This window comes from Paraburkholderia sp. CNPSo 3274, assembly GCF_024206475.1.
Classification (GTDB): domain Bacteria; phylum Pseudomonadota; class Gammaproteobacteria; order Burkholderiales; family Burkholderiaceae; genus Paraburkholderia.
The window spans coordinates 1-57,671 of record NZ_JAMBPR010000027.1 but is presented as its reverse complement, the minus strand read 5'-3'; the positions used below and the strand labels follow the sequence as shown (position 1 = coordinate 57,671).

The 57,671-nt window shown below is 61.8% G+C and carries 42 protein-coding genes (1 of these 42 running past the window's edge); 20 read left to right on the top strand and 22 right to left on the bottom strand.

All coding sequences use genetic code 11. The annotated features are described in order from the left end of the window. Positions 1-9: the 3' end of a hypothetical protein gene (locus tag M3I54_RS19755; RefSeq protein WP_254338843.1), read on the top strand. 1,224 nt of this gene lie to the left of the window's left edge; 9 of the gene's 1,233 nt are visible here — the last part of the coding sequence; its start codon lies beyond the left edge, outside the window; its stop codon occupies positions 7-9. A 361-nt stretch (positions 10-370) separates the two neighbouring features. On the opposite strand, the gene M3I54_RS19750 is transcribed toward M3I54_RS19755, so the two are convergent. The 3 genes from M3I54_RS19750 to M3I54_RS19740 all read right to left on the bottom strand — a co-directional run bounded on the left by M3I54_RS19750 (position 371) and on the right by M3I54_RS19740 (position 5,188). Then, complete coding sequence (locus M3I54_RS19750) at positions 371-1,555, bottom strand: hypothetical protein (protein ID WP_254338841.1); 1,185 nt, start codon at positions 1,553-1,555, stop codon at positions 371-373. A 264-nt stretch (positions 1,556-1,819) separates the two neighbouring features. Continuing rightward, positions 1,820-3,691 (bottom strand): HAD-IIIC family phosphatase, encoded by a 1,872-nt coding sequence (locus tag M3I54_RS19745; RefSeq protein ID WP_254338838.1) that lies wholly within the window; start codon positions 3,689-3,691, stop codon positions 1,820-1,822. Positions 3,692-4,249: 558 nt separating this feature from the next. Further along, entirely contained in the window at positions 4,250-5,188 is a 939-nt protein-coding gene (locus tag M3I54_RS19740; RefSeq protein WP_254338836.1) for a glycosyltransferase, read from the bottom strand. Between the two features lie 870 nt (positions 5,189-6,058). Here M3I54_RS19740 and M3I54_RS19735 point away from each other — a divergent pair. The 9 genes from M3I54_RS19735 (at position 6,059) to M3I54_RS19695 (ending at position 26,670) form a co-directional block, all read left to right on the top strand. After that, complete coding sequence (locus M3I54_RS19735; protein ID WP_254338834.1) at positions 6,059-6,739, top strand: 4'-phosphopantetheinyl transferase superfamily protein; 681 nt, start codon at positions 6,059-6,061, stop codon at positions 6,737-6,739. Between the two features lie 519 nt (positions 6,740-7,258). Continuing rightward, positions 7,259-17,188 carry a non-ribosomal peptide synthetase/type I polyketide synthase gene (locus tag M3I54_RS19730; protein WP_254338832.1) on the top strand — a complete coding sequence of 3,310 codons (9,930 nt, stop codon included), beginning with the start codon at positions 7,259-7,261 and terminating at the stop codon, positions 17,186-17,188. Positions 17,189-17,221: 33 nt separating this feature from the next. Beyond that, entirely contained in the window at positions 17,222-19,495 is a 2,274-nt protein-coding gene (locus M3I54_RS19725) for a condensation domain-containing protein (protein ID WP_254338830.1), read from the top strand. Between the two features lie 31 nt (positions 19,496-19,526). Next, positions 19,527-20,672, top strand: coding sequence for an SGNH/GDSL hydrolase family protein (locus tag M3I54_RS19720; RefSeq protein ID WP_254338829.1), 1,146 nt, complete (start codon positions 19,527-19,529; stop codon positions 20,670-20,672). 115 nt (positions 20,673-20,787) lie between these two features. Next, the gene (locus M3I54_RS19715) at positions 20,788-21,774 is read left to right on the top strand and encodes a cupin-like domain-containing protein (RefSeq protein WP_254338828.1); all 987 of its coding nucleotides are present in this window, start codon (positions 20,788-20,790) and stop codon (positions 21,772-21,774) included. A 59-nt stretch (positions 21,775-21,833) separates the two neighbouring features. Further along, a complete protein-coding gene (locus M3I54_RS19710; protein ID WP_302059031.1) occupies positions 21,834-22,916 on the top strand; it encodes a glycosyltransferase family 2 protein in 1,083 nt (360 codons plus the stop codon). Further along, a complete protein-coding gene (locus M3I54_RS19705) occupies positions 22,888-23,367 on the top strand; it encodes a GtrA family protein (protein WP_254338827.1) in 480 nt (159 codons plus the stop codon). Before M3I54_RS19710 ends, M3I54_RS19705 begins: the two co-directional genes overlap by 29 nt. Positions 23,368-23,861: 494 nt before the next feature. Continuing rightward, positions 23,862-25,628: a hypothetical protein gene (locus tag M3I54_RS19700; RefSeq protein WP_254338826.1), complete on the top strand. Its 1,767-nt coding sequence runs from the start codon at positions 23,862-23,864 to the stop codon at positions 25,626-25,628. A gap of 127 nt (positions 25,629-25,755) precedes the next feature. After that, positions 25,756-26,670 carry a transcriptional regulator gene (locus tag M3I54_RS19695; protein WP_254338825.1) on the top strand — a complete coding sequence of 305 codons (915 nt, stop codon included), beginning with the start codon at positions 25,756-25,758 and terminating at the stop codon, positions 26,668-26,670. A 286-nt stretch (positions 26,671-26,956) separates the two neighbouring features. On the opposite strand, the gene M3I54_RS19690 is transcribed toward M3I54_RS19695, so the two are convergent. From M3I54_RS19690 to M3I54_RS19640, 11 genes are all read right to left on the bottom strand, one after another. Beyond that, positions 26,957-28,033: a glycosyltransferase gene (locus M3I54_RS19690; RefSeq protein WP_254338823.1), complete on the bottom strand. Its 1,077-nt coding sequence runs from the start codon at positions 28,031-28,033 to the stop codon at positions 26,957-26,959. 33 nt (positions 28,034-28,066) lie between these two features. Further along, the gene (locus tag M3I54_RS19685; RefSeq protein ID WP_254338821.1) at positions 28,067-29,173 is read right to left on the bottom strand and encodes a glycosyltransferase family 1 protein; all 1,107 of its coding nucleotides are present in this window, start codon (positions 29,171-29,173) and stop codon (positions 28,067-28,069) included. A gap of 254 nt (positions 29,174-29,427) precedes the next feature. Beyond that, entirely contained in the window at positions 29,428-30,522 is a 1,095-nt protein-coding gene (locus tag M3I54_RS19680; RefSeq protein ID WP_254338819.1) for an acyltransferase, read from the bottom strand. Between the two features lie 213 nt (positions 30,523-30,735). Continuing rightward, complete coding sequence (locus M3I54_RS19675) at positions 30,736-31,644, bottom strand: glycosyltransferase family 2 protein (RefSeq protein ID WP_254338817.1); 909 nt, start codon at positions 31,642-31,644, stop codon at positions 30,736-30,738. 172 nt (positions 31,645-31,816) lie between these two features. Next, positions 31,817-33,115 (bottom strand): oligosaccharide flippase family protein, encoded by a 1,299-nt coding sequence (locus tag M3I54_RS19670; protein ID WP_254338815.1) that lies wholly within the window; start codon positions 33,113-33,115, stop codon positions 31,817-31,819. Then, complete coding sequence (locus M3I54_RS19665; protein ID WP_254338813.1) at positions 33,108-34,481, bottom strand: hypothetical protein; 1,374 nt, start codon at positions 34,479-34,481, stop codon at positions 33,108-33,110. The genes M3I54_RS19670 and M3I54_RS19665 overlap by 8 nt, the downstream gene beginning before the upstream one ends. Before the next feature lie 90 nt (positions 34,482-34,571). After that, complete coding sequence (locus M3I54_RS19660) at positions 34,572-35,789, bottom strand: glycosyltransferase family 4 protein (protein ID WP_254338810.1); 1,218 nt, start codon at positions 35,787-35,789, stop codon at positions 34,572-34,574. Continuing rightward, the gene (locus tag M3I54_RS19655; protein ID WP_254338808.1) at positions 35,777-36,904 is read right to left on the bottom strand and encodes a glycosyltransferase family 1 protein; all 1,128 of its coding nucleotides are present in this window, start codon (positions 36,902-36,904) and stop codon (positions 35,777-35,779) included. Before M3I54_RS19655 ends, M3I54_RS19660 begins: the two co-directional genes overlap by 13 nt. A 330-nt stretch (positions 36,905-37,234) precedes the next feature. Then, positions 37,235-39,478 carry a GNVR domain-containing protein gene (locus M3I54_RS19650; protein ID WP_254338806.1) on the bottom strand — a complete coding sequence of 748 codons (2,244 nt, stop codon included), beginning with the start codon at positions 39,476-39,478 and terminating at the stop codon, positions 37,235-37,237. A 67-nt stretch (positions 39,479-39,545) separates the two neighbouring features. Continuing rightward, complete coding sequence (locus M3I54_RS19645; RefSeq protein WP_254338804.1) at positions 39,546-40,787, bottom strand: polysaccharide biosynthesis/export family protein; 1,242 nt, start codon at positions 40,785-40,787, stop codon at positions 39,546-39,548. Between the two features lie 140 nt (positions 40,788-40,927). After that, positions 40,928-42,034 carry a sugar transferase gene (locus M3I54_RS19640; RefSeq protein ID WP_254338803.1) on the bottom strand — a complete coding sequence of 369 codons (1,107 nt, stop codon included), beginning with the start codon at positions 42,032-42,034 and terminating at the stop codon, positions 40,928-40,930. 591 nt (positions 42,035-42,625) lie between these two features. On the opposite strand from M3I54_RS19640, the gene M3I54_RS19635 reads away from it, so the two are divergent. The 3 genes from M3I54_RS19635 to M3I54_RS19625 all read left to right on the top strand — a co-directional run bounded on the left by M3I54_RS19635 (position 42,626) and on the right by M3I54_RS19625 (position 45,526). Beyond that, entirely contained in the window at positions 42,626-44,017 is a 1,392-nt protein-coding gene (locus M3I54_RS19635) for a calcium-binding protein (RefSeq protein WP_254338800.1), read from the top strand. A gap of 120 nt (positions 44,018-44,137) precedes the next feature. Further along, positions 44,138-45,241, top strand: coding sequence for a glycosyltransferase (locus M3I54_RS19630; RefSeq protein ID WP_254338798.1), 1,104 nt, complete (start codon positions 44,138-44,140; stop codon positions 45,239-45,241). A 150-nt stretch (positions 45,242-45,391) separates the two neighbouring features. After that, positions 45,392-45,526, top strand: a complete 135-nt coding sequence (locus tag M3I54_RS19625) for an entericidin A/B family lipoprotein (protein ID WP_254338796.1) — start codon at positions 45,392-45,394, stop codon at positions 45,524-45,526. A gap of 35 nt (positions 45,527-45,561) precedes the next feature. Here the strand turns inward: M3I54_RS19625 and M3I54_RS19620 are convergent, their stop codons facing one another. Further along, positions 45,562-46,245 carry a pyridoxamine 5'-phosphate oxidase family protein gene (locus M3I54_RS19620; protein ID WP_254338794.1) on the bottom strand — a complete coding sequence of 228 codons (684 nt, stop codon included), beginning with the start codon at positions 46,243-46,245 and terminating at the stop codon, positions 45,562-45,564. Between the two features lie 257 nt (positions 46,246-46,502). Between M3I54_RS19620 and M3I54_RS19615 the strand changes: the two genes are divergently transcribed. Continuing rightward, positions 46,503-46,958 (top strand): host attachment protein, encoded by a 456-nt coding sequence (locus M3I54_RS19615; RefSeq protein ID WP_254338792.1) that lies wholly within the window; start codon positions 46,503-46,505, stop codon positions 46,956-46,958. Positions 46,959-47,032: 74 nt separating this feature from the next. On the opposite strand, the gene M3I54_RS19610 is transcribed toward M3I54_RS19615, so the two are convergent. Together M3I54_RS19610 and M3I54_RS19605 are read right to left on the bottom strand one after the other, a co-directional pair. After that, the gene (locus M3I54_RS19610) at positions 47,033-47,209 is read right to left on the bottom strand and encodes a DUF1427 family protein (protein ID WP_254338791.1); all 177 of its coding nucleotides are present in this window, start codon (positions 47,207-47,209) and stop codon (positions 47,033-47,035) included. 28 nt (positions 47,210-47,237) lie between these two features. Then, positions 47,238-48,206, bottom strand: coding sequence for a zinc-binding alcohol dehydrogenase family protein (locus tag M3I54_RS19605; protein WP_254338789.1), 969 nt, complete (start codon positions 48,204-48,206; stop codon positions 47,238-47,240). A gap of 270 nt (positions 48,207-48,476) precedes the next feature. On the opposite strand from M3I54_RS19605, the gene M3I54_RS19600 reads away from it, so the two are divergent. Then, positions 48,477-49,580 carry an acyltransferase gene (locus tag M3I54_RS19600; RefSeq protein ID WP_254338787.1) on the top strand — a complete coding sequence of 368 codons (1,104 nt, stop codon included), beginning with the start codon at positions 48,477-48,479 and terminating at the stop codon, positions 49,578-49,580. An 84-nt stretch (positions 49,581-49,664) separates the two neighbouring features. Here the strand turns inward: M3I54_RS19600 and M3I54_RS19595 are convergent, their stop codons facing one another. Beyond that, positions 49,665-50,552: an MBL fold metallo-hydrolase gene (locus M3I54_RS19595; RefSeq protein ID WP_254338785.1), complete on the bottom strand. Its 888-nt coding sequence runs from the start codon at positions 50,550-50,552 to the stop codon at positions 49,665-49,667. A gap of 116 nt (positions 50,553-50,668) precedes the next feature. Between M3I54_RS19595 and M3I54_RS19590 the strand changes: the two genes are divergently transcribed. The 4 genes from M3I54_RS19590 to M3I54_RS19575 are packed head-to-tail and all read left to right on the top strand — an operon-like array spanning position 50,669 to position 53,536. Further along, positions 50,669-51,004: a metalloregulator ArsR/SmtB family transcription factor gene (locus M3I54_RS19590; RefSeq protein WP_254338783.1), complete on the top strand. Its 336-nt coding sequence runs from the start codon at positions 50,669-50,671 to the stop codon at positions 51,002-51,004. Beyond that, on the top strand, positions 51,001-51,435 hold the full coding sequence (locus tag M3I54_RS19585) for a YeeE/YedE family protein (RefSeq protein WP_254338781.1): 435 nt from the start codon (positions 51,001-51,003) through the stop codon (positions 51,433-51,435). The genes M3I54_RS19590 and M3I54_RS19585 overlap by 4 nt, the downstream gene beginning before the upstream one ends. 1 nt (position 51,436) lies before the next feature. After that, the gene (locus tag M3I54_RS19580) at positions 51,437-51,889 is read left to right on the top strand and encodes a YeeE/YedE family protein (RefSeq protein ID WP_254338779.1); all 453 of its coding nucleotides are present in this window, start codon (positions 51,437-51,439) and stop codon (positions 51,887-51,889) included. Between the two features lie 30 nt (positions 51,890-51,919). Next, positions 51,920-53,536, top strand: coding sequence for a bifunctional protein tyrosine phosphatase family protein/NAD(P)/FAD-dependent oxidoreductase (locus M3I54_RS19575; protein ID WP_254338777.1), 1,617 nt, complete (start codon positions 51,920-51,922; stop codon positions 53,534-53,536). Positions 53,537-53,579: 43 nt separating this feature from the next. On the opposite strand, the gene M3I54_RS19570 is transcribed toward M3I54_RS19575, so the two are convergent. Both M3I54_RS19570 and rarD read right to left on the bottom strand, forming a co-directional pair. Next, complete coding sequence (locus M3I54_RS19570; protein ID WP_254338775.1) at positions 53,580-53,960, bottom strand: DUF5594 family protein; 381 nt, start codon at positions 53,958-53,960, stop codon at positions 53,580-53,582. A 170-nt stretch (positions 53,961-54,130) separates the two neighbouring features. After that, entirely contained in the window at positions 54,131-55,018 is an 888-nt protein-coding gene (gene rarD / locus M3I54_RS19565; protein WP_254338773.1) for an EamA family transporter RarD, read from the bottom strand. Between the two features lie 323 nt (positions 55,019-55,341). Between rarD and M3I54_RS19560 the strand changes: the two genes are divergently transcribed. Next, the gene (locus M3I54_RS19560; protein WP_254338771.1) at positions 55,342-56,130 is read left to right on the top strand and encodes a sulfite exporter TauE/SafE family protein; all 789 of its coding nucleotides are present in this window, start codon (positions 55,342-55,344) and stop codon (positions 56,128-56,130) included. Positions 56,131-56,168: 38 nt separating this feature from the next. Here M3I54_RS19560 and M3I54_RS19555 read toward each other — a convergent pair whose 3' ends face one another. Then, positions 56,169-56,429 (bottom strand): hypothetical protein, encoded by a 261-nt coding sequence (locus M3I54_RS19555; protein WP_254338769.1) that lies wholly within the window; start codon positions 56,427-56,429, stop codon positions 56,169-56,171. 333 nt (positions 56,430-56,762) lie between these two features. Continuing rightward, positions 56,763-57,119, bottom strand: a complete 357-nt coding sequence (locus M3I54_RS19550) for a BON domain-containing protein (protein WP_254338767.1) — start codon at positions 57,117-57,119, stop codon at positions 56,763-56,765. Between the last annotated feature and the right edge of the window lie 552 nt (positions 57,120-57,671).

The following is a 57,671-nucleotide window of genomic DNA, read 5'->3' as shown; positions in this document are numbered from 1 at the left end:
CAGAAATAATCGTATGCACGCGGCGCAAATATCAACTGGACAATCTCGCCAGGAACGTCATATCGATGGCGGCGTGGTAAGACGTAAATCGATGACGAATTGTGGGCGACGCTGGAGCCGCTGAATCCGGTGTTCACACCATCAGCGCGACGTCGCCGGCGCGGTTCACGACGGGATTATGTTCAACGGAAACCTGAACGTCCTGCGCACATGCGTACCCGAGTTGGCCAGCCGCAGGTATTCAGCTTCGATAGCACGACGGTTTCCGACACATCCTGCCCACACGCCTATCGGGAGTCAATGCCTGGCGTACGCCATCAATGCCGTTGGCAAGGTCAAACCGCGGGGCGTATGGGGTTCGGCATCGAGTTCAAGTCTCCCGCTGGGCATCTGGCAACGTGGCGCTGACCAACGGCGAATCGCCCGCCATCTTTACCGGCTCCGTGGCCGAAGAGAATATGTCCGTAAAGCGATTCGCGCCATGGAGCGCGATGAGCGTCAGCGCGGGAAACGCCAAGGAGAGCGCGCGCACTTCATCGAAATAACCGAAAGGGATAAAAAGAGCCACCAACGGCCACAGCGCTGCGTGAAGATAGTGCCGATATCTTGTGCCCGCCATGCGCCAGGCAGCAAGAAAGTAGACGATTAGCGGAACGATGATTAACGGATTCTGGACGCTTGGGGTTGGAACGCCCTTGCTGATAACGTTCCAGAAGATCAGGTACGATTTTGGATTAATCCAGAAGCGCACATTATCGAACAGGTGAAACTCAACAGCGCTGCCAATATTGGCGTCGTAACCGGTTGTAATCAGATGGCGACTTGCGAGGCAGCATGCAAGCTGCAGGCCGAGCCAACCGACGCGTGCTCGCAATGAGACGTCACGCTCATGCAGGAACACAAGCGCGAGCGGAGCCAAAAAGAAGGTTTCCTTATTGAACGAGGCCAGCGCAATGCAGATTGTGCAGGCGAGCATTTGCCGCCTCAGCAAGAAGGAACATGCGGCGAAAAGGCCCAACAACTCGAGGAAGTCGTAATAAAAGGCGCTCTCTTGAAACGTCAACGGGTAAATTAAACTGAATGCCACAACGAACCCGAGCGCCTGACCAAACTTCAAGGCATGCGCCCGGGCGAGGCGGTATATCAACCACAGTGATAAAAACATCGCCGCCACAACGGTGAAATATGTGACGTAGTAGGTAACCGCGACAATTGGCGTCCAGTACTTATCAGGCAAACGGTTGAAATACAGGCGCCGAATTGCGTCATGCTTCTTGACCTGCGTATAGAGCTTCTCCTGAAGGTCTGGCCCTAGTCGGCTCACAGCCCATTTCACCCCCCTCGGGAACGACGACCGGTACACGAAAGGTTTTCTCGCTGTACCGTTCATCATCTCGTAGAAGGTGATCTGGTAGTTCGCGCTGTTTTGATCCTCGTGGAAACCCCATGTCAGCAGTGCGCTATTCGTGATGTTTGCCGTGCAAATGAGCAACGTCACGAGCACGATAGAGAATCGGCAAAAAGCAAGAACCCAAAGTTTAGCTGTGCTGTTCACGATCCGGTCCTTCTCATTTGGCTATACGCCGCCCGCTCGCTAACGATCGTTACCGCAGCGGTTGACGGTCAAGTTGGCTTGATTGGGTTCCTGACTGCGAGCAGCGGTGCTCGAAGAATTTCAATTTATTAGGCATTGGAACAGCGACTCATCGCACATACGGTACGTTATCGCACGCAAGTCGTTCGACGACTGTGACGCAACGTTCGTCAGAACTGCTTTCGCGAAAGCACATTGCACCCGCTGAAGCCGAGATCGTCGCGTTTAAATCCGCACAGGAGGAAACTCGGCCGCGCCCATATTCTCGATCTTGATGTAGGACGGCAGTTCGTTCGCGGCGCGCGAGTACAAACCAGCGGCAGTTTGGGAGAAACCGAGCCGTTTGAAATAGTCGTGGCAGGTCGCATTCCTTCCGGTATCGACCAGCTCGGCGCGGACTTCAGCGCCCGACTTGAGCGCCAACCGCGTCGCAATCGCCCCAACGACCAGTTCCGCGCCAAGCCCAAACACGCGGCACGACAGCACGACCTGGACGATCTTCTCGCCATTGATCAGGCAAACGGAAATAATGCCGTTGTCGATTAACTTGTCCCGAAGAGAAGAGACCACGCAATAGCCGCCTTGGGTTATGAACGTCTCAAACTCCGATCGCTCCCATCTTTTCCCTGTCGTGTTGAATTGATTTGTCTTGTTGATCAGCTCGAAGGCGCGATCGAAGTGTCTCGATTGAGGAGTCTTGATCAAGAAGAACGACTGGCGAAGCTGTAACGAAGCTAGCCACTCCTCCCGCGAAGCACCGTTGGAGGTGTCGGCACTGGCTTCGCGCTGCGAGATTGCGCGCACGAGTTCTGTGCGGCGCGACGACTCCTCGGTGACGATGGGGACTTGCGTTTCGGCCGATCGCAGAATGATTCGCCGCCAGTCGTAATGATTGCCACCCAGGCATCGAATGGCAGGGATCGCTGCCTTCACCTCGGACAATTCACGGTCGTTGTCGTCGATGAAGACACAGTTTGCCGGAAGCAGATTGACCTCCTTGATTATTTCAAGGATGTTCTGCGACTTCGGCTTCCAGTTGATTCGGACGCACGCGAAGTCATCCAAAGTGATGGCGCCGCGCCAGATAGCGTTGAACCGTTCAATGGTGGGCGCTTCTTCGTTCTTGCTGCAAATCGCCAGCAGTCCGCCACGCTTCTTGAAGTACATCAGGGCTTCGGCGAGGCCGATAGGCCAGCCTTCGATACGTTGATCCAGACTCACGCTCTCGCCTTCCGCCGCAACGCCGCGCCACATGGTGTCGTCGAGATCGACGATAATCAGTTTCACTGGGTCTCGTTGCTCGATGACCTTGACAATCGCTTCAATCCGGGACAGGAACGCAAGGGTAAATTCGCGCGACGCAACCTCATAAGTCAGGATATTCCCAATCGCTTTAGGCGCAATCAATCGATTCGCGTCAAGCTTGAAGTCCCAATCGTTGATGAACGAGGCATGTGAACTGCTCAACAGGACATCGTCCTGCAGGTGCCGGCGTCCGACGAAGTTCAATATTTCGTTGGTGTCGAGAAAGTAGCAATTGTTCGTTCGCCGGACAGCGTCGGATAAAAGCCGGTTGATCTCGCGCACCAGATTTCCAGGCGATGTCATACCGAATGGGTCGATGAGATCACCCTCGTAATTGAAGCTTGGCTCGAAAAACGACATGAAAACAATCGGAGCCGTCGTTATCTGCGCGGCGACCTGCGCCACCTTCTGAGAGATATATTCCCCCGTTTTTTCCAGAAGGGCGCGAGCCTCATCGTCTGAACGGAGCCGCGAGAAAACCATATCAACCACGGGTTCAGGCGTTTGCGTCACTTCACCCAGAATGTGACGGAGTGTGAGGTTCACCACCGCGACATCATCTGTTGGCGCGGCTTCCGGAATAGGAGCGTGGCGTCTCGAGCCCATCAGTATGTGACGGATGTTGTGCCCAGAGTTCGCGCTTCGCTTGGCGAGCATCTCTACTGAACACGTGCCCAGCAGCAATATATTGAGCTTGCGCGCATGGATCGCGAGCGACGTCGGCGGAAGCGGTAAATTCACCTGTTTATCGGCGACGGAAGAGTAAAACAAATCGCGGACAAATTGACGCATTTAGGACCCCGAAGTCGAAATCATCGCGACGATACCTGGCACAGCCTTCGGGTCTCGAGTGCTATCGATATCCCTGCTGATCGTGACGTAGATCATGGCGTGGCTGTCCTTGCGGGTGGGTTGCGCGAAGCGTGCTCGCTTACTTCGCACCCTGCCGGTATCGGCCCTGCGATTAGAGCAGAACGCGGCTGCACCATCTGTGCGCAGACATACACAATCCCAACGCGGTTTAGCGCGCGTGAATCTCGTGGTGTCGACAACGACGTTTATAAACGTGCGCAACGTAGCACGGGACGATTCCATCGGATAACGGGTTCGGTGCATGCGGCGTCCGGCCAGCGCGCAGAAGCGCGCTTAGGTCGACGTGCGCACTCGTGGGCCTAGCAGGCCGCCCGCTGTGATGAAAAGGTGGCATGCGTCGATCGCGGAGATAAAACGGGGCAAGAACCAGCGCTGGCTGCTGCGCTTGACGAGAACTTCCAGCTGACGGGGGCAGAAGGGGTGTGCAAGACTGCCGGGGCGCCGGCTATAACTTTTATTTTTCGAGGCCGGCGCAATTCAAGTCGAATAATCCTGAGCCTGGATTACTCGTCTCAACTGCTTGATTAAATTCACACCTCCCAACCCGATAACCAGCCTCAAAAACAGCGACGCCCAATCTTTGCCGGGAATCTCTATCTCCCTCAACAAAACTCGCTCGATAATGGCAATCCTCAAGGCGATACTCATTTTCTTGTAAATCAGAACATTAAATACAAATGAGGAAACGTGCCCCTTGGACATCATCTTGTTATATTTTTCAAAAAACACGAGACTCGGTTCACAACTGACCGCCTTCGATATTCTGGCGGGACTCTCACTCAAGGAATACTCCACCAGCGCATCGTGCAAATAAACGAATGCACAGCCAGCCATTTCTGCTCGAATGGCAAAATCCCAATCCTGATGACGACGCAACGACCCATCGAAGCTGATCAGCGGATACTGATGACGCCACATCATGATCGATGAAGTCTGAATATAGCCTTCCTCCAATAGGATGAAATCAAGCATCGATTGTCCATCGTAGGGCGCGCGGTTGCCCAGGATGCGCCGGCCTCCGTCCGTGAGGACGACGTTACTGAAGAGCACCTTCGCTTCGTTCCCCGCAGGCTTGGGGCCGAACGCGGCGAGGCAGCGTTCAAGCTTGTTCGGGAGCCATCGGTCATCAGCATCCAGAAAAGCGATCAGATCGCCGGTGGCCTCCTCAATGCCCCTGTTTCGACACCACGCCGCGCCATGATTCTCGCTCTCGCGAATCAGGCGTAAAACAATGTCATCCCCGCAACGACTCGGCAATTCGAAGTGCGCCCCCGACGCGTCATCTATGACGATAATTTCCCGCGGAACAACGGTTTGACTGTATATCGATTCTATTGCCACCCAAAGCAAATCAAGGCTGTTGTAGTGTGGAATGATCACACTCACGTTATAAACATTGTCAAAATCACGCCCCATCCCACACCTCGAATCTGAATTTCGACAACTTCCTCGCACAGAGAGTAAAACTATCCGGCTTGATCTGGTAGCGCTTCAATCACATGAAGTCTTACACTTTCTTACCAAGCAAGTAACCGAACATTGCGAACACAACGATTTACATTACAAAATTATTAATAATACTTTCAAATTTAATACACATCCGACTGCACACCTTCCCATCCGGGTTTCGGCCCAGTGTTTTTTGAACGCCATGGAGCTGACGCAGGTCGATAGCGAACCCAATCGTTGGCCGTTCCGAAAGCCAAAGCAATAGACGTTTTCGTATGACGCCGCATCGAGTCGCAGAGGACCATGCAGCCAAACTACTCTCGGAGAGCCTCACAGGTTTCTGGTCGACGCCTTGTTTCGACAATTGCGGCGTCGGCTCGTCGACGAACACATGCCATACGCCCTGAGCAAGCCCTGAAACCGCCCGCTGCGATACCCCGCAAGCCGTGATACGAGTAAGTTGCGGCTATCCACTGGCGCTAGCGCAAAGCACGCACGAACGCGGTGCAGCGTCATTGCATCGCGCTGTGACGGATCGTAGGCCGGATCCCCTGCGCCGTTCCGTGGGTTGCCTAACAATTCCGCGCGAGTTGTATGTGTACATTCTCGCGTGAGTCAGCCGCTCATCGTGACAGCGCTGCACTCCAACCAGCGTGCGCGGCTGCGCATGCCTGCCTCACCCGGATGGCGAGCTTTGCTCCGCGAGCCTATCCATGTTGCTGCACGAGAATCGCAGGGTTGCGGGCCGCGCCCCCTGTTGGTCCTTATAGAATCGACACTCTTACCGCAAGTCGAACCAGGCTCTCAATGTCCTCGTCGCCACTATCACCGCCCTCTGTGCAAGAAGTGCATGTCTGGCAGTGGGACCTCGACGTCTGCGCTAGTGATTTTGAGCGGTACTGGGAGATGCTTTCGGCTCAGGAGCATGAACGGGCCGACAACTTCCGCTTCGAGCGGCATCGCCGCCGCTACGTGACGGGACGCGGAGTACTCAGACAGATCCTTGGCCGCTATCTCGCGCACTCCCCTCAGGCGGTCGCACTTGAGTATGGCGCGGAAGGCAAACCGTTTTGCACGAGCCAGCCTGCTGGATGGACGATTTGCTTCAACCTGAGCCACAGCGAGAATACGGCGGCGCTCGCCATTTCGAGCGGGTTCGAGGTGGGCATCGACGTAGAACATGTCCGCCCGATCGAGGAGAGCATGCCGCTCCAGGTCTTCTCCACAAGGGAGCGTGAGCAATTCGACGCGCTTTCCGATGCAGAACGGCAAGCGGTCTTCTTTGAAACCTGGGCGCGCAAGGAAGCTTGCCTGAAGGCGCTCGGCACCGGCTTCATCCTGCCGCCGGAGCATTTCGAGTTCGATCTTTCCGTTCACGGTGACACGGCACCTCGCTTCGTCGGTGGCGACGCGGAGGAATCGACGCATTGGCGCATTCGCGCCCTTTCACCCAGTCCAACCTGCGCGGGAGCTGTAGCGGCCCGCCACACCGGCTGGTCGATCATCAATATGAACTGACGCACGGCGTCTATGTCAGGCAGGCAACCCGTACACGCGGCCCGTGAGGGCCACGCAATAGCCTCGAATCGACGAAGTCGCCGGGTTGCCTGACAAATCCTCGGGCAGCCGCTCATCGCCCCGCCCAGCGGTCCGATCCGGTTGTGCCACGCACAACACCGCACACGAATTCCTTGTCGTCGCCCCGAAGCAACGTGCACTCGGCCAACGTTGCAATTGACGCCAAACCGGCTCGCATGGCGGAAAGCGGGTCGCAAGCCTGCATGGCGATGCGCCCGCACCGCCCCAGTGCAATGTGTTGTTGCAGCACATCGTGTGTGCGACGGCGAACGGATAGGCATCCCGCGGGAGTTTAACTTCCACTTACAGCAAATTTAAGACGTGGGAGACAAGCCGGCCGCGCAAAGCTGGGTGGCTTGCGTATCCCGTGACCGGCAGCCGTTATGCGCAAACGCTGCGTGTACATCGCCAGGCCTGGCTCAATCCAGGACCTTCGTCAAAATTGTGGGGGAGTAGCAAATGTCACACAGAGATGGACTTTCAGGCGTTTTGCCGGGCGGGACCGATCACGTGCCTGGCGTGGCAGCGCGCTTTGATGCCGTATCTGCCGAGTTCGGCAATCATCTTGCTGTGATTGACGCCACGGTCGAGGAACATTACACCGCCTTCGGCGAACGTTCGGCGCGGCTCGCAACCGTCCTGCACGAAATGGGACTGGAGCCGGGCGAGCGCTGCGCGATCATGGTTTCGCGCAGCCGCGACACGCTGGCGTTGATGCTGGCGATCCTGCGTCTGGGCGCTGTGTACGTACCGTTGGACCGCGCCTATCCCAAGGCGCAGCTCGATTTCATCGTTTCCGATTGCGCGCCCAAGCTCATCATCGCCGAAGCGGCGGCGCTCGCCAGCGTTGGCGAGCTGACCGGCGTCTCGGTCGACCTCGAGCACGTCGTGGCGGCTGCGGAGGCTGCCGAGCCCGCACCGCTCCATGCTTGCCGTCCTGACGACGCTGCCTACGTGATGTACACCTCCGGCTCGACCGGCAAGCCCAAGGGCGTGATCGTGCCGCACCGCGCGATTCTGCGCCTCGTAGAGAGCCAGACCTTCACCGAGCTTTCGCCCCACACGCGCTTCCTGAACCTCGCGCCGCTCGCCTTCGATGCGAGCACGCTGGAGATCTGGGGACCGCTCCTGAACGGCGGCTGCGCCGCCATCATCAACGAGGTCCAGCCCTCTCTCGACACGATCGCGTCCGAGATAGCGCGACTCGGCGTTACCAGCGCCTGGTTCACGGCTGGCCTCTTCAATGCGCTCGCCGACTATCGGCTGGAAGCCTTTCTTCCGCTCAAGGAGGCGCTGACGGGCGGGGACGTGCTGTCCCCCGTCCACGTACGCAAGGTCATGGAGGCCCATCCGGGTCTACAGATCATCAATGGCTACGGTCCGACCGAGAACACGACCTTTACCTGCTGCTATCGCATTCCGCGCGACGGCGAGTCGCTCGCGAATGGCGAGGCCATTCCCATCGGCTACGCCATCGCGGGTACGAGCGCGTATATCGTGGACGACAAGCTCGCGCCGGTTGCCGATGGAGAAGTCGGCGAACTGGTCACGGGCGGTGACGGTGTCGCGCTCGGCTATCTCAACCGGCCCGAACTGACGGCCGAGAAGTTCGTCGACGACGTTTTCGCTCCCGGCGCCAAGCTCTACCGCACCGGCGACCTCGTGCGCCGCCGCCCGGACGGGGCGATCGAATTTCTGGGCCGCAACGACCGGCAGATCAAGATTGCGGGCAAACGCATCGAACTCGACGAAATCGAACATGCGCTGCGCGTGGCGCCCGGCGTGGCCGATGCGGCCGTGGCGGCATTCGATGGCCGCATGGGCAAGGCCATTGCGGGCTTCGTGAAGGCCGATGCGGCGGATGCCGCAGTCCTCCTGAACGAAATCCGCGCCTATCTCAAGTCCGCCCTGCCCGATTACATGATGCCGTCGGAACTGCGTGTCCTGCCGGACTTTCCGCTGACGCCCAATGGCAAGATCAACCGCAAAGCGCTGCTTGCGTCAATCGATACGCAATCCGAAGCATCAGCCGAACCCTCGCCCGTGGACGACGATATCGCCGACAAGCTTGCGTGCGTTTTCGAAGGGCTCCTCGGCAAACCCGTCGATCGCCGCTCGAACTTCTTTGACCTCGGCTTGCGCTCGCTCGATCTGATGCGCGCGCATGCCATCATCGCGCGCGACGTCGCGGCCAAGGTCGCGCTGGTGGATCTGTTTCGTCATCCCAATGTCGAGGCACTCGCTTCGCATCTGCGCACGACGCTCCCGACAGTGAACAAAGCGGCCATCCGTCACCGCCGGGACGTGCAAAGCGGAGCCATCGCGGTCGTCGGCATGTCCGGACGATTTCCGGGCGCCCGCAATGTCTCCGAACTCTGGGCCAACATTCTGGCTGGACGCGACTGCATCACGCATTTCGACGTGGCGGAACTCGAAGACAGCTTCGATGACGGCTCGCGCCGCGATAAAAGCTACGTCAAGGCACGGCCGATACTCGCGAACGTCGACCACTTCGACGCCGGCTTTTTCGGCATGCTGGCGCGCGAGTCTGCGCTGACCGACCCGCAACAGCGCCTGTTCCTCCAGATCGCCTGGGAGGCGTTCGAAGATGCCGGATATGACCCGGCAACGATCGCCGGCGCCGTCGGGGTGTTCGCCGGCACCTCGATGAACACCTACTTCCTCAAGCACATCCTGACCGATCGCGCGGTCATCGACGAGTTTACGAGCCAGTTCCAGATCGGCGAATATCAAAAGCTCGTCGGGGCCGGTGATTTCGTCGCCACCCGCACGGCTTACAAGCTCGGGCTCACGGGGCCTGCTATCTCCGTCCAGACGGCATGCTCCACCTCGCTCACCGCGATCAGCCTCGCCGTCGAGAACCTTCGGGCGGGACGCTGCGACATGGCGCTGGCCGGCGGCGTCTCGATCACCTTCCCGCAGAAGCGCGGTTACTTCTACGAAGAAGGCGGCATGGGCGCGCCCGACGGCGTGTGCCGTCCGTTCGATGCCGATGCGAAGGGCACGGTGTTTGGCAGCGGTGCCGGCGTCGTCTTGCTCAAACGTCTCGAAGACGCCATCGCCGACGAAGATCCGATCTATGCCGTGATCCGCGGCGTAGGCATCAACAACGACGGCTCCGACAAGGTCGGCTTCACCGCGCCGAGCGTCGACGCCCAGGCCCGCGCGATCGCCATTGCGCACGCCGAGGCTGGCATCGATCCGGCCTCGATTGGCTATATCGAGGCCCATGGCACAGCAACGCCGCTTGGCGATCCGATTGAATTCGCGGGCCTCGTGCAGGCATTTCGCCTGGGCGGCGCCGAGGGCGGCCAGTTCTGCGCGCTCGGCTCGGCGAAGGCCAATGTCGGGCACCTCGACGCGGCTGCGGGCGTGACGGGTTTCATCGCCGCGTCGCTCGCATTGCGCCACCGCACCTTGCCGCCGCTCACGCATTTCCGTTCGCCCAACCCTGGCATCGACCTGGCCAACAGTCCGTTTTTCTTCAATGCGGCCGTGCGTCCCTGGGCTGACGGCGCCACACCGCGCCGCGCCGGTGTGAGTTCCCTGGGCGTCGGCGGGACGAACGTCCATGTGTTGCTGGAGGAGGCGCCTTGCCGCACTGCCTCGGGCGACCAAAACGAAGGACTCCAGATCCTGCCGGTATCGGCCCGAAGCGCGGCAGCGCTCGAGCGCGCGAAGGCGAATCTCGCCACGCATCTCGCAAACAATCCGGACATCGCGCTAGCCGATGTGGCCGCAACACTGCAAACGGGCCGCCGCGATTTCGCACATCGCGCCGCTGTCGTCGCCGATAGCGTGGAGCAGGCCCAGGCGAAGCTCCAGAAAGGCGCGATCGAAGCACAGGCCCCGCAGGCCGCGCCTGCAGTCGTCTTCATGTTCCCGGGCCAAGGCGCCCAGTATCCGGGCATGGGAGCCGCGCTCTATCGCACCGAGCCGGTCTATCGCCAGTGGATCGATAAGGGCGCAGAGGCGCTGGCTCCGCATCTCGGGCTCGACATCCGCACCCTGCTGTTGAGCGAAGCCCCAGAGGGCGACGACACCCCGCACCCGATTCGCTCGACGATCTACGCGCAGCCGGCCCTCTTCCTCGTCGAATATGCGCTGGCGCAGTTGTGGATCTCGCGCGGCATCAAGCCGGCAGCCATGATCGGCCATAGCGTCGGCGAGCTAGTCGCGGCCTGCGTGGCGGAGGCGATCGCCTTCGAGGATGCGCTGTGTCTCATCGCGCAACGCGGCGCGCTCATGCAGTCGGCCGAACCGGGCGCGATGCTGGTCGTGCGCCTGTCGGAGGCCGAACTCAGCCCGATGCTGCCCGGTGACGTCGATCTCGCCGCGATCAATGCGCCGACGCTCAGCGTCGTGGCAGGCCCCTTCGCAGCCATCGAGGCATTCGAGGCCACGCTCAAGGCACGCGATATCGAGCATCGACGTCTGCACACTTCGCACGCGTTCCACTCGCGCATGATGTCTGGCGTCGTCGACGATCTTGCCAAGGTCGCGAACAGCCTGACTTTCGCGAGGCCGAAGATTCCGTACGTGTCCTCCGTGACCGGGCAATGGGCGGCGATGGATCAGCCGGTGTCGGGAGCGTACTGGGCCGGCCATTGCCGCAATGTGGTGCGCTTTAGCGACGCGCTGGCCACGGTCACGGCAGAGGGCAAGCCGCTCCTGCTCGAAATCGGCCCCGGCCGCGCGCTCTCGACCTTTGTTCTGCAGGGCTTGCCCAAGGATCGGCATCAGGGCGCGATTGCCTCGCTGCCCGATTTCGCGACGCGCGATCGCGAGCTTGCCGTCCTCGCCGAGGCGACCGCGCGCCTGTGGTTGAACGGCGTCAAGCCGAACTGGAAAACGCTCCGGGCTGAAACCGGCCGCCGCGTTTCGCTACCGACCTATCCCTTCGAGCCGGAACGGCACTGGATTGACGCCCCGGCAACCGCCTCTTCAAGTCAGCCAACGACCGTAGCCCCAGCGATTGCCGCGCAAGCCTCGTCCGAAGCCCTAAACGATATTCCTCAGACCGCCATGACCCAAACCGTCCAAATCGACCGCAAACCGCGTCTCATTGCCGAACTGGCGTCACTGCTTGCCGAAATGTCCGGCGAGGCACCGGATACGTCCGATCCGGACGTGACCTTCTGGGATCTCGGTTACGACTCGCTGTTCATGGGGCAAGTGTCCCGGCAGCTGCGCCGCCGCTACGACGTCACGATCAGCTTCCGGCAGATCATGAGCGACTATCCGACGCTGCCCGCCCTCGCGCAGTTCCTCGATGGCGCAATGCCGCCTGATCCGGAAGTGCCTGCTGAGGCTGCGCCGGTTGCTGCGCCGGTCGCTGTTCAAGCGGCGGCTGCGCCAGTCGCCATTGCGGCAGCGCAGGTGGGCGCGCCTGTGGCAGTGCAAATGGCCACTGCGCCTGCCGCTGGCGACCTCCAGTCGGTGATCCGCGACCAGCTCGCCGCAATGCAGTCCGTGATGGCGCGTCAGCTAGAGGTGCTGCAAGGCGCGCCGCTGGCCGTGCAGCAGCCCGCAGCAGTCCAGGTCCCCGCGCCGGCGGCCGCTGCCACCCCGGCCGTTGCAGCCGCAGCGCCCGCCGCTGCCGCGGCGCCCGCGCACTCCGCCGGCCCCGAGATCAAGTTCGAGGAGAACCGCCCTTCACGCTTCACCGCTTACAAGCCGGGCGCAACACATTCGTCCCAGATGACCGACGCACAAAAGGCGTTCATCACCGATCTGGCGGCGCGCTACTCGGCGAAAACCTCCGCCTCCAAGGCTCGCACGCAGTCCTACCGGGCGGTGCTTGCCGATCCGCGCACCGCCAGCGGCTTCCGCGAGGAATGGAAGGAGCTTGTCTATCCGATCGTCGCCCAGCGCTCGAAGGGCTCCAAGATCTGGGACGTAGACGGCAATGAATATATCGACGTGGTCAACGGCTACGGCCAGACCGCGTTCGGCCACACGCCCGATTTCGTGGTCGAGGCGGTCAACGCGCAGTTGGCGGAAGGCTTCGCTATTGGACCGCAGTCGCCGCTCGCAGGCGAAGTCGCCCAGATGTTCTCCGAGATGACCGGCCATCAGCGCGTCACGTTCTGCAATACCGGCTCGGAAGCCGTGATGGCGGCGATGCGTCTCGCGCGCACGGTGACCGGCAAGGACAAGGTGGTCTGCTTCGACGGCGACTATCACGGCCAGTTCGACGAAGTGCTCGTGAAGCCGGGCAGCGAAGCGGGCGTGCCGCGTGCATTCCCGCTCGCCCCCGGAATCCCGCAGACTTCCGTGGGCAACATGGTCGTGCTGCCGTACGCCCGTCCCGAAAGCCTCGAGTGGATCAAGGCCAACATCGACGATATCGCAGCGGTCCTGATCGAGCCGGTGCAGTCGCGTCATCCCAATCTGCGTCCGAAGGAATTCGTGCAGCAGTTGCGCGACGTCACGGCGGCCAATGAGTCGGCGCTGATCTTCGACGAGGTCGTGACGGGCTTTCGCGTCCATCCGGCCGGCATGCAAGGCCTGTGGGGCATCCAGGGCGACATGGCGACCTACGGTAAGGTGGTCGGCGGCGGCCTGCCCATTGGGGTGCTTGCGGGCACCACGCAGTACATGGACGCGCTCGACGGCGGTCAGTGGCAATTCGGGGATGCTTCGGTACCCGAAGTTCCGCCTACCTTCTTCGCGGGCACGTTCGTGCGCCATCCCGTGGTGCTGGCCGCAATGAAAGCCGTCCTTCTGCATCTCAAGGAAGCCGGCCCGGCGCTGCAGGAGTCGCTCGGCGCGCGCATGGACGGACTCGTGCAGCGCGTCAATGCCCACCTGGAGAAGGTCGGCATCGCCGCACGCGCGGAATCCTTCTCGAGCTGGTTCTATGTGAATCTCGCGGGCGAAGATCGCCTCGGCAGCCTCTTCTATCCGTATATGCGCTACCTCGGCGTTCATATCATGGAAGGCTTCCCCTGCTTCCTGACGACGAGCCATTCGGACGAGGATATCCGCAAGATCGGCGACGCCTTCATCGCGAGCATCGACGCGCTCCAGCGCGTCGGCATTCTCGGTGGCGCACAGGACGCCGTTTCGCATGTGCAGGCCGAGCCGCAGCTCACGCAGTCCGCGCTCACCGAGCCGCAGAAGGAAATCTGGATGTCGGCCCAGCAGGGCCACGAAGCCTCGCTCGCATTCAATGAGTCGTTCACCCTCGAGCTCAATGGCAAGCTGAACGAGGCCGCCTTCGAACGCGCCTTCGCCGCGACTGTCGCCCGTCACGATGCGCTGCGCGTGCACTTCTCACGCGTCGGCGACATGATGTTCGCCGAGGCGACGACGACCGTGCCGCTGGTCCCGATCGACCTTTCCGGCCACGCCGATCCGGCGGGCGAGCTCAAGGCCATCATCGACGCGGAAGCCCGCGAGGTCTTCGACCTGACCCGGGCACCGCTCGCGCGCGCCGCACTGGTACGCCTGGAAGCGCAGAAGTGGGCGTTCGTGTTCACGGCGCATCACATCGTCTGCGACGGATGGTCGATCAACATCATCCTGCGCGATCTGTCTGCGCTCTACGCGGCAGAAGTTTGGGGCACGCAGCCCGAACTCGACGAGGTGCAGAGCTTCCTCGCCTTCGCCAAGGCACAGGACGAAATCGGCGTCGAGAAAGAAACGCGCGAGTTCTGGATGAACGTCCATCGCGACCCAGCGCCGCAACCCGATTTGCCCGGCGACCGTCCGCGCCCGGAGCGCAAAAGCTTCAACGGCGCTTCGACGACCCGCCATCTGGGAGCCGACCTTCTCAAGCAGGTCAAGACCGCTTCCTCAAAGCAAGGGTGCTCGCTGTTCGCCTCGTTGTTCGGCGCGGCCCAGGTGCTGTTCGGCCGTCTGTCCGGCAATGACGATGTCGTGATCGCCGCACCGATGGCTGGCCAGTCGCAAGCGGGCGAAGCGCTGCTGGTCGGGCACTGTGTCAACTTCCTGCCGTTGCGCGTCAAGTTCGACCGCGAAAAGCCTTTCGCCGCACACATGAAGGCGGTGCGCGATCACCTCTACGACGCAGGCGACCGGCAGAACTACACATACGGCGCGCTGGTGCGCGATCTCGGCATCAAGCGCGATCTCAACCGGCTGCCGCTGACCGATCTCCAGTTCAACCTGGAAAAGGTCGACGGCGAACTCGACATGGCAGGCGTCACCACGCACTTCACGCCGAATGCAAAGGCCTACAGCAACTTCGATCTGTTCCTTAACGTGATCGAATCGGCGCAGGGCCTGCGTCTCGATTGCGATTTCAACACCGACGTCTACGACGAAACGACGATCCAGCGCTGGCTCGGTTACTACGAAACCTTGCTGACGGCGATCGCACGCGATGCCGAAACGCCGGTCGCGGCACTCCCGCTGCTGAACGAAGCTGAAATCCACCACCTTCGCGACGAGCTGAACGCTTCCCAGCGTGACTACGATCTCTCGCAGACGACCCCGGCGCTGATCGCCGCGCAGGCCTGGCAGGCCCCGGATACGACGGCCGTGTCGGACGAGTCGACGAGCCTGACCTATGGCGAACTCGATGCGCGCGCCAGCCAGATCGCCCGTCGGCTCATGGCGGCGGGGATCGCGTCGGGCGGACGCGTCGCCATCGCGATGGAACGCACTGCGATGACCGTGGCCGCCATGATCGGCGTGTGGCGAGCGGGCTGCGCCTATGTGCCGCTCGACATGACGATGCCGCCTGCACGCCTGCGCCAGATTCTCGACGGAGCCGGCATCGCCGCCATCCTCAGCGATGAGGGCAGCCTCATGGTGCTGGAACCGGGCGCGCATCGCGTGCTGGAAGTGGAAGCGCTCCTCGCGCAGGACGACGACGAGACCATGACGCTGCCCGTCGTAACGGACGCGGATTCGGCCTACGTGATCTTCACGTCGGGCTCGACGGGTCAGCCCAAGGGCGTGGAGATTGGCCACCGCGCGCTGAGCAACTTCCTGCTCTCGATGGCGCACGCGCCCGGCTTTACGGTCAGGGACAGCATCGTCGCGGTGACGACGTTCTCCTTCGATATCTCGGGTCTCGAGCTGTTCCTCCCGCTCATCGCCGGCGGGCAGACCTTCATCGCTGGCCACGCAGAAGTGCGCACCGGCTTCGAACTGGTGACTCGCCTGAAAGACGAAGCCGCCACCGTTCTCCAGGCGACGCCGTCACTGTGGCGCATGCTGCTCGAGGCGGGCTTCAAGGCGCCGAAGGGCTTCAAGATCCTGTGCGGCGGTGAGCCGTTGCCGCGCGACCTCGCCGACGACCTGCTCGCCACCGGCGCGGAGGTGTGGAACCTCTACGGCCCGACCGAGACGACGATCTGGTCGTCCGCCTCGCGTATCGTTGCAAACGCACCTGTGGTGATCGGCGCGCCGCTCGCCAACACCGATCTGCACGTGCTGACCGACGACCTGCATCTGGCGCCGCAAGGCGTGAGCGGCGAACTGTGGATCGGCGGAGAAGGCCTGGCAAAGGGTTATTTCAACCGCCCTGACCTGACCGATGCCGCCTTCAAATCGGTTGCCATCGAAGGCGCCTCACCGCGCCGGCTGTACCGTACCGGCGATCTCGCGAAGCGGCTCGCCGACGGCTCGCTCCAGCACCTGGGCCGTCGCGATCAGCAGATCAAGCTGCGCGGCTTCCGCATCGAGATCGAGGACATCGAGGCCACCCTGCGCAAGGCGCCCGGCGTTGCCGCAGCCGCTGTCGCCCTGCATACCGTGGGTGACAGTCCGCGCCTCGTGGGCTACCTGGTCGGTGCTGGCTCCGACAAACCCGACCAGGGCGCGGTCGCGGCTCATGTCGCCGGGCAACTGCCGTCCTACATGGTGCCGACGCTGTGGATGACGCTCGACGCGCTGCCCCAGACCACGAACGGCAAGCTCGACCGCAAGGCCCTGCCCGTGCCGACGGCTGACATGGTGGCCACGCCCGTGCGCCAGCCGCATGCCGCGCTCAAGGTCGTGCCGCAAGCACCGATGCCGGTCGAACCCGCGGCCATCGAGCCAGAAGCGAACGAACCGGCGGAGACCGTCACCGCCGTGGCCGAACCTGCGGCCATGACGCCGACGCAAGCCACCATCGCCGCGATCTGGGGCGATGTGCTCGGTCTGCAGCAGGTCGGTATCGACCAGAAATTCTTCAGCCTCGGCGCAGACAGCCTCCAGCTGTTCCGCATCGTCGCGCGAATGAACGAGCGCGGGCTGGGTGTGGATGCACGTCAACTCATGAAGAACGTCACGATCGAGCAGTTGGCCGCGAGCCTTGACGGCACGCAGACGGACGAGCCGGTCGAGGCCCCCGCCGTGGCGAGGCCGTCGATCCTCAACTTCAAGCGCAGGATTGCTGAGGGAGCCTGAGCGATGAACGGAATAGCCTTGAATATCGCACCTGTGCAGGCGGTCGAGGCGGGCCACGCCCTGTTCCCGGCGACTGCCTGCCAGGTACGCTACTGGCACGAGCAGAAGGCGTCGCCGAAGGCCTCCGCGCTCAACATCGCCTTCCGGCTGCAATTGTCGGGGCCGCTCACTGCCGCGAGCATCGAACAGGTGCTCAGCGAACTGGTCGCGCGGCACGAGATATTGCGCACCGGCTTCCTGATGACGGGCGCGGGGCTGCGCCAGCAGGTCTGGAGCAGCGCCCCCTTCCGGCTCGCGGTGGTGGATCTCAGCGGTTTGGACGATAAGGCCGCCCTTGCAGAGGCCCAGCGCGTGGGCCAGGACCAGGCCCGCACGCCTTTCGAGCTGTCGTCCGCGTCGTTCTTCCGGGCCGTGTGGTTGCCAAGGTCGAACACGCAAGGCGAATTGCAGCTGACCTTCCATTCGCTCGTGATGGACGGCTGGTCCTTCGCGATCCTCGTGCGCGAACTCGTGGAAGGACTCGCGGCGTTGCGCGCGGGCCATGATCCCGATTACCCCGACGTCGACCTTCACCATGGCGACTACGCGCTGTGGAAGGGAGAGTTCCTGGCCAGCGGGGCGATCGATTGCGCTCGGGTCCATTGGCGCCAGGAGCTTAAAGGGTTCAGCCGTTTCGACGTGACGGGCGATCGCCCCCGGCCACCGCAGCGGCGCTTTCAGGGCGTCATTCGCTCCATTCTGTTGCCGGGCGAGATGAGCGAACGCCTGATCGCGGCCGCCAAGGCGCAAGGCGTGACGCTCTTCAGCGTTGCGGCTGCGGGCCTCGCGTTGGCGCTGCAAAAGGCGACCGGCCAGGCCAAAGTCGCTATGGGCACGCAGATGTCGGTGCGCGATCAGCAGGAACTCGAGGGTGTAATCGGGCCGCTCATCAACACGGTGATCCTGCGCCTCGACGTGACCCAAGACAGCACGCTCGCCGACGTTACCGCGCAGTGCGGCGCCAAGCTCAGCGACGCCATCGAGCATCTACACCTGCCGTTCGAAGAAATGATGGGAATGGCAGGCGAAGTGCCGGATATGAATCGACCGCCGCTATGCTCGGTCAACTTCGCTCTGCAGCAAAGCTTCGTCGGCATGGGCGACGAGGTCCGCCGCCAGGATTTCGCCGCGACGACTTCGCCCTCCTTCAACGCGGGCGCGCTCTACGACCTCAACTTCTTCATGGTGCGGCGCCCGGAAGGCTGGCGCATCTCCTGCGAGGGCGACACGGACCTCTACGACATCGAGACGATCGACCGGCATCTGGCCAACTGGCGCGAGGTGCTGGGAAGCGCCGAAGTGATGCCGCAACGGCCGCTCGCGCCCGCAGCCGGGAAAGACACGGCACAAGTCGCGGGCGGCGTGGGCGTCAGTGGTTTCATCAGCCGGGCCGAGCTGGAAGCGAAAGCGCAGAATATCGTGCGGTTCAACGAGGATGGTTCGCAAACGCCCATCATCGTGCTCAACAACATCGCGGTCCTCTATGAGCTGGCCAAACAGGTTGGCGACGAGCGCCCCATCGTCGACGTTCCCATGGTGCCAAAGACGCCTCAGCCCAACCTCCCGTTGCGCGCCTTCGAGGACATCGCTGCGGACGCCGTGCGACTCATCAGACTGATCCAGCCAAAGGGCCCCTATATCCTCATGGGGTACTGCGTGCTGGGTGCGATGGCGTTGGAGGCGGCCCACCAGCTGCGCCGAGAAGGCGAAACGGTCGAACATGTCATCCTCACTGATTCCTGGTGCCCGGGTTACCGGGAGACGATGCCCTGGTACGATCGCCTGCTGCGCAAGGTGCAGGTGCGCGTGGACGACATCCCGCGCGACTTCCGGCTCGCGAGACGTGGCGAGATGTCGATGATTGCGTTCCTCCAGCAGTTTCGGACAGTTCGCTGGCTTCGTCTCACGCAGCTTGCCGTGAAGTTGGGCATCCTGAAGAACGACAGCGCAAACAACATGATCGACGACAACCTCTGGTATGGCCGCAATATCGGCTATCTGCGCGAACAGCAGGTGCGGTATCGTCCGAAGCCCTATGACGGCAATGTCCAGATCTTCCGCAGCGGCCAGGTGCTCAAGGGCCGCCTGTTCGCACACGACATGGGTTGGGGTGAAGTCGTCACCGGCAATCTGGTCGTCACCGACGTTCCGGGCATGCACAACCAGATGTTCCGCGCGGCCGGTGCTGCTGTCATGGGTAAGCAACTGCTCGGCCGCTTTGCCCAAGCCGCACATGACAGGCAGGAAACCGCCCTTGAAGGGCCATGATCTCGAAGCGTCTCGATAGGGTAAATGGCCCATGTCCCATTCGCGTAGGGTTGTGCTGGTCGCGCTTTTGGGCGCTCTGTCCGTCACCGGCCTTTTTGTCAGGCTAGCTGTTCCCGGCCTGTTTCGCCGTGTGCCGGTCGCCGTCGCCAACGCGTCGGAGCCGCCCTCTGGAAGGGTGCGCCTCGCCGTGCTTGGTGACTCCAACAGCCAGGCCTACCACGACACGGTCATGTTGAGCGATCCGCACGCGCGAGGAGGCCAGTGGCGCGCGACCACCTGGCAGTGGACCGAGGTGCTCGCCCAGTTGCGCGGAGACCAGATCGACCAGGGCAAATGGGGCGTTTGGGGAACCGGGAAGTATCACGCCATTGCCAGCGAAGCTCTGGGGGCTCTCGCCCGCACGCCCCCCAAACAGGACTACCGCTATAACTTCGCGATTAGCGGGGCGACCTGCGGGCAGTTGATGGGGCAATCGCAGCGCCAGGCGATCCGTCTCGTCGACTTGATGGACACAGAACCACAAGCCTGGCGAGGTGGCATCGTGTTGATCCAGATTGGCGACAACGATCTCAGCAGCCACGAGCTTTTTGACGAGTTGTCTCGCGATCCGAACGCATTGCGCCCCGGGAGCGCAATGAACGCCTGCATCAAATCCATTGGCGAAGCCGTCGCGCTAATCCGCAAATATCACCCGGATACCTATGTCCTGCTCGTGACCGGGGGCAGCGACGCCGATTGGCCTGGCGAGTTCAACAGCTGGCAATCCGCCAGGGAGATAGCCAATATCGATGCCGGCATTGATCGCTTCAACAATGGCTTGCGCGCGCTCGCCGCGGCGGACCACCATGTCTACGTTCTCGACGCTGGCTTGTGGTTTAGAAGCCTGTGGGGCCATCGCGACGATCACGGCCGCCCGAGTTACAAGACCGTGCATCTGGGGCCTGGCTGGGCAATCACCAATACCACCGGCGACGATCCGCATAACACCTTCCTTTCAGACACTCATGCCGGCGTGGTCTGGAATACCCTTTGGGCACAGCAGCTTGTCGCTTCGCTGAACGCCGCTTTCGGGCTGCATATCAAACCGATCACGGACGCCGAGGTCGTCGATTTTCTCCGGCCAAGCTTCAGAGCCGCCGACACAACATCGGTGACTAGCCAGGAAGCTGTCAAGTAGACCGCTCATCCCCGGGTAAACGCCAAAACCGGCTTGGATGTTCGTCAACGCACATCTGGCCCACGGGCGCGATAGTAGCCTGCAAGCACTACCCTCTAACCTGCGAAGGTGTGCCATGTCTGTGACTAGCAATGGTGCGACGTTGGCCGATGCAACACCCCAACTAACCTCAGACGGCAAATTCCTGCACGCTTGCAATCAGGAATTCAAAAGCAACTTCAATCAGCATCCATTTAAATTCAATCATCTATTGCATGAGAGCGGCTTGTTCGAGATCCCAAGGATCGCAGAGGTCGCCCAGCGGATGCTTGAAAAGAATGGCAACGTCCGCGCGATCAACTTCAAGAATAGTTCGCTGGAATCCAGGTTCAGCGCCATGCCGCATAGCACGCGGCTGAAAGAGGCGTTTGCGAGCGTTCACGAAAACGACTCATGGATCAAGCTGACTCAGGCACACCTTTACGACGCGGACTACGCCCATGTCCTTGACACAATTACAGCCGAGCTCGAGGAGTTGTCCGGTTACCCGCTGCGCAGCGATATCACCCTGGTGACGATGACATTGCTGGTCTCGTCGCCAAAGATCTCGACTCCCTTCCACATCGATCACGAAACCAACTTCCTCTTCCAGTTGCAGGGCTCGAAGGACGTCTGTCTCTTCCCCGCTACCGATCGCGAGCTGGTGCCGGACCAGGAAGTGGAGCGCTACTACGCCGGCAACTTCGAGGCTGCGCGCTATCGCCGTCAACTGCAGAACCGCGGAACGATCTTCCGGCTCAACCCGGGCGAAGTGGTGCATCACCCTCCATTGGCGCCGCATTGGGTCAAGAACGACGACAACATTTCAGTGAGTATCAGCATCAACTACTGCATGAGGTCGCTCGAGCGACGCGCACGGGTTTACCAGGCTAACTACGTTCTGCGCATGATGGGGCTGAAGCCGATGCCGCCCGGAGTTTCGCCATTGCGTGACAGCTTGAAAAGAAAGGTCATCTCGACGCTCGAACACCGCCATCCCAAAACGTTCGCGGAAGTCGTTCACTCGCCAGTGACCCGATTGAAGTCGCCGCTGAACGCAGTTCGGCGTCTGGTCAAACGCTGAACTCTCGCGATTAAATCGTTACGCCAGTCGGACAACTGCGGCATCTGCGCGAGGTAATCATGAACTATATCGGCCGCCCTCACTTTCTGGCTCCTGAGCCTCTCTTGAGGGAAGCGTCAACCTCGCCGGCGGGCGCGCGCGAGACGACTGCGCGGTCCAATCCTGCGCTTGCGGAGGTTCCCTCGGTTAGTGAGCCCTGCCTGTTGTCGCTCGTCGTGCCGTTCTATAACGAGGAGGAGATGATCGGCGCGTTCTTCAGTACGGTCATTCCTGTACTCGAATCGATCGACGGAACCGAGTTCGAAATCGTCTGTGTGAACGACGGCAGCCGCGATGACACGCTGCGCATGCTGATCGGCATGTCGAAGGCGGACACCCGCATCCGTGTCATCGACCTGACGCGCAACTTCGGCAAGGAGGCCGCGCTTTCGGCAGGGCTCGACGAAGCGCGCGGCGCCATTGTGATCCCTTTCGACGCGGATTTGCAGGACCCGCCGAAAATCATTCCGGCATTGGTCGAGAAATGGCGCGAAGGCCACGATGTCGTCGTCGCCAAACGCGTGAGCCGGCTCACGGACTCCTTCCTGAAGCGCCAGACCGCGGCGATTTTTTATCGCATACACAACGCGATGTGCGACACGAAGATCCCGGAGAACGTGGGTGACTTCCGTTTGATCACAAGGGAGGTCGTGGACGCGCTCAAACAGCTCCCCGAGACGCGCCGCTTCATGAAGGGGCTGTTTGCCTGGGTCGGCTACCGAACCGCAGTCGTCGAGTATGTGCGCGAGCCCCGCCTCGCCGGCCGGTCGAAGTTTTCTGGCTGGAAACTGTGGAACTTCGCGCTGGAGGGCTTCACGAGTTTCAGCACGCTGCCGCTTCGCGTATGGACCTACGTCGGCAGCTTCGTGGCATGTATCGCCATTCTGTATGCATCGTTCCTCATTGTGCGAACCCTGATTCAGGGAATCGCCGTACCAGGCTACGCGTCGCTGATCTCCGCAGTCCTTCTGCTCGGTGGGGTTCAATTGATCGGAATTGGCGTACTTGGCGAATACATCGGCCGTATCTACTACGAATCGAAGAACCGACCGGTCTACCTGATTCGCAGACGCTATGAACCCGCAAGCCCCAACGATGCCTGATCTTCGCGCGGTACGAAGGTTTGTGGTCTATGCGGGCGTCGGTGCGATCGGCACCGTCACGCAGTATGCGATTCTGATTGCGATGGTTCGCTCCGGCTACGCCTCCCCGGCCCTCAGCTCGATGGTCGGGGCGAGCTTCGGCGCAATCGTCAACTACGGTCTCAACCGCCAGATTACGTTCCGAAGCAAAAGCAATCCGCTGTCGACCGCACCGAAGTTTGCCATCATCGCTTTGCTTGGCGTGCTCACGAACGGCTTGTGCATGAAGTTCTTCGTCACAGGTCTTGGTTTGAACTATCTGATTGCGCAGCTGGTTACGACTGCCCTCGTTCTGGGCTTGACCTATCTGCTCAACTCGGCGTGGACGTTCAAAGAGAAGGAGCACTTCTCCGAGGTGGCCTCCAATGCGTCCAATAAGGTCCCGACGGCAGGCGACGCACCGTCCTCGTGAACGTTGCGTGACGAGCAATGCAAACCCATTTGCCTCCGTCTTACTCGCAGCTAACCTCGCCGGTGCACTCCGTGCAGACCGTGACAGCCGCGCAGACTGCCGCGCCGCCTGAGCGAACTTAGCGGTGCGCAGGCATACGCTGATGACCCTGCCTCGTTTGATCGAAAGCCGCGTTGCCCAACGCACAGAGAGGTTCGAATCCACCGGCTACATTCGTCGCGTGACTTGCCTGTATGGACGTAAGCGAGACGCCCTGCCGTCATTTGGCGGCCGGGGCGACATCGAGTGGTGAACGAGGCGCGCAGAAACACGCTGCAGATTCCGAGCGGCATGGGTTCCGGATCTTGGCGGCATTCGCGGCCGAAAAGCAGTCATCGGCCCGTGCTCATACCTCGACTGATATTGGGCGCTAACAGCTCATTTTGCCGGATGCACCACTGGGCGATTAACTCCCTTATCTATTGATCTTTTGGCTGCGAGCGTGGAGGTGCTACATGACAATAAAGTGGTCACGGGGGAATGTGCATCTGATCCTGTCCTGGATCGTCGTCGGCATACTGGGTATCGTCGAAGGACTCTACGGGCGGACGCAATATTATGGCGACTGGATCTCCTATCTCAATGTTAGCTGGGGCGTCACGCACCTCGATTGGCGCGAAATTTTCAACCCGTTCTGGAATCCCGGATATCCCGCATTAGTTGCCGGTGCTCGAGCGCTGGCCGCCCCCACTCCGGACGGTGAGTGGTATGCAATAACGGCAATCAACTGGGTAATCTATCTGGTCGCTTATGCAGCCTGGCGCGGACTGATCCGGAGTGCTCTCGCGCTGTATTGGCCAGGTTCGCTTGCGCTGAGCAAGCACCCGTTTACGATCTGGGTTGGGGTTTGTGTTTTTCTTGGCGCCTGCCTGGCGCTCGACTCTGTTTCGGCCGCGTGTCCGGACTTGCTCGTGACCACGGGCTTCGTCCTTGCTTCGGGTCTGCTTCTCTCCCTGATCCGCCGTCGCGACCTGCTCACTGCGACTTTGCTTGGTCTGGTCCTTGGTCTCGGCGTATGGGTAAAGGGGGTATTCACTCCATTTGCCTGTCTGTTCATGTTGACGCTTTTCATCTATTGCTGCATGAGGGGCAGCTTGTGGAGATCATTCGGTGCGGTAGTGGGAACGTTCGGTGTTTTCTTTGCCATCTACGTCGCCGGGATTTCCTGGTCCTATGGGCAATTTACTCTTGGCGCCTCCGGTGCGTTGAATGTCCCCTGGCACGTGAACGAGCTACCGCACCTTACCAATTGGCAAGGCGGACCGGAACAGTTCGGCCGCCCAATCCATCCGACCAGTCAACTCGTAGCGGGCTTGCCAGCTTTCGGCTTTGGCACACCGTTCCACACGACTTACCCTCCCTATAACGACGTCGCATATTGGTACAAGGGCTTTAAGTCATTCTTCAGTTTGAGAATGCAATTGATAGCAATGGGCCGGTCGCTGTGGAGCTTGCAGCAGATACTCAAGCAACACCCAACGGTGCTTTCGGTCGCTGCGGCTTTCATGTTTATCGTTGCCAGGCGGTCATGGCGAGCATCGCTCGTCAGGACAATGATCCGGACCTGGCCATTGCTGTTGCCGACTGTCGGAGGCTTTGCCGCCTATTTTATTGTTCATGTTGAAGATCGCTATCTCAGTGCGTTCGTTATGATCATTGCGCTTCTGACATGGGCGCCATTGCTCGATGTAACGCTGCAATCCCGCCGCCTGCTCGCCACAGCTCTCGTCATAATCTATAGCGCAGGTGCCCTCGGTGAACTTGTGATGACTGATGGGCCTTCATTCGTGGCGGCAGTTCGCCAAGCGGACTTTCACGACGATCCGAAATGGCGGATTGCCAACGCTCTTACTGCCTCTGGGTTGCAGCCGGGGGACCCGGTCGCCGTGATCCGGGATAGCTATCCTACTGTCAGGGTCAGTTGGGCCTATGTGTCACGCTTGCGCATCGTCGCCGAGTTCGGTGGTCTTCCGTACCGTATCGAGCCTCAAGACCGTAATCGCCTTGATCGTAAAGACGAAGTCCTCTGGCCGAATTTTAGTGAAACGTTCTGGACGAAGCTTACGGCGCAACAGCGTGAAGAGGTCATGCAGGCGTTCCATCAAACTGGAGCGCGAGCGGTCGTGTCGCTAGCGATGCCGAATATTGAGCCCGGTCCTGGCTGGGTAGCCCTGAAGGGAACGCCCGCGTGGCTGTACAAGTTTGCCGATGCGGCCAAATAGACCCAAAGCCGCAACTTGCTTTAGATAATTAGTTGTACGTGTTTCGCGCGTTCCACGCAATTGGGTGCCCCAATGTGAAAGGGTATTGTCTATACCCACTCCGCATTTGACTAAAAGGAGCGATCATATGGAGACTACCACCGTTCCCCCGGTTCTCGGAACGACATTGCCTGACAAGTGGATCGACGCGGATGCTTCAGTGTTTCGAGAGAATTTCGAGCGGAAGAGTTTCGACGTCTCCCATCATCTGGCGTCCCATCCGCTCTTTCAACTTCCTCAATTGATGGAATTGGCGGAGCGAACCCTGAAAACGCGTCCAGCTGACCTCTACTACGACATGGGCGACGTCGCGCCTGGTCAGAAATGGAACGATACGAATCGCGCGTTCTCACCGCTAAATGCATTACAGCAGCTGGAAGATTCCAACGCCTGGTTCATTTTCAGAGGCCCGCAACAAGATCCTGCCTACGTCGAGCTGTACACGCACGCGATCGCGGAGATCAAGGGCATGGTTGGCGGCGACATCGAATCCGCGATCAAGAGGGAGGACCTCATCATTTTCGTGACGTCACCGAAGCGGGTGACGGCGTATCACATAGATCGCGAATGCAATTTCATTCTTCAAATCCACGGGCAAAAGGATTTGTACGTCTTTGATCGGGAAGACCGGCAGGTTCTTCCGGAGGTGGAACTCGAGCGATTCTGGACGATCGACCACAACGCGCCAAACTATAGACCCGAGTTGCAGGACAGGGCGAAGACGTACAGACTGGCCCCCGGAAACGGCGTTCACGTTCCTGTCAACTGCCCCCATTGGTTGAAGAACGGCGACAATATCTCGGTGACTTTGAGCGTAAATTTTCAGTTTCTCAACACGCTGCGAGCGGATGTCTATCGGGCCAACCATTACCTCCGAAAGCTTGGAATCAACCCCACCCCGCCTGGACAAAGCGCGGTGCTGGATCGCGCCAAGGCCGCGGCATTCTCGGCGGTGAATGCCGCTCGGCGAGTTGCGAAGTCGGCCCTGCAAGGAGGCGACTAGTGTTACGTTGTCACCCGGCGTTCATCGACCGCTCCAAGCCTCGACGATATATGGCCTGCGGCGCGTGAAGTCCCCAGTTGGGCGAAAAGCTGGAACTGGCACGATCGCGTTTCCAGAATTGCCCCGGCCCGCCCGGCCCGCCGTGGCGGGCCTTGTTGTTGTACGCACAAGCAATCGAGATCACCTGCTGCCCTGTTGGTAATCTGAATGTGTGACGTGCCATGCGAGCAATCCGCGCCCACCCACGCTCCGTCCCTCGCAATTGTGTCCAGCACGATCCAGCGAATCACCCCACCTTCTCAACCAGCTCTCTCCAGCTAGCGAGTATCGGTTCGCGCGCAAAAATCTGGAGATGCGCGCGAGCCTGAGAAATTCGCCGAACACGCTCCTCGCCCGACATTTCGGCTAGCGAACGCATACCATACGCGATGGATTCGCGAGCAAGCGGATCGGCGCACAGCATCGCGTCGCCGCCAACCTCCGTCAAGATGCTCGCGCGGGAAACGAGGCATGGCAAATCGTGCTCTATCGCCTCGATCACCGGCATTCCGAATCCTTCCAGCAGACTCATCAGCACGAAACCGGATGCATTGCGGTAAAGCCAACGAAGCTCGTCATCTTTCGTATATCCCGGCATCACGACACCCGGAGATTGCCTGGCGAGTTCAATAGCGACGTCGGCACCTGGCTCGCGCCCTCCGACAATGACATACTGCCACCCTTTCTCCACCAGCCCGCTTGCCGAGAACGCCTCGATACAACGGGCCTGGTTCTTGCGATCTCCGATACTCCCCACCGTCAACAGAAAACGGCGCGAAACGCCGTCCAGCCGACGCCCCTCTCCTTCCTTGACCCCCAAACGGGTTGGAATATAGATGACGTTCGATGAGGCAAAGTCATTACCGTACAGCGCGTGAAATTCCCGCTGAGACGTCTTGCTGACAAAAACCATATGGGGCTTCATTCGCCGGATCTGGTCATAAGCCCGAAGGTACAATTCATTGACACCGGGCGCAAAATATTCAGGATGGGTGATCGGACCGACATCGTGGCAGAGCACAATGTCTCGTGCTTCCAGGCGATGGCGCACGACGCTGAGCGGGTCGAGATGCAGCGTAGGACGGGGATCGCGGATTACCGGAAAAAGTGAAACCAGGCGCGACCTGTTGACCCGCGCAATGGTTTCCTTCTGTGTCAATCGACCTACGATCCGGCGCATCAGATCACTATGGGGAAATTCGTGAATTCGTCCGTAGTGGACCCTCGTCACTCTGGCGCCGAGCGTTGAAATGATGTCCTTCCCCAAAAAGAGCTTGCCGGTTCGATCATTGAGCGCCAATGAAAAGTCGACATCAATAGACATTACGTGCCCCCAACAACGCTTTCTATAAGGAATTCAGCCGCTCACGGCCTTCACGGCATCGAACACGCTGCGCGCCGCCTGTCTCCAGGTGAAGCCGCCAGCCTGCCGGAGTCCGGCGGATATCAGGGATTGCCGCACGGCTTCATCGTTGAGTATGGCCAGAATATTCAGCCGCCACGCGTCCGGCTCGAACGGATCGGCATAAAGCGCCGCCTTGCCGCAAACTTCCGGAAGCGCGCCAAACGGCGCGGCTACGACCGGGCAACCCAGCGCCATCGCCTCCAGCGGCGGCAGACCAAACCCTTCCGTAAGCGAGGGACAGGCAAGCGCGCCGGCATTGTTCATCAGCCCAACGAGCTCGGCATCGCTAATGCGGCCGGTAAATCGCACGTTGGAAGGCACGACATGCCCGAGATTTTCGAAGTCGGCCTGCGTCGCACCGCCGAACAGCACGAGTTTGACGTCGCTCAGCTGTGCGCTGGCGAAGGCCTTGAGCAAAATGCCAATGTTCTTGTGTTTCTGGGTGTTCGCGAGTGCGAGCACATAGCGCCGCGGCCTCAGGCTCAACACAGCAAGCTGCCGCGCGTCGGGCTGGACCTGCAGAACATGGTCGCAGCCGTTATGCACAACGACAATCTTGTCGGCGTTGGCGATGCCATAGCGCACAAGCTCGCCTTTAGAGAACTCGGATACGGTAAAGATAATCTTGTGCCGTTTGCCGATGAAAAAGTAGAGCGATTTGTACCAAAGCCGAAAAAGAAGCGAATAGGATTCCGGGGCCGAATACACTTGGGCGTCGTGTATCATCGTCGCCGAATCCCGATGAAACAGTGGTCCAAGGTTGCAGAGGTTAAGAATGAAGTCCCTTCTGCGAGCCAGCGGAAGATAGCATTGTTCCCACGCGATCCGGTGAATCTTGCGAACCCAGCGACTCTCGCGAACGCACGAAATATTACGGTAGGGCGGAATCTCGACGCGGTCTCTGACTACGAGGGCGCAATCGACGCCGCTGCCGGCTTGCCCGGCAATCAGCGCATCGGTCGCGGCAACGAGCTGCTCGGCAACCTTGTGCACGCCCGTCGGCGCCGCCCCGAAGAACTTGCCGTTGAATGCTATCGTCTTCGACGCGATCGTTTTCATAGCCTACCCCCACCTTCAAGCATCAATTCATTTCGCACAATGTGCTGGAACCGATCAGATCGCCGCTATAACGGCCGCGACGATAGCCCCAGAGGTTCCGAACAGTACTCGCGCAACGCGATTTCCGTCCTTACACGGGACAATGCGCTTTTCTCCGACAGGTATGCTATCGACACGGCCAGTGCGGGACTGCTGGATACCGCACGCAAACGCGTGCTTGTCCAGCCTGCACGCGGGGGGCGCCGCGTACCGGCTCAAACGGGTGTATCGGCCGCCCTGGTGTCGAGAACCGCTTTAGGCGTCGATCGGCCAAATCGGGAAACGAGCCAGGCGCGTATGGGCGTATCGATGAAGCGCATGATGAGATAACTGGCCAGCAGGATCGCGGGCAAGAACACGGCGGCCTCCAGAATCGGATCCTTTCTGTGCATCAACTGCTGATAGATGCCGTTGAGCCAGACAAACGTAGGGTAATGCAACGCGTACACCGGATACGACAGTTCGCCAAGAACGAGCGCGGCGGCCCGCACAGGCCCGGTGAGCGCAATCGAAGATCCGCCGAGGATCAGCAACGGCATCACGGCGGCAGCCCACAGCCACTGTACGAAGAAGGGGATCTGGCCATTCCACCCCATAATGACCATGGTCGCGATGCACGCTGGAAGAAATAGCGATTTCCAGATCCCCAACGAGAGCAGGCCGAATTTCACATGACCGTGATAAATCAGGACGCCTAGATAGTAAGCGCCAAATACACGTGGAAAGCCGGAAAGGAAAGTCTGCGGCGTATCGCCTCCCATTCCGAACACCGCGGTAAACGCATAGCCCGCGATCGCCACGACGAGCGCGAACTTCATTCCGTCGAATCGGCGGGTGAGCATCCAGAAAAGATTGACGACCAGCTCGAGGAAAAGCGTGTATTCGGGGCCATTGAGCGGAAACACCTGCGGCCCTCCAATTGCATGCGGAGCACCGAAAGTCGGAATGCACGATAGACCGAGGAGCGTGGCGGCCGCGAGCCAGCCTGGAGGAATGTCGGAATCGTGAAGCAGAACCGATCTCGCCGCCAGATACGATGCACTCAACAGGGTTCCGATCACTATCATCGGCATCAGCCGTATGAGTCTGATACGCGCGAAAAGCGCACCGCTCATCCCTCTTTCGAAGCGGCCACGGTACGCCATACACAGGACGTAACCCGATAGGCCAAAGAAGAAGTCGACAGCAATGCCCGCGTTGGGGGCCAACCATGGGATCCCAAGCCAGTGATTGAGGTGAAAGAGCAGGACCGATATGGCTGCGAGGCCGCGCAGACAATCTGGCACCGCCAAATGGGAGTCTTTTTTCATCGCGAGCGACTAACACCAACTTTTTGGGCAACCTTCTCCGCCACTAATATCTGGTCCGAATCGGAACTACCTTCACAGGCTTGTGCATAGCGTACGGCGCAACTGGGCGCGCCCCTAGCGCTTGTTCCCTGATTGTGTACGGTCAGGCACAATGCCGGCGGCTCTCAGCGTTCTGCTATATCGGAATTAAAATCAGCCTCGTGCCTGGCAATTCTAAAAGCTCTCGGGTCGCTCAGGCGTCAGCCTTCCTCGAAAGAAGTCCCACAATCCGATCAAATTGCCCATTAGACGCCCTCGCCGGTCGATCCAAGGCTCGGGTGCAAAACTTCGCACAATATTGCTCGCGATATTGCGTATGACATGATCGACCGCCGGGCGCAGAGGCATCGTCTTCTTTTTCACCAGATAGAACGGATTGATAACCTGCGAATAGCCAAGTTTGCATCCGGACACCCTGCCGCGTTTGACTCCCATGTGCACGCCGAGCGCGGTATTGATACGCACGACGAGATAGCCCCGATTCCAGATCTGGCCTCCGAAATCACGATCCTCCTGCCAGCCATAGAGAACGAGGCGCTCATCAAAGCGCAGGCCAGCGATGCTGCTCGCGCGGAACGCCATGTTGCACCCGTAGGGACCACCGGTCGGCGCTACGATCAATCTTTCCGGAAGATCGCCGATCCTGGCAACGATGGCCCGTCCCTCTTCAAAGGAATAACCTGGCCCATGAATGCCGTCCGCAATGACGGTTCCGGTGACACAGGCAATAGACGGATCGCTGTCCAGGGCCTTGAGGACTTCCGCAATCCACTCGCTATGCATCAGAAAGTCATCGTCCAGGAAAACCACGACGTCGACGTCGTCCGGCACATGGTTCAATGCATGATTGCGTTGCGTCGTGAGTCCAGGTCGCCCCTTCAGCACGATCATTCCGGGCCGGACCGACAGGTCGCCAACGTCCTCGTCCGAGACGCAGGAGACGATGATCAGATCAGGTTTAACCGTTTGCAAGTCGACGAACGCAACGACGTCCTTGAGAATGTCTGCGCGACCACGAGTGGCGAAGATCAGGCAGATTCTCGGATCTTTGCTAAATGAAGGCTGACTCATTGGCTCGGCCATCTTGACTCGCGAACTGAAGCTCGATTCCATCATTGACCTCGTCGACCATTGCCCGCAGGAATGCGCTGGACGCGGCATAGGCACACCAGGCACCGCACTCCTGCCTGCCGCACGCACCCGCGAATCTCACACGTACACCTCGATGCATGTGCAAAATAATTCGCAGACCCAATTATTCGAGCCATCTTCCAAATCTCGCCGGCAAAGAGAAACCTTCGTTGATCCCGAGAATCTCCCGGAACAAACCTACTTTCCAGATCCCGAAAATCAGCATAACCAGCAATGATCCTTCCGCCAGTATTCGCGCGTACACCATACCTGCAGCCCCCCAGTGGCTGGCAAGGGGAATGGCCACCACCAGGTTCACCACTGCGCTGATCACACCGCTCCAGGCAAGCTGCTTCTCAAGTTTGCGGGGAATCAGGAAATAGATACCTAGTACCCGCGTGCAAACGGTAAGCGGCAGAATGAACACCATAATATTAAGAACCGGGACGGCATGACGGAGTTCCGGTCCAAATACTAGCGGTATGAGCCATTCAGAGAGCAATCTCGTGATGATCACACCCGCTACCGCTCCCACAAAGAAGACAGCAAATGTTCGCCGGGCAAGCAGGTTCGCTCGGGCCGGGTTGCGGGTAACCAGATACATGACCTTCGGCGCCAGAATCTGGGCGGCGGGCGCCATGATGCTCAACGCGGCACCCACCAGGCGCTCAGAGAGACCAAAGGCACTCACTTCCGGGGCCGCGGCCAGTAGCGACAGAATATAGGTGGATGCGTCGAGCACCAATACCGCCGTTCCACTGTATATGAAGATTGTGGCCGATCGCTTGATCAGGCCCACGGCCGCACGCAGGGGCGCAATGAAGCCGGTGTATTCTTTTCGAACAAGCCAATAAGCTACCAGCGTCTGGATCATGCTGGAGGCAAAAATCACGGGAAACGCGCGGTCGACATCAGCCGGCTTCCGAATGAAGGTAAATATCAGTGCGAGCGAAAGCACGAGCCCCAATACTTCGATCAGGACATTCGTCCGCGGACGTCCCGTGCTGGTGAAATACCAACCAATGTTGAAGGCGGACAGCAGCCCTCCGGCGACGACGAAAAAGCCCGCGAGAGGCACATTAGCAATAATTTCCGACCTGCTAACGGCAAGGCCTCCGACAATCGCACCGGGAACGGACAATAGCAGCCGGGCCGTAAACTGATCCCGAAAAATCGTATCGCGTTCGCCCGCGATTTCGGTATGGACGATATCTCGTCCCCCGATGGTAGAAAACCCGAAGTTCACGACCAGCCAGAGAGCACTGGAAAGTGAAAGCCCGGCCAACACCACGCCGTAACCACTCGCACCCAGCACTCTTCCGTAATAAGGAATCAGGATGAGGGGGTACAGATAACGTACCGCGTACGAAAAGTAAACAGCCAGCAGTTCAAGCTTTGAAAGCGACGCGTGTACCTTATTCATGAGCCCCCCTGGCAACCCATCCGCCACGCGCGGGCGCACGTCGCAGCACACGCGGCGAGAGCGCGCCCGCTGCGGCCGCAAATATGTAGAAACAAGTACCCAGTTCGAAGACGCTAAGTGAAGCTGAGGCCACGATCAACGTCGCGATCATGGCGTGTCGCGCCGCATAGGAAATGGCCCGCTCCGTGAAGGGGTAATGGGCAGGCACCGGCACCAGCAAGGTCTTGCCGAGGAACATCCCGTAACACACCACCCCCACGACACCAAGACTTGCCACCAGTACCACCAGAAAGCTCGACGCACGAATGCTTCCCAGTCCAACGCCTATTCCATAAGTGTCGAAGAAGTTGGTGATCCCTTGGGAGTTCCACCCCATCCGCTCAACGCCGGAGTCACTACCTGCCTTGCTCAGAATCGCAGCGTCGACGAAATCCCCGAGCACTTTCACCACCCCCGGCAGAAAGACGATCACGTAGAGCACACCCAACAGCCCAGCGCATGCCGAGATAACCGAAAGCCGTTGCTTGCGTACAGTAGCGAAACGCGAGATCACACCGGGCCGGCTGACGAGCAGGACGAACTGGTACGCCCCTAACCCGACATACGCGGTTCCCGAGGTCGACAACAGCAGGAGGCATCCCGTTACAGTCGCAAGCGGACCGGCAAGCTTCGGTCGATAGCCGACGAGCCAGAGATTCAGGCAAAAGACAAAGAGCGGCAGCGTAAAAGCGGCGAAACCGGAGGTCTCACTGAAGGTGCCGCTGATGCGAACCATTCCGGCCATTTCCTGGCCGGTCAAATCGGCAAACTGTGCCGTCTTGATGGCCGAGAGAATGTCGAGGCCTGCCGCGTGCGCGACGATATCGATCAGGCCAGCAAATGCGTCAAGCGACGCGAGCAGGAAGATGGCGTTTGCGAGCGTACGGTACACACCACGATATTTCAGGAACGCAAACATCGAGCAATACACCGCGACGTCGGCGATACAATAGATCGTCTGGGACAGGTTGCCGGAGACAGGCCCTAGCGGCTGCAATACGATGAACTGGCTGCTGCGGTCGACAGGGAACACCAGTGTCGCGCCGCTCAGCACGCGCGGCAGCAAGATGGCGCCAGCGACGGCCCACAGGCAGTTGCAGAGCAGCCAGAAGCCGGGCCTGTCCTGCGCGACCGCGCCAGCGAGCCCCTTCCCGCCGACGAGATTGAACGCCCTGAGTGCGAAGAACGCGAGAAAGACTTGCGCCGGCAAGATGCCGATGCCGCCCAATCCGAGCGCGAGCGTACATCCAAACAAGGAAAACGCCGCCATGCCGTATATCGCGCCGCGATACGACACGTAGAGCGCCGCCAGTCCGGCGACGAACACGATGACTCCGAATATCGTCAGTTCCACTTGCCGAAACCCCCATCCGTTCACCCAGCATTTCTGCGTGAACGATCTCGTTATCGCGCCAACTCAGGCTGAATGCCAGCGCCGCACCACTGGCGGCGCATCAGCAAACCCCTTGTCGGCATCCATTGCGCGCTCCACGACGCTTAAAAACTCCTGCTTGAATCGCTCTTCCGTAAAGCGCATCGCATTACGACGGCAAACTTCCGCTTTGAGCGGTGGCTGCCGCTCGAAACGCTCCACCGCATCGACGATCGATTCCACGCTCTGCTCGCCGAAGAAGAGCCCCGTGCCGCGTTCGGGGTCCGGCGAATCCACCACGATCTCCCGCGACCCTCCACGACCCAAAGCGATGACCGGCGTGCCACAGGCCTGCGCCTCGACAACCGAAATGCCAAAGTCCTCTTCTGCGGCGACGACGAACGCCCGCGCACGCTGCATGTAGTCCACCAGGACCTCGTCGGGCTGATAGCCGAGCAACGTCACATTGGGCGTCGCGCACGCCTTGACGCGAGCAAAGTCGGCGCCGTCGCCGATCACCACGAGACGGCGCGACGGCATCGCGGCAAATGCCTCGACAATGAGCGGTATTCGCTTGTACGGCACCATGCGTGAGGCGATCAAATAGAAGTCTTCATGGTGGTTACCCAATTCGAACCGGTCTACATCGACTGGCGGATAGACTACGGCGGCTTCGCTGCCGTAGGCCTTGCGAATGCGCCGCCCCACAAATGCGGAATTGGCGACGAAGGCGTCCACGCCATGCGCCGTGCGCTGGTCCCAGATACGCATGTAGTGAAGCAATGCGCGCACGATCCAGCTTTTCATGCCGCGCTGCAGCCCGGCCTCGCACAGATACTGATGCTGCAGATCCCACGCGTAGCGAATCGGCGAATGGACATAACTGACGTGCACCTGGTTCGGCCCCGTCAAGATGCCCTTCGCCACCGCATGGCTCGAAGAAATCACGAGATCGTACGACGAGAGATCGAACTGCTCGATGGCCAGCGGCATGAGCGGAAGGTAGCTGCGAAACGATTTGCGCGCCCGCGGCAAATGTTGAATAAACGAGGTCGTGGCATGTTTGCCACCCAGCACCCCACGCTGCGACTCAGGGAAGAAGTCGACGACGCTGTATAGATCCGCCTGTGGAAACAGCTGAAGAATCTGCGCGACGACCTTTTCGGATCCCGCGTAGGTGACGAGCCACTCATGCACGAGCGCGACACGGCCGAACCGGCGTGTATTGTTGGCAAGATTGGATGCAAGCGTTACGTTAGCCACGGCGAGATCTCCTCGATCAACCTGGTGGCGGTCGCTTGCCAGGTTAGTTCTGCAGTCCGGGCGCGGCCTCGCTCGCGCAGACTGTCACGCAACGCGGCATCGCTCGTGATTCGTTCAAGCAAGCTCGCGAGCTCCGCAGGATCGTCCTGTGAGGTGTAGAGCACGGCGTCGCCGCACGCCTCCTGGACAGCCGGCAGCCGCGAAGCGATGACGGGGCAGCCAAGCGCCAGCGCCTCGACTGGCGGCAGCCCGAAGCCCTCGTAACGCGACGGATAAACGAAGCACGCTGCGCGACGATAGAGCGCCGCGAGTTCGCCGTCACTCACGTACCCGAGATGCTTCACAAACTCGGGCAACGCGTCCTGGCCCGTTCCGTAGACTCGTGCATCGCCTCCACCCACGACAACGATATCGAACTGCGCGTCACGGATGAGTCGTGCGGCCTCGGCCACCAGCTGAAAATTCTTGTGACGGTTGAGGCTGCCCACCGCAAGCACGAACGGACGCTCGTCGAACGCGTTTGCTGCCTTGTCCCCATCCTGTTGCACACGCAACATGTGCTCGCCGCTCTCCGACACAACGCCGATCTTTTCTGCAGGAATCCGGTAAGCGTCACACAGCTCACGCCGCGAAAATTCGGACACGGTAATCACTCGCCGCGATATGCGGCCAAGACGCGGCGCCATCAGTCGATACCAGGCAACAAAGGACCGGCTGTAGCTGTCCGGCACGCGCGCGGGCGCCGCGTCGTGCAGCACCGTAATTTGCCGGCGATACAACAGCGGCCCCGAGTTGCAGAGATTGAGCAGCAGCCGGCCGCGTGCAGCTTGAGGGAGCGCCAGTTGTTCCCAACGCAGGCCACCGCCTTTTCCGGTCGCTCGCAGCGCGACGTGCCGAAACGGATTCGGCATGGCGGCCAGCGCTTCGGGCACGATGATTTCGGTCCGCAATCCGGCGACGCGTGGATCGCGCAACTCGATCAATTGATCGAGCGCCCGGATAGTCTCGAACGCAAAGCGATCGACACCCGTCGCGCGGCGACCAAGGAAGCGGCCGTTGATCATCAGATTGGGGGCAAGCACGTGTTTCATCCCAGGGTGGAAGGCATCGCTCACGGCCGGATTCGACGGGCCACGCCATGCAATTCATATGTCTTGAAGTGTGGCCGGTCTTCGCACCGGCGAATGTTCGCCGTCGCTCATGTCGCGCCAACTCACGCATCCAGAGCCGGTCCTGGAGAGTCGGTTGCGAATTGCGATGGAACGTAGCCGCTAATGCGATTGGCGGATCCGGTCAAATGACGGATGACTGAAAGCATCCAGACCGCCGGTGAAGTAGGCTGAAGCAGGGTGACTCCGCTCCAGCCCAAGAGGTGCCGCTTGACTGGCAATTCAATGGACCGCGGCGCGGCCACCGAAGAGCACACGACTGCCGGCAGTAACCCGCTATTCCGCCCTTGCACTCCCCGTATCCTTGGCAAAGCCGTAGCTCGAATAGCCGTACGCGGCATATTCGTTGCCATAGCGTCCCGGACGCGATGTCATGTCGTTGAAGATCACGCCGCGAATTGGCACGCCAACCTGTTCAAAGCGACGCACGGACTCGCGCAGATCGGCCACGCTCGTCGCGCCCTGGCGCGCGATCACGAACACTGTGCCCGCCAGTTTTCCGATGATCCCGGCGTCGGCCACCGGCAAAATCGGCGGCGCGTCGATCAACACGAGCTCATACGTCGAATTGGCCCATGCCACGAAGTTCCTGAAAGCGTCTTTTCGCAGCAGCTCGCTGGCATTGGTCACATAACCTCCGGTCGCGACGAAGTCGACGCCCGGCATCACATCGCGATTCACCACGTGGTCATAGCTTTGGCAGTGTTCGAAGATGTTAGTGACGCCTGGCATACTCGGCACCGCCATATGCTGGTTCAGCGAGCCCCGCCGCAGATCCGCGTCGACAAGAAGCACACGCTTGCCCGACGCACCGAATACAGCCGCCAGATTGACCGAGACGAACGACTTGCCGACCATGGGTGTCGGCCCCGCCAGCAGCACGACACGATTGTCTGCTTCCTCCAGCGAATGTTCGAGCGCGCTGCGGAAGCTGCGCAGGCTCTCGACCGCCGGGTCGAACACGGCCTTGTGCGCGAGCACCGTGTTCGCGCCCGGCGCGCCGTGCGGCAAACGACGCGCAAGCGAATGCTGAATGCGGCTGCGCGGTACGGCCGCGAAGACTGCCAGCCCGGTGCCCGCTTCGATCTCGTCCACGACGGAGACGCCGCGGTTGAGCCTCTGGCGCAGCAGCACGAGCGCAGCGCCGGCAAACAATCCAGTAAAGACGGCGGCGACCACGATAATTGCGCGCTTCGGCCGAATCGGTCCTTCAGGCGGCACCGCGGCGTCGATCATGCGCACATTCGACACGCGCCCGGCCTTGATCAGACGCAGTTGCTCGCGGCTGTTCAAAAGGTTTGTGTAGATGTTCGTATCGACGGTCACTTCCCGCTGCAGGCGCACGAGCTCTTGCTCCACCGGCGGCAGCGCGCGGGTCTGCCCCGCCAGGTGTTCCAGCGACTTCTGCGCTTCGGACAGTTGCCCGTTGATAGCGACGAGAGCCGGGTTGTCGTCGGTGAAACGGGCCATCGCCTGGGCGCGTTGCTGTTGCAGATCGGCGATACGCTGTTGCGCCAGCGCCGAACTCTGCAACAGCGCCGAAGCTTCGGCATCCAGATTGACTGCGCCGTGCTCCGAGCGGAACGAGTTGTACTCGTTCTCGGCCTTTTCGAGCTGGGCCTTGAGCAGAGGCAACTGCCGGTCGAGGAAGGCAATCTGCTTTTCCGCTTCTTCCTGCGTGCGCTGGGCGTTCTGCCGGATGTATTCGTTGCCGATCGCGTTAAGAATGTTGCTGGTGAGTACCGGGTCTTCGCCATCCAGCGCAACACCAATGACATCGGATTCCTTGCCCTTTTCCGTAATGGCGACCGCCGTCTGCAGCCCCTGGATCGCGCTCAGTTCGGACAGGCGCATCAAGTTGAAGACCGTGCCCGGTTGCCCATCGATCCGGCCCACGACGAGGTCGATTGAGCCGCCCACCGTCGGCGCTTGCAGCGCTTGTCCCACATGCCCTTCGAGCGTGATGCCGCCCCCCTCGAGCGTGTAGGCCCCGTTGCCCCGGTAGGTCAAGACGAACGGTCTGCCTTGCAGGCGCGTCGGCACGTCGAATTGCGTTACCTCGACCGCCTCGTCGCCCCATGCGTAACCGCCCCATCCCGACCAGCGGTCGAGGCTCAAATGTCGCGCAGCCCAGCGGCCCACCACAGGGAAATAGCGTGGCGTCGCCTTGATATAGAGCTTGGTCGCATCCACGGCGGACGATACGACCATCCGCGAACGCAATACCTCCATTTCCGCCGATGCCTGAGTCTTGAACGCGAACTGCGAGGAAAGATCGGCCAGCGCCGATTTTGCCGCGTTCGGGCTCTCCTCCACCTGAATGAGCATGTCCGATTGATAGACGGGGGACGCCAGCACCGCATAGAGGGTGCCGATCAGCGTAACGATCAGCGTAACGATCAGGATCGTCTTGCGGCCCGCGTAAAGGGTATCCAGCAGATTGCCCATATGTCCGCCGTCAGGGGCGATCGGCATGATCGTCTCGACAGGCCCCTCAAGCAGGTAGTCACGGTTATTCATCTTGTTCCCCCGAAAGCGAACAGGTCGACTGACGCGGTTCGTGTGGTTTGTATTGTTCATGCGGGCATCAGTATCCAATTGCACGGCCGGCCGCCGCGGCTTGGGTCGTCGGCAAAATCAGGCTGATGACACGACTCCACTTCACGAGAGCAGACGTATCGACGAACACGACATCATTGGGCTTGAGCTCGAACGAGTCGGCTGTGGCCATTGCAGAAGCGCTGCTCGCGTCGAGATGGAACACGACCGGCTGGCTGGTATCGCGTCCACGCACGACATACACCTGCGAGGCATCGCCCGACGACTGGTTGATCCCTCCCGCGTTGCCAAGTGCCTCGTTGAGCGACATACGCCCGTTATTGAACATCACGCCGCCGGGACGCTCGACCTCGCCGACCACGAAAACCTTGCTGTCCGTCTGTGCAAAGATCCGCACAAGGTCACCATCGTGCAGAATGATCCGGTCGGGATTGAACCCCTTGCGGATCATCGCCGGCATATCGATATCCACTGTGGTGTCTCCACGTGTCACAGACACATGCGAGCGGTCGGCATTGCTCGTGAAGCCACCGGCCCGGTTGATCGCCTCGGGCAACGTCATCGGTCGGTCGTTGAGCACCTGCACGCCAGGCGTCTTGACCTCGCCGTCGAGGTACACGCGCTTGCTGCGATATGTCTCGATGCGCACGGTGATCTGCGGCTGACGCACGTATTTCGCGAGCTTCTCCGCGAGGATGTCGCGCACGCCCATCTCCGAAAGACCGGCGACTTTCAGCGGACCAATATAGGCATACTGAATAAAACCGTTGGTATCGACGGTATAGCCGGACGCAACCGAACTGGCGCCCGAAGGACCGTCGCCACCGCCGCCGCCCGCGGGCAAGTTGAGTTCGGGGTGATCCCAGACCACGATGGTGAGAATATCGCCAGGACCGATTTCATACGGAGTGGCCTTGGCAAACATCTTCTCCACGTCCGTGGGAATGCCCTTGGGTCGTGCCGCAGCTTCCTTGTCCACCAGGTCCCTCGTGATCTCGACGAGCGTGCCGGATGGCGCACCCGCGATTCCCTTGGCCACCACACTATCGGGCACCGCCGTGCCAGATGCCGCACCGGCGCCCGGGTTCGCCCCGGCACCCCCCGCTCCGGAACTGTACGTCATGCCCGGCGCCAGGGCGCAGCCGCTCAGCGCCGTGAGCGCCAGGCAAACGGCACACGCGGCCCCGCGGCGCAGCGCGCCCGCCAGTCCGAATTCCCGCACGACACGCGCGTGCGCAGTCCCGATCCAGTCCATCGCGTTCAGTCCCATCGCAACACCCCCAATCCGTTACACGCGTTCCGGGTCATGCCGTGTGGCCCGGATACCTGATATGTCAACCGCGTCTCGCACCAACATTTTTGCAGCCCGCTTTCAGTTCCGTTTTCGGCTCGTTTCAGCTTGTTTGCAGCTCAATACGCGCCGTTACCACGGATCACCACGGAAAACGTCTTGAACAGAATCCCGATGTCCTTTCGGAAGGTCCAGTTCTCGACATAGGAAACGTCGAGCAAGACGCGCGTTGCGTAGTCGATATCGTTGCGCCCACTCACCTGCCACAGGCCCGTGATACCCGGCGTGGCCATCAGGTAGTACTTTCTCGCCTCGCCATAGCGCTCCAGTTCCTGGTCGATGATCGGGCGCGGGCCGACAAAACTCATCTGGCCGCGCAGGACGTTCCAGACCTGCGGCAGCTCATCGAGGCTCGAGCGGCGCAGAAAGTGGCCGATCCGCGTTACGCGCACGTCGTTCTTCAGCTTGAATTCGCGCTCCCATTCGGCGCGGGCTTGGGGATCACGCTCGAGCAGATCCTTGAGCACCTGCTCCGAGTTCACCACCATCGACCGGAACTTGAGACAGCGGAACTTCTTGCCATGGCGGCCCACGCGCGTATGGCCGTATAACGCCGGACCGCCATCGCGCTTGACCAGCAGCGCGAGCACGACGAGCAGTGGCGAGAGCAAGACGATCGCACTAACCGCCGCCACGATGTCAAAGAGGCGTTTCGAGGCATGCCCGATGACGGCACTGCGAACCGTGTCGCGTACACCGACCTCAAGAGGCTCCCGGCGCCACCATGCGCGCGTAACACGTAACACGCTCAATTCCGAAAAGAACAGTGTGTGCGACAGCAGCAGGGAAATACCCGTCGTCAATGTCCAGTACATGAACCAAGGCAGCGCCAGCAGATGATCATGATGAATCGCATAGAGCAGCACGAGTCCGCAAAGCTGCACCGCGAGCCATGCGAACGCCGTGCGGCCCGCGACGCTGAAAGGCGACCGGCTGCCACGTGTGCCATAGGTCCCGCAGGCGGGAAAGACCGAGAGGGCGAGCGCCGCGCAAAACGCCACCAGCGTGGGATCGGGGTGATGCACCGCGGCCACCTGTCCGGAATTTAGATTCAGGTGTACGGCGCATATGGCGCCCACCACGATCAGCACGACATCGACCGTACGTTGCAGCACGATATCGACCGTACGTTGCGTAAGCTCTGACCGTTGCGTAAGCTCTGACATGTCCCTGCCCCAATGCGTGTCGTGTTCGTCAGATGTTTGTGTCCGGCGCGTTCGTCCGCCAGGAGCGGACACACAGACCCCATGCCCCGAGCGATCCATGCAATCGCTGCCCGCCCGACGGCCACGACAACACATTACGGTGTGAGCAACCGGCAATCCGTGCGCAATCCCACCAACTGTCCGTGATCGTCGCCGGCTCGCCGAACGCGCTGCGCGGGAGCCATACGGCGAGGCGCATGCGAGCTTTGCGTTATGTGCGTTCGCGCACATAACGCAAAGGCGACGTCGTTTGCGGGAGTGTGAAGGTGCGTGGAATCAGGACTTCTTGTCCTGGCATTGCAGCCAGTTCGCAGATGCGCCCGAATCAGAGGCGATTGATATGAAGGATTCCTTATTTATTGCGTAATGCATTCGTTGTCACACGAATTTAATCTTTAGCGGAGCGCCTATCCGTTCGCCGTCGCACACACAAAGGCGGCAACTGCACATCAAAATGGGCCGTGAATGTCGCTCCAACAGGGGCAGGATCATCGAGACGCCGGCATGAGGCAAGGCGCACATCCGGCAGCCGGCCCACGCGAGGAATACGCCGTGAAGCATCCCGTAGCACCCAGCCTTATCCTGCTCGCCAGACGAGCCGACTCACAGAGCTTGCGACACGGGAGCCTGGCAAAACCGCGCGGGCGGCTTGGTACGCGTATCGCCGAAAGCCTCGCGACAAGCTTCTGCGCGCTCGCATGTGCATCGGCGGTGCACGCGAGCGGCGCTGTGCAGGCAATGCCAGCCGAGGATTTCCTCCAGACGCTCGCCGTCGTGACCCACGTTAGCTACACCGACGGCGCGTACGTCAACGTGCACAACGTCGCCGACGATATGGCATGGCTCGGCATCCACCACGTCCGCGACTATGCGCCAGGCTCCTCCATTCCGTTCTCGAGCTATGTCTATCTCGCGCAGCGCGGCGTGAAATTCAACTTTCTGATGGGCGCGGACTTCGAGAAGCAGATCGGGCAGGCTGCGAAGTTGAATACCGAGGTGCCCGGCAGCGTCGCGGCCATCGAAGGCCCCAACGAACTCAACAACTTTCCCGTCACTTACCAGGGGCTTACCGGCGCCGCAGCCGGGCTCGCCGTGCAGCGCGACCTCTACGCACGTGTACACGGCGTGCCGGAGCTTAAGGGGGTGCCCGTATACGACGCGACCGGCTTCGAGCCCAAGTCAGTCGAGACGCGTGCGAATTCGGCCGATTACGCAAATCAGCATGTCTACCCCCAAAACGGCGAACAACCCCTGTGGAATGCGAACGGCGACAAGTGGATGCTTGCCGCTATTCACCTCGGCCAGAGATTTCAGTTGCCGCTCGTCATCACCGAATTCGGCTACTTCTCGTTGCCGCAGGCGGGTTGGTACATGCTAGGCGTCGACGAGCCGACCCAGGCCAAGGGCGTTCTCAACGGTTATATGGATGCGGCGGCGGCGGGTGTGAAGCGGCTCTACGTCTATGAATTGCTCGACGAAAAGCCCGATCCGACGCACAAGAACGACGAAATGCATTACGGACTCTTTCGCAACGACAACAGCCCCAAGCCGGTGGCATACGCCATTCGCAACCTCACGTCGATCCTGAACGCCAACACGACGCGACGCGCAAGCGCAGCGGCGCGCAACACGCTCGCGTATACGCTTTCGGGAATGCCGGCATCGGCAAATAGCCTGCTGCTGCAGAAGAAGGACGGCCGCTTCGTGCTGGTGCTCTGGAACGAAACACTCATCTGGAACCGGGCGACCGGAACGCCGCTCGCTAGCCCACCCGCGCGCGTCGATCTCGACTTTGGCGGCAAAGCAAAGCGTGTCGACCTGTACGATCCGCTAGCTTCGGCGGCGCCGCTCGAAAGCCATCGCGACCTGAGCCAACTCACCGTGAATGTGCCCGACCACGTCATCCTGCTCGAGATCACACCGGCGGACACGCCGGGAACCTGAACGCGCTGCCGGGCAACGCGTTATCTTGTCCGGAGCGGCGGCCCGTAGGACGTTCGGCGCGTGCGGCGTGTCCGCCTTTGTATAATCGCGCATTCCTCCTTCCGGTCGCGGTTTCCTTTCATGCTCAGTTTCGCCCTCGGCTTTCTCGTTTCCTTGCTGGTCACGCTGCTGATCGTGCGTTACGCGCATCTGCATGAAAGGTTCTCCGTCGATTCCGATCTCGCGGGCGTGCAGAAATTTCACGTGCGGCCCGTGCCGCGCATCGGCGGGACGGGCATCCTCGCGGGGCTCGTCGTGGCGGCCGCGCAGTTGCACGGAGCGTATCCGGCCGTCTCGGGCGGCATACTCGGCATTGTCGCGTGCGGGTTGCCCGCGTTCGCCTCGGGGCTCATCGAAGATCTCACCAAACGCGTCTCGCCGCTCGCGCGCCTCCTCTGCACGATGGCCGCCGCCGCGCTTGCGTTCTGGTTCCTCGGCATCGCGGTCACGCGCATCAGCGTGCCGCCGCTCGACTTTCTGCTTTCCTACGCGGCGATTTCGTTCGTCATCACCGTGCTCGCGGTCGCGGCGCTCGCCAACGCGATCAACATCATCGACGGCTTCAACGGCCTCGCCTCGATGGTCGCGTTCATGATGTTCGCTTCGCTCGCCTACGTGGCCTTCCAGGTGCACGATCCGGTCGTGCTCTCCGCGTCGTTCATCATGATGGGCGCGGTGCTGGGCTTCTTCATGTGGAATTTCCCGGCGGGCCTGATTTTCCTCGGCGACGGCGGCGCCTATTTCATCGGCTTCATGCTCGCCGAGCTGTCGATCCTGCTCGTCATGCGAAACCGTGACGTGTCGGCCTGGTATCCGGTGCTGCTCTTCATGTATCCGATCTTCGAGACCTGCTTCTCGATCTACCGGAAGAAGTTCGTGCGCGGCATGTCGCCCGGCATTCCCGACGGCGTGCACCTGCACATGCTCGTCTACAAGCGCCTCATGCGCTGGGTCGTGGGCGCGCGCAACGCACGCGAACTCACGCGGCGCAATTCATTCACCTCGCCTTACCTGTGGCTGCTCTGCCTGATCGCCGTGATTCCGGCCACGCTATTCTGGCGGCACACGCTGCACCTGTTCTGCTTTGTCGTGCTGTTCGCGCTCACCTACGTCTGGCTCTACGTGAGCATCGTGCGCTTTCGCTCGCCCAAGTGGCTCGTCGTGCGCAGGACGCGCAGGCGCTGAAAGCAGCTTGATGTCATGCAGGCGCCGCCGCGCAGCCTCGGCGCATGTGTCCCCGCTTCGCGCGTAAAATCGAAAAGAACGGCGGCGCGCATGCCTCATGCCCGCCGCCGCTTCCATTCGACGTTTTTACTCGATTCAGGGAGAGCCGATATGAGCCGTTATCTCGCGTCTGCGCTTGCACTGTTAGCCGTGACGCTCGCCGCCTGCAACACCATCGCAGGCGCGGGCGAGGACCTTTCGAAGGGCGGTCAGGCCATCACCAACTCGGCGGAAAAGGCCAAGTAAGCCGTCTGTGCGCGAATCGCGGTGCGAGCGCCCGCTCACACCGCCGCGCCCTCGCGCAGCCGCGCGACCTCTGCCTCCAGTTCGCGCACGCGCGCCTCGCGCTGCGCCGCTGCCTCTTCCAGTTCGCGAATGCGCGCCTCGCGCTCGTCTAGCGCCGACTTCACCTCCGCCGCCTCGAAGCGCTGCGGAATGTGCTGCGGGCAGTTCATGTCCCACGCGTGCACCGTGAAAACGATCACCCGCTCGGCGCGCGCCTTGTAGCCCACGGGCATCAGTTCCGCGAGCAGCGCAGGGTCTTCAATTACGCGCGCGCGGCCCCAGATCTTCACGCGCCGCCGCCGCGCATAATCGATTACGAACAGATGCGCCTTCGGGTTGTCGGCGAGATTGCCGAGCGTGATGTATTGCTGGTTGCCGATGAAATCGGCGAACGCAATGGTGTGCTCGTCCACCACGTGCAGAAAGCCCGCCGGGCCGCCGCGATGCTGGATGTACGGCTGCCCTTCGGTATTCGCGGTGCCGAGGAATACACTGGTCTGCGCGCCGATGAATTCCTGGATCTTGGGCGTGAGCGCCACGCCCCACGCGTGATCGCGCTCCACGCTCGCATAGAGTTCGCGCGAACCCAGGCGCTCCTGCATCGCCTTGACCGTCGGCGTGAAGGCGATGTCGCTCGGATAATGGAGAATGCGATCGGCGTTCGAGGCGTTCGGATTCATGGCGGACTCCTTTGCAGCGCGCTGCGGAGTCTAAAGACTAGGTTCTTCCGCCACAAAAGATAATCCTCCTGCAGCGAGAATCATCCTCCCGAATTCTGGAAGGACAAACCGCCATCGGGCACGCGGCTCGCTGTCCCGACACTTTCGCGCGCCGCGCGGCCCGAAGCGCGCTACCCTTGGTATTCACGCCGCGTGGCGCGAGTCCACTCAACCGCCCGGCGGCCGCATGCGCCGGGCGTCATGACAGGGAGTCGAACATGTCGAAAACGATCTGGATTGTTGTCGCCAACCGCGTGACCGCGCGCATTTTCGCCACTGAAAGCCCGCTGGGCGCCATCGAAGAGGTCGAGACGCTACTGCATCTGCAGGGCCGCATGTCGGACGAGAACCTCGTAACCGACAAGCCGGGACGCACCACCGACCGCGTCGGCTTCGGCCGCAGCGCGACCGATCCCGACACCAGCCAGCACGACCACGAAGCCACCGTATTCGCGGCGGAGGTCGCGACGACGCTCGCGAAGGCGCGCAACGATGCGCGCTACGGCACGCTCGTGCTCACGGCGCCGCCCGCGTTTCTCGGCGTGCTGCGCAAGGCGATCGACGCGCAAACGCGCAGCCTCGTCACGCTCGAACTCGACAAGGATCTGGCTGCGCTCGACGCGCGGGCGCTGCGAGCGCGTCTGCCGGAGCGGCTCGTGCGGGCGGAAGCGTGAGCTAGCCCATCGGCAAAATGCGCACAACATGCGCGCGCGGCGATATCCGGCGCGGTGAGTGAGGATTGCCCTGCTCACCCCGCAAGATGCGCGACGCACGCGCGTACGACGCCGATGACGTTCTCGCCCGCCAGCATGGCGAGCAGGCCGACAAGTGCGATGGTCGGCGGCGCAGGCGATTTCACCTGCAGCACGTTGTAGAGGAGTCCCGCGAGCGCGCCGACCGCGAACGACACCAGATAACCCTTCATCCTCAACCCCTGTTCGTTCGAGCGGCGCTCACGCCATGTCGATCACTACGCGCCCGGGCGTGCCCGCCGCGACCGCCTCGTAAGCTTCGCGCGCCCGCGCGAGCGGAAAGTGCGCGGCCACGACGGGCGGCTCGAACTGGCCCGCGTCGAATACTTCGGCAATCGCGCGCATGAGCGGCGCGGATTCGGCCACGCCGAGCTTCGCGCTATCGGCCCCGAGCAGCTGCGTCTCGTTGTGATAGAAGTCGATCAGGTCGAACTCCACGCGCTGCTTACCCGTTGCGCTGATTTCGACCACGCGGCCACGCCGCTTCGCAAGCGAAAGCGCCAGTTCGAACGCCACGCCGCCCACGGCGTCGTAGACCACGTCCGCGCCTGCGCCGCCCGTCAGTTCGCGGACGCGTTCGGCGGCGTGCTCGTCCATGGGAACGAAGGCGTCGATGAGACGCGCGGCCGGCGAACCGACGAGTGGCGCCACGCGGCCCACGCCGATCACGCGTGCGCCGCGCGCCTTCGCGATCTGCGTGACCGCGCCGCCCACACCGCCCGACACGCCGATCACGGCGATCGTTTCGCCCTCGGTGAGGCGCGCGTAATCGACGGTGCCAAGCCACGCCACGACGAAGTTCACGCCGATCGACGCGGCCTGAGCGTGCGAAAGCGCCGCGGGCTTGCGCGCGAGCGCGGCCACGGGCACCTCGATGAACTCGGCGTGCGTGCCGTCACGCGTGAAGCCGATGTCACCGCCCGTTCCCCAGACCTCGGCGCCAACCCACTCCTCGGGGCCCGCCACCACCACACCGCTGAAGTCGCGTCCGGGCACCCGCGGCGGCACCGTGTGCTCGAAATGGCCGGAGACGTTCTTCACGTCGCTCGGGTTGACCGAGGCGGCGCGCACCTGCACGAGTGCGCTGTCGGCATTGGGCGCGGGCGTCGGCAGGTCGACGTACTCAAGCACGTCAGGTTCGCCAAAGGTTTTGAGCTGGATGGCTTTCATGGCGTCACTCCGTGGGATCGGCTTTCGCGCAACGGCATACGCGTACGCGGTATCGAACTGAAAGCCAATGGAGTTTGTTGCAGCCCGGTTGTGCGGACAGAGACTTTCGAATCTCGGACAAGGTAACTCTTTAACTAATTGCTGGCTTCTGTACGGTCACACACAAAACTACGCACTCGTGCGCCTTTCAGCGATGTCAGAATAGCCGCGATCAAACGCAGAGCATCCGTCCCGGCCGCCATCGGCGAACGCGCAGACCGCGCACCCATCATGCAAAAGTTAAAGTCCCTTACCGTGCTGCGTGCTGTTGCAGCGATAACGGTTATCTTCTTTCACATCATGTCGCCGACCGGACACACGTTCGGTGAATTTGGCGTCGACATTTTCTTCGTGATAAGCGGTTTCGTCATCGCCCTCGTGCTGGACAGCCCAAAATTGACCACACAGCGCTTTCTCGCGGACCGCATTGCCCGCATCGTGCCGCTGTACTGGGTGCTGACGTTTGGCGTATTCGCCGGAGCACTCGCCGCTCCTGCCTTGTTGAATTCGACGACCGCCGACCTCGGGAATCTCCTGAAATCGCTGTTTTTCATTCCCTACCGCAAGGAAAGTGGCCAGATATTCCCGATGTTGTTCGTCGGCTGGACGCTCAACTACGAAATGCTGTTCTACGTGGTTACGGCCGTCTCGCTGATGGTGATGCGCCGTCACCGCCTGCTGCTCACGTCGGCGCTGATCCTTGCGATCTTTTGTGCGGCAAAGGCATGGGGCTCGCAAGGCGTGTTTACCGCGTTCTATACGAATCAGCGCATGTTCGAGTTTCCGCTCGGCTTCATGGCCTATCAGCTCTGGAAGTTCGGAGTCCGGATCAAGCTGCCGCTTGCCGGATGCATGGCAGTTGCAGCCTATGCATGGATGGCCTATATCAACTGGCACGACCTTTCCGACGCACCGTTGCTCTATTACGGCCTTCCGGCTTTCGTGCTGATCGCCAGCACACTGAGCCTGGAGTCGGCGATGGGCTCCGGCCTGTTGACTCGCGCAGCGATATTCATCGGCAACGCGAGCTATGCCATCTATCTGAGCCATCCATATTGTGTGGAAGCTGCACGCAAACTGCTGCCGGACGCTCTCGACGGCTTTGACGCGACCGCGCCGCTCGGGGTGGCGCTCACGATGATCGTGGCTACGGCGATGGGCGCCGCGCTCTACCAGTTCGTCGACTGGCCGCTGCACCGGCACGCGCGTCGTCTGTTGCACGCTGTGCCGACCATACGGTTGCGCAGATCGCGCGCTGCCGGCGCGAACGATACAGGCACGGGCGCCCAGGCGGAACCGGCCGGCGACGTGCCGGTCAACGAGGACGCGAACTGAACAGCGAAGTGCGCGGACAGCGTGCGATCAAAGACGGATTCCCGCCCTCCCGGAAACACATTGCGGAACTCATGCCGCAACGATTCAAAGCGCGTCAACCGGAATCTTCAGATAACGCACGCCGTTGGCTTCGGGCTCCGGCATGCGGCCCGCGCGGATGTTCACCTGGATCGACGGCAGGATCAGGTTCGGCATGGCGAGCGTGCGGTCGCGCGCGGTGCGCATCTGCACGAACGCCTCCTCGCTCACGGTCTCGTTCAGGTGGATGTTGCCGCCGCGCTGCGCGCTCACCGTGGTCTCGAAGCACGGTCCGCGGGAAGCCGGCGGATAGTCGTGGCACATGAAGAGCCGCGTGTCGCCCGGCAGGTCGAGCAGCTTGCGCGCCGAGCGGTAGAGCGTGTGCGCGTCGCCACCCGGGAAGTCGCAGCGCGCAGAGCCCACGTCGGGCATGAAAAGCGTGTCGCCCACGAATACGGCGTTACCGATCTGGTACGCGAGGTCGGCGGGCGTGTGGCCGGGCACGTGCAGCGCGCACGCCGCTAGCGCGCCGACCTGGAACGTCGCGCCGTCCTGGAACAGCACGTCGAACTGGCTGCCATCCGGGCTGAGCGTTTCGCCCAGATTGAACACCGCGCGAAACACGCCTTGCACGGCGCGAATATGCTCGCCAATGGCAATGCGCCCGCCCAGCTGCGCCTTCAGATACGGCGCCGCCGAAAGATGATCGGCGTGCGCGTGAGTTTCCAGCAGCCACTCGACGCGAAGCCCGTATTCGCGCACGAATGCGATCACACGCTCGGCCGATTCCGTGGAGGTGCGGCCCGATTTGGGATCGTAGTCGAGCACCGGGTCGACGATCGCGCAGGCGGTGCCACGCCCGGCGTGCACGACGTAGGTGATCGTGGCCGTGACGGGGTCGAAAAAGGGTTCGACTTGGGGCTCGGTGGTCTGAAGCTGGACTGGGTTGGACATCGAGGACTCCACACAAATGACCCTCTATTGAAACACATATTATAAATTTATATAATGTTTTTAGACAAAGTATAATCTGGATCATTGACTTGCAACCTCGTCCGACGGGGCGACCCATGAACTCACCACTCACTCCCGAAGCGCTCACGGCCCTGCGCGAATCCGCCGAAAAGTGCTGCGCGCTGCTCAAGGCGCTTGCCCACGAAGACCGTCTCCTGCTGCTTTGCCAGCTCACCGAAGGCGAGCGCAACGTCGGCGAGCTCGAGGAGCTGGTGGGCGTGCATCAGCCGAGCCTTTCGCAGCATCTCGGCAAGCTGCGCGACGAAGGCCTCGTCGATACGCGCCGCGAAGGCAAATACATCTACTACCGCCTCGCGAGCCCCGAAGTCATCCAGGTCATGCAGACGCTCTCGAGCCTCTATTGCGGGCGGCTGAAGGTCCATCCGGCATGAGTCTCGATCTCGCCCACTTCACGCCCTACGCCTCGTTCGCGGGCGGCCTGATGATCGGCGCGGCTGCCGCGCTCTTCGTGCTCGTGAACGGCCGCATCGCCGGTATCAGCGGCTTGCTGGGCGGGTTGCTGCCGGGCTCGGGCGGCGAGCGCGGCGTGAACGCCGCCTTCGTCATCGGCCTCGTTGCGGCCCCGTTGCTGTGGCGGCTGCGCGCGGCGCTTCCGGCAATGCAGATCGATGCATCGACGCTCACGCTTGTCGTGGCGGGCCTGCTGGTCGGCGTCGGCACCCGCTACGGGTCCGGCTGCACGAGCGGCCACGGCGTGTGCGGGATCGCGCGTGGTTCCCGGCGCTCGTTCGTCGCCACGGGCGCGTTCATGGCGGCGGGCTTCGCCACCGTGTTCGCCGTGCGTCACCTGATCGGAGGCTGAGATGCGCAAACTCAGCGCGTTCGCGTGCGGTCTGCTGTTCGGTATCGGCTTGCTCGTCTCGGGCATGGCCAATCCGGCCAAGGTGCTCGGCTTTCTCGATCTCGCCGGAAACTGGGACCCTTCGCTCGCGTTCGTGATGGCAGGCGCCATCGCGCTCGCCGCCCCCGCCTTCTGGCTCGCGCGCACGCGAGCGTCGAGCCTCGCCGGCGCGCCGATTCAGCTGCCCACGGCGCGCCGAATCGACGGCCGGCTGATTGGCGGCGCCTTGCTGTTCGGCGCGGGCTGGGGGCTCGCGGGCCTCTGCCCCGGCCCCGCACTCGTCGCCGCGGGTGGCGGCCAGCCGCGCGCCTGGCTCTTCGTCGCCGCCATGCTCGCGGGCATGGCGATATACGCCGTGCTGGAGCCGCGCCGCCGTTCGCAAGAAACCACACCAAGCAGCACTAAATCACTCTAATCTGCGCCTGCCTCGGGACCAAAAAAAAACATGCAAATCACGCAACTCGACGCGCGCTTCGCGAGCGCCGACCAGATCACGCCAGACGACCTCGCCGCCATCCAGGCGGCCGGCTATCAATCGATCATCTGCAACCGGCCCGACGGCGAAGGCGGCGACGCGCAACCCACGTCGCACGCGCTAAGCGCCGCGGCCTCGCAACTCGGTCTGCAGTTCGCCCATCTGCCGGTGAAGCCCGGCCAGATCACCGCCGACGACGCTGCGCGCTTCGCCCAGTTGCTAATCGACCTGCCCGGCCCCGTGCTCGCGTACTGCCGCAGCGGCAACCGCGCCACGAGCCTCTATCGCCTCGCGCAGCAAGGCGCGCCCGCACCGGCGACGCAAACCGCGAATGCCGCGCGCGCCGCGACGGCGGCCCGCGCGTGGGAAGGCGAAACCTGGGACGTCGTCGTGATCGGCGGCGGCACGGCGGGCATCGCCGTCACCGCGAGCCTGTTGCGCCGCGAGCCGAGCCTGAAAGTCGCCATCGTCGAGCCGAGCGATCACCATGACTATCAGCCCGCGTGGACGCTGGTCGGCGGCGGCGCTTACGACGTGACGAAAACGCGCCGGCCCATGGCGAGCGTCATGCCCGCGGGCGTGAAGTGGTTCCGCGCGGCCGCCGCGCGCGTCGAGCCGGCCGCGAACGTCGTGCAACTCGACAGCGGCGTGCGCGTGACCTACCGCCAGCTCATCGTGGCGCCGGGACTGAGGCTCGCGTGGGAGCGCATTGCGGGCCTCACGGAAGCGCTCGGCAAGAACGGCGTGACCTCGAACTATCGCTATGACCTCGCGCCCTACACCTGGCAGCTCGTGCAGCAGATGAAGGGCGGCACCGCGCTCTTCAGCCAGCCCGGCATGCCGATCAAGTGCGCGGGCGCGCCGCAAAAAGCCATGTATCTCGCGTGCGACCACTGGCGCCGCCAAGGCGTAATCGGCCAGGTCAACGTGGAGTTCAATCTCGCGGGCGCCGTGCTGTTCGGCGTGGCGACCTTCGTGCCGCCGCTCATGGAGTACGTGAAGCGCTACAACGCGAACCTCGTGTTCTCGTCGAATCTCGTGGCCGTGGACGGCCCGGCGCGTATCGCCACCTTCGAAGTGAAGGATGCAAACGGCAACATCACGCGTGTGGAGAAGCGCTTCGACATGCTGCACGCCGTGCCGCCGCAGGTCGCGCCCGACTTCATCAGCGACAGCCAGCTCGCCGATGAAGCCGGCTGGTGCGAAGTGGATCACGCCACGCTCCAGCATCCGCGCTATCCGAACGTGTTCTCGCTCGGCGACGTGTGCTCCGCGCCGAACGCCAAGACCGGGGCGGCCGCGCGCAAGCAAGCCGTGATCGTGGCCGAGAACCTGCTCGCCGCGCGCGCGGGCGCGCCGCTGGCGTATCGCTACGATGGCTATGGCTCGTGCCCGCTCACGGTGGAGAAGGGCAAGGTCGTGCTGGCCGAGTTCGGTTATGGCGGGCGTCTCTTGCCCACCTTCCCGCTCGACCCCACGCGGCCGCGCCGCCTCATGTGGCTGCTCAAGGCGAGCGTGCTGCCGAGCTTCTACTGGTGGGGCTTGCTCAAGGGCCGCGAGTGGCTCACGCGGGCTGCGCGCGGTTGATCGCGCTTAGTGTGTGAAACGCGGGGCTGATGCCGCAGCGCGTTCAGCCCTCGAAATCGAGCCCGCCTAGCAGCACCTCCGGCTCGCCTTGCGTGCGCGAAGCAAAATCGACGGAGCGCGCCGACTCCCATGACGCCAGCTTGCGCCCGGTCGCTTCGAGGTAGTGCTCGAAGCGCGCTTCGCCGCCGGGCTCCATGAGGCGCTCGATCTCCTCGGTGTCCCAGGTCAGCGAGACGTTCAGCGGATACACATACGGATGCCGGTGCTCGTTCGCGACGCCACGCAGGCGCACGCGCGTGGGATGGCCATGCCCGGCGTTGGGCACGACATCGACGTGCACCGAAGGGCCGAATTGTTGCGCCAGCTTCGCCGCAATGCGCGGTGCGAATGCTTCCTCGAACCGGCAAACGGCTTCGATACTCATGCGCGGGGCACTCCACGGAGGATTGACTGCGGGTTAAGGCACGGCAGATCACGACCGAATCGCGCAGCTGACACGCGAGTCGCCACGACCGTGCAGCGCCTGGTGCTGGCATCCTACCGCGCCGCCGGCGGGTCAGCCAATGCCCGGCAGCGCACCGCCGCTCAAACCAGTCACGCCGCGCGGCGCGCGCGTGCGGCCACGAGACTGCGCACGCCTTCAAGCGAATACACGCCGAGCGCGACCCAGATCGCGCCGTAACCCACGGCGTGCACCGCGCCGAACGGCTCCCCGTAAATGAGCACGCCGGTGAGCAACTGCAGTGTGGGCGTGACGTACTGGATCAGACCGAGCATCGACAGCGGAATGCGCCGCGCGGCCGCGCCGAAGAGGAGCAGCGGAATCGCCGTGATCGGGCCGGAGGCCGCGAGCAGCAGTTGCAGCCCGCGCGAGGCATGCGTGAAGTGGCTCTCGCCCGCGAGGCCCACGATCGTCAGATAAACGATCGCAACGGGAAAGAGCAGCACGGTTTCGAGCGCGAGGCCTTCGAGCGCGCCGAGCTGCGCGGTCTTGCGCAAGAGCGCATAACCGCCGAAGGTCAAGGCAAGCGCGAGACTGATCCAGGGTGGCGCGCCGTTCTGCCAGGTGAGCCACACGACGCCCGCGGTGGCCAGCGCCACGGCGGCCCATTGCAGCGGGCGCAGGCGCTCGCGCAGGAACGCATAGCCGAACAGCACGTTGATGAGCGGATTGATGAAATAGCCGAGGCTCGCCTCGACGATGTGCCCGGCGTTGACGGCCCAGATATAGGTGCCCCAGTTGGCCGAGAGCAGCACGGCACTCGCCACGAAACGCCCGAGCAGGCGGCGGTCGCGCAGCGTGGGCCCAAACCAGCGCCAATGGCGGCGCACGACGAGCACGGCGATCACGAACAGGAGCGACCACGCCATGCGATGCGCGAGCATTTCGAGCGCGGGGATCTGGTGCAGCGTCTTGAAGTAGATGGGGAAAAGCCCCCAGAGAACGAAAGCAGCGAACGCGTAGAGGATGCCGGGATTCATGTTCGATTCTGGTTATGGTGGCGCCAGTCCTGCGCGGCGCTGTTCGGCACGCGCTTGCGCGAGAAGATACGCTGAAGGCACGTGAAGCGGCGAGCCGGCACCTGGGCCGCATCCTGCGTCGGGTCTGCACGAAGGCAATTGAAAGTCAGGCGGAATGCACCCGATTTCGCTTAACCCTGCGCCAAGCCGCCGGTTTTGCGACAATAGCGGATTTTCGCCGCCAGCCTTGGCCGTTGTCCAGCCTGACGCGCCGCTTACGGCGCGCGCTGTTCTCAACGCGGCAGACGACGGCGTAGCCCCCTGAACCGGCCTCCTCGCGCGCGATGTCCTTCCCCCATATCGATCTGCTGTATTCGCTGTCCGGCCTGTTCGTCGGATTTCTGGTCGGCCTGACCGGCGTGGGCGGCGGCTCGCTGATGACGCCGATCCTGGTCCTCGTCTTCCACGTGCATCCCGCCACGGCAGTCGGCACCGACCTGCTCTATGCAGCGGCGACCAAGTCGGCGGGCACGCTCGTGCACGGGCTCAAGGGCTCGGTGGACTGGCGCGTGACGCTGCGGCTCGCGGCCGGCAGCGTGCCCGCCGCGACGATCACGCTGATCCTGCTGCATCGCTTTGGCATGGACACGCCCCGCGCGGGGCATCTGATCCAGGCCGTGCTGGGCGTGGCGCTCCTCATTACAGCCGTGGCGCTCATTTTCCGCCCGCAGCTCGCTGCGTTCGCCTCGCGCCACCGGCATGGGCCGGGCGAAGCGCGCACACTCTTTTTCACGATCCTCACGGGCGCGGTGCTCGGCGTGCTCGTCTCGCTCACCTCGGTGGGCGCGGGCGCCATCGGCGTAACCGTGCTGCTGCTGCTCTACCCGGCGCTGCCCACGGTGCGCATCGTCGGCTCCGATGTCGCGCACGCGGTACCGCTCACGCTCCTCGCGGGCGCGGGCCATTGGCTGCTTGGTTCGATCGACTGGCACATGCTGCTTTCACTCTTGTGCGGCTCGCTGCCCGGCATCGCGGTCGGCAGCCTGCTTGCTTCGAAAGCGCCCGAAAAGCTGCTGCGCGTGCTGCTCGCCGCGACGCTCACGCTTGTGGGCGTGCGGCTCGTGCTGTCCTGAACGCGGCGCACGCCACGCTCGCCGCGCAGCTCGTGCGCTTAAGCGTGGGGCGCCTGGCGGAAAAATCTCCCGTTGAGATCGACCTCGAACTGGCGCAGCCATTGGCCGCGAGCATCGATGCGGTATGCCTGTGCCCAGGCGCCGCGCCGCACGATCAGCATCTCGCCGTGCTCAGGGTCGTTGGGATCGGCTTCGCCGCGAATGTCGAACTGCATGGGCGCATAGCCGTGACGCGCGCAGGCCAGCTCGAAGGCCGCCCGGTCGACGAGCGGCAAGTCGGTGTAGGTATGAATGGTCATGGCGATTTCCTGCTTTCCAGCGATGAGGCCGCGCTCGACCTCGGGAAAGACGCGCGATACCCACGGTATACCCCCAACGGCGGGAAGACTGTGTGTCAAGCTACACTTTGGCGGCTGCAGTGCAACATGACAAAGCCGCATGCGGGGACCGATCCGGTCTGCAGGTTCACGCGCGACGCGTACAAGCTGACGGCTTCGCGCGATAGCAGCCCCCAAACACACGCCAACCGTACCCCTGCCAGACCTACGCGCATAAAAAAGCCCGGCCTGTAGAGGCCGGGCTTTTTGTTATTGCTTGCAGCAGGCGCCCCGTTTCCAGGGCGTGTGCAGCGCTTATTGCTCCACTCTGACCGTTAGCTTGTTCGACACCGACGTCACGCCCGCCACGCCTTGCGCGACCTCGCCAGCTTTGTCGATCTGGCCCTGATCCGGCACCGTGCCGGTCAGCGTGACCGCGCCGCCGTGCGAGCGCACGTTGAGCTTCGAAACATCGAGGCCCTGGGTCTTCGAGAGCGCCTTGCGCACCGAGTAGCCCAGCTTGCGGTCGGCCTTCTTGGCCGACGTCGCCGGAGCGGCCGAGGTCATCGCCGCAGGTGCGCTCGCCGAGTTGTCCTGCGCGTAGGACGCGCTGCAAGCCACTGACAGGCACAGTGCCGCGCCCAGCGTCTTCAGAATAGCGACCGATTTCATGTTTTCTCCTTGTGTCTTCGCGTTGTTGCGGGTTGTTGCCTGGAATAGGACCGTCTCCCTTGCCAGCGGACGGCTCGAAGGCCGCTCGTCAGCCACGGTCTGACGGCTTCGTTACCACTACCGATGACAGCGCACAGCGCGCGATGCGCGCGCGTATGCGCAGCCAGCGTCTGGACGCGATGCGAGAGGCACAAGGATGAAAGGACGTCGACTTACACCCGCCGGAACAGGTCTGCGCCCGTTTCCTGTTGTTATGCATTGATGCTCGCGCGAGCCCGCTGGTTCAACTTCTCCACCAGTCCCGGGCGCCGGCGCAGCTTACGAAGCGCAGCAGGCGAACCACAATTTAGCCTGGCCGCGCCGCAAGCGCAAAGAGTTTAGCGTAGGCGCATGCGGCATGCGCTTAAGGTGTTCGGCGAGGCACGCGGGCATGCCGCCGCAACGCCGATTCTCATGTACCATCGGCTCCACAGAGCCCGCGCGGCGCGCGCGCTTGAGCCGACCCGGCGCCAGGCCGGACCCGACGCGGACCTGACCCGCACTCCCCGAACC

Coding starts and splice junctions, on each gene's coding strand:
- M3I54_RS19585 (WP_254338781.1), top strand. CDS start 51,001: ATGAGTCTCGATCTCGCCCACTTCACGCCCTACGCCTCGTTCGCGGGC.
- M3I54_RS19620 (WP_254338794.1), bottom strand. CDS start 46,245: ATGAATCCGAACGCCTCGAACGCCGATCGCATTCTCCATTATCCGAGC.
- M3I54_RS19730 (WP_254338832.1), top strand. CDS start 7,259: ATGTCACACAGAGATGGACTTTCAGGCGTTTTGCCGGGCGGGACCGAT.
- M3I54_RS19715 (WP_254338828.1), top strand. CDS start 20,788: ATGTCTGTGACTAGCAATGGTGCGACGTTGGCCGATGCAACACCCCAA.
- M3I54_RS19670 (WP_254338815.1), bottom strand. CDS start 33,115: ATGAATAAGGTACACGCGTCGCTTTCAAAGCTTGAACTGCTGGCTGTT.
- M3I54_RS19745 (WP_254338838.1), bottom strand. CDS start 3,691: ATGCGTCAATTTGTCCGCGATTTGTTTTACTCTTCCGTCGCCGATAAA.
- M3I54_RS19580 (WP_254338779.1), top strand. CDS start 51,437: ATGCGCAAACTCAGCGCGTTCGCGTGCGGTCTGCTGTTCGGTATCGGC.
- M3I54_RS19595 (WP_254338785.1), bottom strand. CDS start 50,552: ATGTCCAACCCAGTCCAGCTTCAGACCACCGAGCCCCAAGTCGAACCC.
- M3I54_RS19575 (WP_254338777.1), top strand. CDS start 51,920: ATGCAAATCACGCAACTCGACGCGCGCTTCGCGAGCGCCGACCAGATC.
- M3I54_RS19560 (WP_254338771.1), top strand. CDS start 55,342: ATGTCCTTCCCCCATATCGATCTGCTGTATTCGCTGTCCGGCCTGTTC.
- M3I54_RS19650 (WP_254338806.1), bottom strand. CDS start 39,478: ATGAATAACCGTGACTACCTGCTTGAGGGGCCTGTCGAGACGATCATG.
- M3I54_RS19680 (WP_254338819.1), bottom strand. CDS start 30,522: ATGAAAAAAGACTCCCATTTGGCGGTGCCAGATTGTCTGCGCGGCCTC.
- M3I54_RS19590 (WP_254338783.1), top strand. CDS start 50,669: ATGAACTCACCACTCACTCCCGAAGCGCTCACGGCCCTGCGCGAATCC.
- M3I54_RS19600 (WP_254338787.1), top strand. CDS start 48,477: ATGCAAAAGTTAAAGTCCCTTACCGTGCTGCGTGCTGTTGCAGCGATA.
- M3I54_RS19695 (WP_254338825.1), top strand. CDS start 25,756: ATGGAGACTACCACCGTTCCCCCGGTTCTCGGAACGACATTGCCTGAC.
- M3I54_RS19685 (WP_254338821.1), bottom strand. CDS start 29,173: ATGAAAACGATCGCGTCGAAGACGATAGCATTCAACGGCAAGTTCTTC.
- M3I54_RS19705 (WP_254338827.1), top strand. CDS start 22,888: ATGAACCCGCAAGCCCCAACGATGCCTGATCTTCGCGCGGTACGAAGG.
- M3I54_RS19640 (WP_254338803.1), bottom strand. CDS start 42,034: ATGTCAGAGCTTACGCAACGGTCAGAGCTTACGCAACGTACGGTCGAT.
- M3I54_RS19610 (WP_254338791.1), bottom strand. CDS start 47,209: ATGAAGGGTTATCTGGTGTCGTTCGCGGTCGGCGCGCTCGCGGGACTC.
- M3I54_RS19720 (WP_254338829.1), top strand. CDS start 19,527: ATGTCCCATTCGCGTAGGGTTGTGCTGGTCGCGCTTTTGGGCGCTCTG.
- M3I54_RS19615 (WP_254338792.1), top strand. CDS start 46,503: ATGTCGAAAACGATCTGGATTGTTGTCGCCAACCGCGTGACCGCGCGC.
- M3I54_RS19630 (WP_254338798.1), top strand. CDS start 44,138: ATGCTCAGTTTCGCCCTCGGCTTTCTCGTTTCCTTGCTGGTCACGCTG.
- M3I54_RS19555 (WP_254338769.1), bottom strand. CDS start 56,429: ATGACCATTCATACCTACACCGACTTGCCGCTCGTCGACCGGGCGGCC.
- M3I54_RS19645 (WP_254338804.1), bottom strand. CDS start 40,787: ATGGGACTGAACGCGATGGACTGGATCGGGACTGCGCACGCGCGTGTC.
- M3I54_RS19675 (WP_254338817.1), bottom strand. CDS start 31,644: ATGGCCGAGCCAATGAGTCAGCCTTCATTTAGCAAAGATCCGAGAATC.
- M3I54_RS19690 (WP_254338823.1), bottom strand. CDS start 28,033: ATGTCTATTGATGTCGACTTTTCATTGGCGCTCAATGATCGAACCGGC.
- M3I54_RS19710 (WP_302059031.1), top strand. CDS start 21,834: ATGAACTATATCGGCCGCCCTCACTTTCTGGCTCCTGAGCCTCTCTTG.
- rarD (WP_254338773.1), bottom strand. CDS start 55,018: ATGAATCCCGGCATCCTCTACGCGTTCGCTGCTTTCGTTCTCTGGGGG.
- M3I54_RS19625 (WP_254338796.1), top strand. CDS start 45,392: ATGAGCCGTTATCTCGCGTCTGCGCTTGCACTGTTAGCCGTGACGCTC.
- M3I54_RS19700 (WP_254338826.1), top strand. CDS start 23,862: ATGACAATAAAGTGGTCACGGGGGAATGTGCATCTGATCCTGTCCTGG.
- M3I54_RS19570 (WP_254338775.1), bottom strand. CDS start 53,960: ATGAGTATCGAAGCCGTTTGCCGGTTCGAGGAAGCATTCGCACCGCGC.
- M3I54_RS19740 (WP_254338836.1), bottom strand. CDS start 5,188: ATGGGGCGTGATTTTGACAATGTTTATAACGTGAGTGTGATCATTCCA.
- M3I54_RS19550 (WP_254338767.1), bottom strand. CDS start 57,119: ATGAAATCGGTCGCTATTCTGAAGACGCTGGGCGCGGCACTGTGCCTG.
- M3I54_RS19605 (WP_254338789.1), bottom strand. CDS start 48,206: ATGAAAGCCATCCAGCTCAAAACCTTTGGCGAACCTGACGTGCTTGAG.